We start from the raw sequence: 57671 nt of genomic DNA, 5'->3' as shown, positions 1-57671 counted from the left end.
ACCCGGCCGCGTCCACCCCCGGCTGCACCAAGGAGGCCTGTGACTTCCGGGACAACCTCGCCGAGCTCAACGACGCCGGTCTGGACGTCGTCGGCATCTCACCGGACAAACCCGAGAAACTGGCGAAGTTCCGCGACAAGGAGGGCCTGACGTTCCCGTTGCTGGCCGACCCCGACCGCACAGTGCTCGAGGCCTGGGGCGCCTACGGCGAGAAGACCATGTACGGCAAAACCGTGCAGGGCGTCATCCGGTCGACCTTCGTCGTCGACGAGAAAGGCAAGATCGCGTTGGCGCAGTACAACATCCGCGCGACGGGCCATGTCGCCAAGTTACGTCGCGATTTGTCGGTCTGATCCAGCCAGCCGGTCCAGTAGCAGCGCTTCGGCGGTCGCCGCCCGCTCCAGCACGCCGAGGTGCAGGCTCTCGTTGATGCTGTGCGCCTGGGTGTCGGGGTCCTCGACCCCCGTCACCAGAATCTTGGCGTCCGGAAACGCCGAAGCGAACGCGGCGATGAATGGAATCGAGCCGCCCACTCCGGCGTCGATTGCGTCGTTCCCCCAGGCTTGGCGAAAGGCCGCACGCGCCGCGTCATAGACGGGCCCGCTCGGGTCGATCGCATACGGCTCGCCGACGTCGCCGGGCGTCACGGTGACCTGCGCACCCCAGGGTGTGTGCTGCTCGAGGTGGCGGGTGAGCGCAGCCAGGTGTTCGGCGGCGTCACCGCCCGGCGCCACCCGCATGCTCACCTTGGCGCGGGCGCGTGGTGTCAAGGTGTTGGACGCCTTGGCGATCGGCGTGGTGTCGATGCCGACGACGGTGATCGCCGGTTTCGCCCACAGGCGCTGCGCCACCGAGCCCGAACCGATCTCCTGCACACCGTCGAGCAGACCGGTGTCGGCCCGCACCCGTTCCGGGGTGTACTCGACGGGCGCGGCAGTCGATTCGTGCAACCCGTCGACCACGACGTTGCCCTCGTCGTCGTGCAGGCTGGCCAGCAGCCGCACCAGCACGCTCAACGCGTCGGGCACGACACCACCCCACATGCCCGAGTGCAGCCCGTGGTCGAGCGTGGCGACCTCCACGATGCAATCGGCCAGCCCGCGCAGCGACACCGTCAGCGACGGAACCTCGGTGCTCCAGTTGTCGGAGTCGGCGATCACGATGACATCGGCGGCCAGGGCGTCGCGGTGCGCGGCCAGTAGCCGCGACAGCGACGGGGAGCCTGACTCCTCTTCGCCCTCGACGAAGACCGTCACCCCGACCGGCGGGTTCCCACCGTGCGCACGGAAAGCAGCCAGATGTGTGGCGATGCCCGCCTTGTCGTCGGCGGTCCCGCGGCCGTAGAGCCGTCCGTCGCGTTCAGTCGGCTCGAACGGCTCCGAATGCCACTGAGACCGATCACCTTCCGGCTGCACGTCGTGGTGGGCGTACAGCAGAACCGTCGGGGCGCCGGGCGGCGGGGGGTGGTGCGCGATGACAGCGGGGGCTCCACCTTCGGCCACGATGCGTACGTCACCGAATCCGGCCTCCGACAACAACTTCGCCACCTCTTCGGCGCTGCGCTGCACCTCGCCGCGGCGGTCGGGGTCGGCCCACACCGACTCGATGCGTACCAGGTTCTCGAGATCGGCGCGCACCGCTGGGAGCACGTCGCGCACCCGCGCCGGGATGTCAGTCATGCGTCGAGGTTAGCGGCTCCTCGTCGCCGGGCGACTCGGCTCGACGGCGCTCCTCGGCGACGCGATCCTTGCTGCGCAACAGGCGTAGGAGTGTCACGAGGCCCAGTCCGCCGACGAGGTTGCCGGCCGCGGTGTAACCGAACCATCCGAGCCAGTCCAGGTAGCCGAACGGTGCCTCACCGGTGATGAGCGCCCCGAAGATCAGCAGCGAGTCGAGGATGGAGTGGAACAGCTGCAGACCCGCGAGCAGGAACGCGCCCGCGATCGCTGCCGCGATCTTGGCCGGCACCGAGTCGGTGCCGTGCTGCATGCGGGTCATCAGCGTGATCACCATGCCGCCCAACAGCGACAGCGCGATCGTCTCGGCCGACAGGGGTGCCGTCGCATAGTGCGATGCGGATTCGATGGTCTGCGCGTGCAGCTGCGGCAGCGCTGTCATCATCACCAGCATCAGTAACCAACCACCGGCCAGGTTGGCGACCAGCGTGCCGCTCCACAGCTTCATCAGCTGCCTGAAACTGGCCCGTTTGGCCGCGACCGTAGTGACCGGAACCAGGAAGCCCTCGGTGAACAATTCGCTGCGACCGAGCAGCAGCGCCAAGAAGCCGATGGAGAATGCCAGTCCGGCCAGCAGCGGCTGGTGGGTGACGTTCAACACCGCCAGATAGGCCAACACCCCCACCGCGATGTCGGTGCCGCCGAAGAAGCCGGTCACCAGAACTTCGCGCCAGCTGCGGTGCAGGCGCTGAGTGCCCTCGTCGACCATGCGCCGGAAGGCGTACTCGAGCGCGTCTTCGATGGGGCTGTCGGATTCCCCCAGCTTTCGGCGCTGGTCTGTCTCGGTCACAGTTTCGTCCTCCGATGCGGCCACAGTGATCCGCCGGGATACCCGAAACGCCGGGCCGCCAACCGGCGGTGCGGGCCGATCAGCGCGCTCGGCCGCCCCCGGTCTGCGGCCAGTGTCCTAGATCGGCGCGACCCGCCCCGCCCAGGGCATCGCCTGTTCCAGTTGAGCGGCCAACTTGACCAGCAGTGACTCACCGGCCAGCGGTGCGACGAACTGGACCCCCATCGGCAAGCCCTCCGGCGTCCAATGCAGCGGAAGCGAGATTGCCGGGCGCCCAGTCAGATTCGCCAACTGGGTGTAGGGCACCCAGTTGAGGTTCTTGTCGACCATGTCGTCGACGATCTTGGTGTACTTCAGGAACCGCGCTGTCCGGGTCTTGAGCAGAGCATCGGCCGCCCGGGCCAGTGCCACAGGAAGTTCGAACTCGCCGATGGTCGGCGGCGGGGTGGCCAATGTGGGGGTCAGCAACAGATCGTAGGACTCGAAGAACGTACTCAGCCGGCGGGTGTGCGCATGCCGGCGTTCCACGGCATCCACATAGTCGACGCTGCTCGTGGCGCGACCGAGCGCCGCCATGATCAACGTGTCCCGTTCGAACGACTCGTCCCCCGCACCGCTGAGCCGCTTGGCCTCGGCCACCTCCCACGCCGCGACCACGAACCAGGTCAGCAGGAAGTCACGCGCCAGCTCGGCATCGTCGTAGGGCGCCTCAGGCAGTTCGTCGACCTGGTGACCCAGCTCGGTCAACGCGCGCACGGTCGTCGCCACCGCAGCGTAGGCCTCGCGGTGCGGCGTCGGCGTGATCGCCGAGGGCACCCGCACCCCGATCCGCAGCGCACCGGGATCCTGGCCCACGCACGATGTCAGGGACGACGGCGGCATGGCCGGGACGTAGGGCCCGAACGGTTCGCCGCCGCTGATCACATCGAGCATTCCCGCGGTGTCGCGCACCGTGCGCGACACCACACCCTGCACAGCGGAGCCGTGCATGGCCTCACCGGCCAGCGGGCCTGACGGCGTCAGACCGCGACCGGGTTTCAGACCCACCAGCCCGCAGCAGGCCGCGGGGATCCGGATGGATCCGCCTCCGTCGTTGGCGCCCGCGCAGGGCACGATCCCGGCCGCGACCGCCGCAGCCGACCCGCCCGAGGAGCCGCCCGGGGTCCGGTCGGTGTCCCACGGATTACGTGCCGATCCCCACGCGAGCGGTTCGGTGACCCCTTTCGCGCCGAACTCGGGGGTGTTGGTCTTCCCGAAGATGACCAGGCCCGCGTCGATCCATCGCTGCACCACCGTGGCGTGCTCGGCGGCCGGGGTCGACATCAACGCCCGCGAGCCGGCGGACGTCGGCAGTCCCGCGTAGTCCTGGGCGAGGTCCTTGATCAGGAACGGCACCCCGGAAAACGGTCCCTGCGGCCGGTCCGGCGGGACTGCGGGGACGTCACGCACGACGGCGTTGATCCGCGGATTGACCGCGGCCGCACGCTCGCGGGCCAGCGTCAGCAACTCCGCCGCGGACACCTGTCGGTCGGCTACCAGCTTCGCCAGCGATGTGGCGTCATGGGCGCGGTACTCCTCGAAGTCCATGGCCTGACCGTACGGCCTCCCCGTTTACCGGGTCACGAAAGCAGCAGGGTCTGCAGCAACGCGGGGACGAATGTTAGCGCTCCTCGAGGACGGCCACCGCGGCGGCGGTGTCGGCCTCATGGGTCAGCGACAGATGAATGGTCACCTCTTTGAGGTGCTCGGCCACCGCCCCCGACAGCCGCACCCGCGGCCGCCCCCACATGTCGGTGATCACCTCGATGTCGCGGTGGATGCCCTCGGGCAGCACCGGCCGTTTCGAGAACCGCGACACCGACCACGCCTTGATGACGGCTTCCTTGGCCGCCCACCGCGCCGCGAGGTGGCGCGCCGCCGACGAACTCTTGTCGGCGGCGTCGCGCCGCTCACCCGGGGTGAACGTCTCGGCGAACACCGTGCCCGGCCGGTCCACCTGCTCGGCGAACTCCGGAATGGAGACGAGGTCGATGCCTATCCCGACGATGGCCACGCGCAGCACGCTATCGCACGGTTCACCGCAGATACACGCCGTTCTCGCCGAGCCGGGACGCCGTGTCGAGCAGCATCGCGGCTTCCTGCGCCTTCTCGGAATGCTCGCTGTCGAAGCGACGGTCGGCGGGCCGCTCGTACATCGGTCGTCCACCGGCGATCGCCGAGGCCAGCCGGTGTTGTCCGGCCAGCGAGCGCTCCTGCGCCCGTGCGGCGTAGGTCTCCCGCTGCTCGGGGCTGAGCGTGGCCAGGAAGGCCTGCGGATGCACCAGCGCGATCAGACCCGACACGTGGCCGAAGCCGAGGCTGGTGACCAGACCGGCCTTGAGCGGGTACTTCTCGCCCATCCGCAGCGTCTCGCGCGGCCACACGAAGTGCGCCGAGGTGGCCAGCTCGTCGTCGACACAGTCCAAGCTGCGGTTGGGCGGGATGACACCGTCGCGCAGAACCTGGCACAGACCCATCATCTGGAACACCGCCGCGCCGCCCTTGGCGTGCCCGGTCAGGCTCTTCTGGCTGATGACGAACAGCGGGGCGCCGTCCGAACGTCCCAGCGAGTCGGCCAGCCGCTCGTGCAGCTCGGTCTCGTTGGGATCGTTGGCCAGTGTGGAGGTGTCGTGCTTGGAGATCACCGCGATGTCGTCGGCGCCCACCCCCAGCTTGGCCAGGGACCGCGCGAGCATCGAGTCGCGGCCGCCGCGGCCTGCACCCAGCGCGCCCAGCCCGGGGGCCGGGATCGAGGTGTGCACGCCGTCGGCGAACGACTGCGCGTAGCCGACAACCGCCAGTACCGGCAGACCCATCTTCACCGCCAGGTCTCCGCGGGCCAGCAACACCGTGCCCCCGCCCTCGGCCTCCAGGAAGCCGAGACGGCGACGGTCGTTGGCGCGGGAGAACTTCGAGTCACTGATGCCCTTACCGCGCATGACCTCGGTGTCGGCGGTGGCCGCCATGTCTCCGAAGCCGATGATCGCTTCCAGCGTCAGGTCGTCGAAACCGCCGGCGACCACCAATTCGGCCTTGCCGAGCTTGATCTTGTCGACGCCCTCCTCGACCGACACCGCCGCGGTGGCGCACGCGCCCACCGGATGCACCATCGCGCCGTAACCGCCGACGTAGGACTGCATCACGTGGGCGGCAACAACGTTGGGCAGCACCTCCTGCAGGATGTCGTTCGGCTTGGACCTGCCCAGCAGGTTGCCGTGGTACATGGTCTGCATCGACGTCATGCCACCCATGCCGGTCCCCTGCGTCGAGGCCACCAGACTGGGATGCACGTAGCGCATCAGCTCGGCCGGGGTGAAGCCCGAGGACAGGAACGCATCGACGGTGGCGACGATGTTCCACAGCGCCACCCGGTCGATGGAGGTCGCCATGTCCTGGCTGATGCCCCACACCGTCGGGTCGAATCCGGTCGGGATCTGGGCACCGACGGTCCGCGACAACTTGGTCTTGCGCGGCACCCGAATCTCGGTGCCCGCCTTGCGGATCACCTCCCAGTCCCCGGAGTCGGGGATCGGCCGCGCCGCGGTGTGCTCGGGATCGAACTCGACGAACGCCCGCGCGTCGGCCTCGCTGGAGACCACGAAGCGGAAGTCCTTGTCCAGGAACACACTGACCAGCAACGGCGAGGCGTGATCGGGATCGATGGCCCCGTCGTCGACGAACTCCCGGATGCCGCACCGTTGCACGACCTCGTCGTGGTACCGCTCGACCAGCTCGGACTCGTCCACCAGGTCACCGGATTCGGTGTCGTACCAACCGGGTTGGGGATCGTCCTCCCACTTGATCAACCCGGTCGTCCACGCCAGCTCGAGCACACCGGCCGCGGAGAGCTCGTTGTCCACCTCCATCTCGAAGCGGGTACGTGACGAGCCGTACGGGCCGAGTTCGGCGCCACCGACGATGACGACCAGGTCGGCGGGATCGACGTCGAGATCCGCCCACTCCGGCGCCGGGGCACCGGCGTGCGGACGCGGCGGCGACGGCAGCGCGGCGATCAGATGATCGGCGGCAACGTCCTCGTCGTCCTCGTCCACCGAACCGGTCGCCTCTTCGCGCGCCTTGGTGGCCAGCTCCGACAGATCCAGCTCGGCCTCGGCCAGGCCGCCGGTGAGATCGGCCTGCACGGGCTCGCGGGCCGCCGCGACCTTGGTCTCGACGTCACACAGATCCAGCAGCATGGCGGCCATCTGCTCGGTGGAGTACGTGGTCACCCCCGCTTCCTCGACCGCGTCGACGATCACGTCGTTGTGACCCATCAGGCCGGTGCCTCGGGTCCACCCGATCAGAGCGTGCGCCAGGCTGACCCGCTGTGCCCAGGACGTCTCGGCCTTCCACCGGGACACCACCGCGTCCAGGGCCGACTTCGACTCGCCGTAGGCGCCGTCGCCCCCGAACATGCCGCGGTTCGGAGAACCCGGCAGCACGACGTGCAACCGGGCCGCGATGTCGCGGTCGGCGCTGATGTGCGACAGGCCCGCGATGAGCCGCTGCACGGCCCACAACAGAACCTTCATCTCCATCTCCGAGCGCGATCCGGCCTCCGACAGGTCGCCGCCGACACGCGGCGCGGCGAACGGGAACAGCAGCGTCGGGGTCAGGGCGTCCTTGATGTGGATGGACTTGGGCCCGAGGCTCTCGGTCTGCTCGGTGCCGACCCATTCGACCAGCGCGTCGATGTCGTTGTAGGACGCCATGTTCGCCGGCAACACCCACAGCTTGGCGCCGAACCGGGCGTGGTCGCGATAGAGCGTGCGGTAGAACGCGAGCCGGCTGTCGTCCAGGCGGGAGGTGGTCGCGATGACGGTGGCGCCGCCGTCGAGCAGCTGAGCCGCCACCGAGGCCGCGATCGACCCCTTCGATGCGCCGGTCACCACAGCCACCTCGTCGCTGTAGCGGCCCCTGCCCGGATTCTCCGCACCCGCGGCAGCGCGCGCGTAGAGCGAGGCGTGGACGTTGCGGCCGGCGGCGAGCGCCTTGCCCTGCCAGTAGGTGGCCTGGGTGCCGACCACGTGGCCGGCGCCCTCGAAGCGCTCCGACAGGTGCGCCCACTGTGCGTCGACGTCGTCCTCGTCCATCAGCCAGATCCGGACCAGATCCTCACGGGCACTGGCCCATCGATCGTCGAGCAGCACGGCCTTGCGCCCGTCGAACGACGGCGCCACCAGGCGCGGCCAGTCCGATCCGAGCTCGGCGGTCACCAGGTCGATGAGTTCCGCATCGGCGGAGGCGTCCGGTGTGGCGAACGGTGCGCCCAGGCCGAGCTCGTCGAGGATGGTGCGGGCCGTCGCGGCCAACACACCGTCGGGCCCGGTGACCTTCTCCGCGAACTCGCCGAGAGCGGCCGAATCGACCACCCCGCCGCCGGCGCCACCGGCGGACGGCAACGACACCGGCACACCCTGGCGGGCGCCGATCGCGGCGACAGCGGCGTCGATGACCTTGTCGACCGACGCGGCGTCGGCCAGCGCGCCGTCGTGCAACCCGCCGAGCGCCCCGCCGCGCACGCTGAACCCCTCTCGGGTGCCCAGCGCGACCTCGACGGTGGCGTGCCTGGCCCAACCGTCGCCGAGTTCCCAGGTCTTCTTGACCCGCTCGGTGATGTAGGCCGGCCGCTTGCCGGACGGGCCGAGGACCGTGCGCAGCTGATCATTGATCGCATCGGAGAGCACCGGGCCGAATGGCTTGTACGTGCGGGCCAGCTTGGTCACCTGCCCCTTGAGGCCGGCCAGGTCGGCCTCGGCGGCGCCGTCGATGGCGCCGAGGTTCAGCTCTGAGCCGAGGTCGACGAGCATCTGGTTGCGCCGCGAGGACGCACCGTCGGTGATGGACTCGATGGAGTCCAGCGCCTCGATCTGGTCGATCCGGATCTTGGCCGACAGCGCGATCAGCGCCATGGTGGCGTCGGCGGCGTCGAAGGTCAGGTCATCCGGCCGGGGCCCGCCGCTCGGGGCGGCAGGCGCCGGGGCGGCCGGGGCCGCCTCGACCGGTGCCGCCTCGGCCATCGCGGGTGCGGCGTCCGACGGGGGCGCGGCCTCCTCGAAGTCCGGTTCGGGGTCGGTGTCGGTCGCGAACAGCACCGCCGCGTCACGCTCGGCGTTGAGCACCTCGGTGGTGTTGTGCGAGTACTCCGGCAACTTCAGCGTGTTGGTCGCCAGACCCGCGACAGTCGGCGCGCTCTTGACGCCGATCTCGACGAAGCGCTCGACGCCGAGACCGCCCGCCGCCTCTTCGATGAACAGCAGGTCCTGCGTTTCGATCCAGCGCACCGGGCTGGCGAACTGCCAGGCCAGCAGCTCGATGACGAGCTTGCGGCACAGATCCGCGGGCCGCTCGTTGCGCCAGGTGTCGTAGTCGGCCAGGATCTCGTCGAGCGGCTCGGCCGGCACCAGGTCCCGGACCTCCTGGATGAAGTCGCGGTCCAGGGTGAACGGCCGCGGCACCAGGTTGGGGATGTAGCGCCCGATCAGCAGTTCGGGGTCGGCGCCGCGCGGCATGACCCGCTCGAGGGCGCGGCGGAAATCGGCCACGCCGACCCGCAGCACAGACGAGTGGAACGGCACATCGATGCCGGGCACCAGGATGAACGACCGCTTGCCGCCGCTGATCTCGCGACGCCGCTCGACCTCCTCCTCCAGTGCCTCCAACCCGGCGACGGTGCCCGCGATCGCGTACTGGGCGCCGCGCAGGTTGAAGTTGACGATCTCGAGAAACTCCCCGGTGCGCTCGGAGATCTCGGCGACGAACGCCGTCACGTCGGCGTCGTCGAGGTCGATCTGCGAGGGGCGGATGGCTGCCAGCCGGTAGTTCGACCGTCCGGCCGCGTCGCGCGGCACGATGTCGTGCATCTTGGAGCCGCGGTGGAACACCACCTCGAGCAGCGCCTCGAGCTCGTACACGCCCGACACACAGGCCAGCGCGGTGTACTCGCCGACGGAGTGACCGCACGCGATCGCTCCCTCCACGAAGGCGCCCTGCTCACGCATCTCGGCGACCTGAGCCGCCGCGACCGTGGCCATCGCGACCTGGGTGAACTGCGTCAGGTACAGCACGCCTTCGGGGTGGTGGTAATGCACGCCGGAGGCGATCAGGCTGGTCGGGTTGTCACGCACCACGTGCAGCACCGAGAAGCCCAGCGTCTCGCGGGTGAACTTGTCCGCCGAGTCCCAGACCTTGCGGGCGGCCTTCGACCGCGCCCGCACGTCCATGCCCATGCCCTTGGACTGGATGCCCTGACCGGGGAACGCGTAGACGGTCTTCGGCGCGGCCAGCTGCGCCGTCGCCGACATCACCAGCTCGGAGCCGACGCGGGCCGCGACCTCGATGATCTCGGCACCGCGGTCGATGCCGACCCGGTCGACGCGGAACTCGATCTCGTCACCGGGAAGCACCATGCCCAAAAAGCGGGACGTCCAGCCCACCAGCCGGGCGGGCGGGGTGGCTCGGCCGTCGGTGGCGGTGACCGCGTGCTGGGCGGCCGCGGACAGCCACATGCCGTGCACGATGGGCTGCTTCAGCCCGGCCAGCAACGCGGCGGCGCGGTCGGTGTGAATGGGGTTGTGATCACCGGAGACCACGGCGAACGCGCTCATGTCGACCGGTGCGTTGACCACGACGTCACGCCGACGCCGACGCGGGGTGTCAGTGGCGTTGTCGGTGATGGCGCCGCCCGCCCGAGGCGGGTCGGTGAGCTCGGCGGCCCCGGTGCGGCCGCGGATCGCGAACCGCTCCTCGAGAGTGGCCAGCGCCTTGACGGGTTCGGCGGCCTCGGCGATGGTGACGCTGACCGGGACGACGCGACCCACCTCGGTGTCGGTAGCCGACTGGGCGGTCGCGGTGACGACCAGGTCCGTCTTCGTCGCCGGCATGGCGGCCAGCAGGTGCGCCGCGTGGTCGAGGTGCACCAGGCTCAGCAGGCCCTCGACGACCGGGAAACCGTCGTCGGTCAGCGCCGAACCGATCGCGGAGAACACTGCCGGCCAGCACAGGCCCACCAGGGCGTCGGGCACCAGCGTCAGGCCGGGGGCCAGCGGCGCACCGAACGTGGCGGTGACGCCGGTGTGGTCGGCGACCTTCTCCGGATCCCACGACACCGTCACCCGGGAGGTGTTGTCCGCCACCGGCGGCAGAGCGTCCGGTCCGTCGACGCCGGCCGCGATGGCCAGCACCGCGCGCATCGCCGTCGACGCGTCTTCGACCGTGACGATCGGCATGCCGCCGTCGACGGTGGCCGACGGCAGCGTGAACCGGATGTCGATCCAGATGTCGGACAGCGGCACGCTCAGCGTGACGGTGACCTTGCCGGCGTCGTCGGTCGCCTGCTCCAGGCGCGCACCGGTGTTCGGGTGGGTGGCGCTGGGCTTGCCCGGTACATCGTTGACCTGCCACTCGCGTGGCGCACCGATGCGGTGCACCGGGTTGATGGCGGTGCGCCCGGCCCACAACACATCGGGCGAGTCGAGCACGACGGCCAGCGGGCCGGTCACATCGGCGCGCGCCTGGCGACGCGAGACCATCGGAACCGGCGCGGCGCCGTCGGCCAGCACGCGGTCGACGATCTGCTGTTCGAAGCGGTCCAGCAGCTCGCCGACGGGCTCGTCGACGCGGGTGATGCCGGCCACGGCCTGGGTGCCGGGGATGATGCACACCTGGTCAGCGGTGTAGCGCGCGTCGTGGGCCTGCCACAGCGAGTCGCTGCGCCACCAGCGGCGCACGTCCTTGTCGATGACCGGCACGAAGTTGACCGGCTTGCCGGGCTTCTTGCACAGCGTCACGAAGAACGGCACGTCGGCCGGGTGCAACCGCACCGTCTCGGCGTCCGGATAGCGGGCCAGCAACGCCGCGATCGCGGTGTCGGGATTGTCCAGCAGCGCCTGGCCGTCGGAGCTCTCGTCGAACAGCGACTCGATGGAGCCGGAGTCCTTCTCGTTCAAACGCGCCTCGGCCCGCTTGAGCATGGCCTCGAAGCGCTCCCGCCAGGTGTCGGCCAGCCAGGGGCTGCCGGGTTGCACCGTGTCGGCGGTGCTGTTGCCGTCGCCGATGGCCAGCTCGATGTAGCGCTGCAGCCACTGCAGGTAGGTCATCTGCCCGACGTCGCCGAAGTACGGCTTGGCGGTGTCGGCCATCGCGGCGATGATCTCGTCGCGGCGCTCGGCGACCGCGTCGGCGTCGCCGGCGACCTCGTCGAGCAGCCGCCCGCAACGCGACGCGGTGTTGTCGATCTCGTGGATGTCGGCGCCGAGCTGGCTGCGACCGCTGGCCATGCCGTTGATGGCCTTGCCCGCGCCCACCCAGGTGTCGGTGCCGTTGGTCTGCACGAGCATCTGCTTGACCGCCGGGGAGGTGGTGGCCTCCTTGGTGGCCATTGCCGCGGTGCCGACGAGGATGCCGTCGACCGGCATGGAGGGGAAGCCGTAAGGCTTGGCCCAGTCACCGGAGAGGTAGTCCGCCGCCCGCTCGGGGGTACCGATGCCGCCGCCGACGCAGATGGTGATGTTGCGATGCTTGCGAAGATCGCCGTAGGTGGCCAGCAGCAGATCGTCGAGGTCCTCCCAGGAGTGGTGGCCACCGGCCCGGCCACCCTCGACATGGACGATGACGTCCCTGTCCCCGACTTCGGTGGCGATCTTGATCACGGACTTGATCTGGTCGACCGTGCCCGGTTTGAACACCACGTGGCTGATGCCGACGCTGTTGAGCTCTTCGATCAGCTCGACGGCCTCGTCGAGCTCGGGGATGCCCGCGGTGACGACCACGCCGTCGATGGGCGCACCGGACTGGCGCGCCTTCTGCACCAGCCGCTTGCCACCGACCTGCAGCTTCCACAGGTACGGGTCGAGGAACAACGAGTTGAACTGGATCGCGCGACCGGGTTCCAGGAGCTCGCCCAGCTCCTGGATACGCGCATCGAAGATCTCCTCGGTGACCTGTCCCCCGCCGGCGAGCTCGGCCCAGTGGCCGGCGTTGGCCGCGGCGGCGACGATCTTGGCGTCCACGGTGGTCGGCGTCATACCGGCCAGCAGGATCGGGGAACGGCCGGTGAGCCGGGTGAACTTGGTCGACACCTTGACCGAGCCATCGGGCAGGGTGATGGGCGCCGGGGCGTAGCTGGACCAGGCCGGCGCGATGTCGGGGGCGGCACCGACGGTGAACAGGCTGCGCTGACCGGCGCGGGTCGCGGCGGCCACGATGCCGATGCCCAGGCCGCGGATCACCGGTGCGGTCAGGCGGGTGACGGTGTCGCTGGGACCCAGGTCGACGATCCACTTGGCGCCGGCGGCGGCCAGACCCTCGACCTCGGCGACCCAGTCGACCGGGCGCACGAAGATGGTTTCGGTCAGTTCCCGGGTCAGCTCGGCGTCCAGGCCGGTGCGGGCGGCCCACTCGTCGACGAGGTCGACGCCGCTGGCCAGACGCGGGGTGTGGAAGCCGACCTCGACATTGAGCTGGTTGAACACGGGCCGGAACACCGCGCCGCCGCGGGTCTTGTTCTTGCGCTCGGCCTCTTCTTTCTCGGTGATCTTCTCGCAGTACAGCTCGAAGCGGGCCAGCTGCTCCGGGGTTCCGGTGATCACGACCGAACGCCTGCCGTTGCGGATGGACAACGCGGGCGGCAGCACCGTGCGGACGTCCTGGGCGAACTCGTCGAGGAGTTCGGCCATCCGCGCCGGGTCGACATTGGTGACCGAGACCATGGGCGACTTGTCCCCGCGCCCGACCATGCCGCAACGCCGCGACACCAGGGATCCGGCGGCGCCGATGAGCTGGCCGATGGCGAGCAACTCGACGTCACGGTTCCCGCCGGCCTTGAGTGCCTCCACGGCGGTGACACCCTGTGAGTGCCCGGCGATGGCGACGGGAGGATGCCCTGTCAGATCGAGGCCTTGACGCTTGAGGGCGCGCATCGCGGCCATCTGGGTGAGCAGGATGCCCGGCCCGGAGATCGCCGCAGTGGTGAGGTCCTTGGCGGCAGGCAGCGGCTCCTCGGCGGCCAGCGCGCGGATCCACTTCAGCGGCTCGAAGCCGATGGGGCGAACCACGACCAGCTCGCGGGCCAGCGGCTCGAGCAGCAGTTCGGCCTCGCCGACCAGCGCGCTGATCTCCGACTCGATCCCGGCCGAGTTGACCAGCTCCTCCAGGTTCTCCAGCCAGGGGCCGCCCTGCCCGCCGAATGCCACGGCATAGGGCTCGCCGGAATGCAACCGATCGACGAGGGCGTGCGTGCCTGACAGGGGTTCGTGGTCCGGTCCCGATCCGTTCGGAGTGCCGGTGGCCGCACGGTGCTGGTCGTTGATCGTCACGTCTGGTGTTCTCCTCGGTACTGCAATCGGGCTGCGATCGCGCTGGCCCGCGTTTCCTCGGGCAGTGGGCTCGTGGGTGCTGGCCTGCACTCCGTTGCGGGGCCATCGGCGATTCGGCGTCGAATCCGGCTGGTTCGACCGCGGCCGTGAAGTCGTGAGGACGGGGTCCGGCACAGTGCGTCGAACACTGCGGTCAGGGCTCGCCCTCGTGGCGCGGTGGTCTCTCCAACCGTTGTAAGAGTGTCATAAGAGACTGAGTAAGTTTCGCGCCCAAAATGGTTACTGGCGAGTTCTACGCGTGGGTAACAGAACGATGCGTAACGCGCGCCGCCGGGTGGCCCGAACCGTTGCGGTACAAACGTCCTGCATGCGGGTGGTTACGCTTGAGTAAGAACGAAGTAGCAGATCAAGGCAGTTTTGTTATCAAATCGTTATCTGAAATTTCGCGTTCTCACGGCGTCGGAGTTCGTTGTCGACAAGCATGACACTCTGGCTCGAAGTGTCGTGCGGCGCCGTTTCGCCTGCCGTCCGAGTTTGCTGCGAAAACTTACCGGTCAGTAAGTCCGCGACACGTGCCCACGATCATGCGCATTCGGCGCCCGACAACCGTGCTCCTGCAATCACATTGGCCCGCGCGCAGGCGACGATCAGGCTCCGCGGCCCGGCTCCCACGCGCCGGTCAGCAGGATCCCCGCGGTGTAGTCCGATGCCGACGCCACCATGTGGCGGCGGGTGGCCTGGTCGAACTTGGTGGCCACGACCTCCTGGCCGAGCTCGCGATAGTCGTCCACCATCCGCCGGATCTCGGCCATCTCGTCGGGCTCGGGAAGATAGCCAGGGCCGACCCGGGCCTGGAACAACTCGACGAGACTGGCGACGAACGCTTCGGCCAGATCATCGACCGAGTCGTCGGACGCCTCGAGGAAGCGCACCAGGGCCCGCACGTAGAGGCGATGATCGGGCGCCCGAGACAGGATGTCGGCGGCGGGACCGTCGATCAACCGGACCTTGCCGGCCACGATCTCGGCCATGCCGTATGCCACCAGCTTGCGGGCCTCGACGCTGTCGGGCCCGAGACCGAACCCGTCGTCGTCGACCTCGGGCTCTTCCTCCGGAGCTTCACCGTCCCGGGGCCCCAGCACAGCCCGCTGCAGACCGAGGATGTCGGCCAGGTCGGTTCCCTGGCGCATGCTGGCGAAGAACTCGGCGATGTGGGCCGAGTTGTAACCCTTGCTCAGCAGCTGGCTGATGGTGTTGAGCTGGGACAGGTGGTAGTCGTCGTAGAGGGCGGCCCGGCCGTCCCTGCGCGGCGGGTCCAGGAGGCCACGCTCGCGATAGGCGCGGATGTTGCGCACGCTGACCCCCGAGACCCTCGCCAGCTCCTCCAGCCGGTATTCAGCCAAGACCCAACCCCCCCTGGTGTGGCCGGCCTCGGTCGAACGCGTTCATGCGACCACTGTAGTCCCGAGGACAACCTTTTGAGCGAAGTTACCAAGCGACAGAAACGAATGTTTACTGAACCGCAAAAAGCTGCTTGGAACTGAGTTGATCTGGCTCTTCCCAAGCGCTTGCTGGCAATTGTCTGCGAATCTAGCGAACTTTGCTCCGCACGCCCCCGCAGACGGGTTGGCACGGACGCACCGTGGTGGGCGAAGATGGTGAAGCGTCCTTCACCGAATGCAGGACATCAGGACAAAGTTGGTCGAACTCCGTCCGCCGTCATCACTGTCACTTCCCGTCGAGAGGTTCGCCGTGCGTCCCTGGATTGTCTGGACGACCGGGCTTCTCGCCTACATCGTGGCTGTGCTGGACCGCACCACGCTCGGTGTCTCCGGACTCGCCGCCGCCGACCGGTTCAGCACCGGCCCCGGCTTGCTGTCGACCTTCGTGGTGCTCCAGGTGGTGGTCTACGCGGGTGCGCAGATCCCCGCCGGTGTGTTGCTCGACCGCTTCGGGTCCAAGGCGTTGATCGCCGCCGGCGGCGTGTTGATGGCCTCCGGACAGTTGGTGCTGGCCTTCACCGAGTCCCTGCCGATGGCCATCGCTGCGCGCGCAGTCGTCGGACTCGGGGACGCCGTCACCTTCATCTCGGTGCTGCGCCTGGTTCCGCACTGGTTCACGATGCGTCAGGTACCGCTGGTGACCCAGCTGACCGGCATCTGCGGCCAACTCGGCCAGGTGCTGTCGGCAGTGCCGTTCCTGGCGGTGCTGACGGCGATGGGCTGGACGGTCGCCTATGTGTCCGTGGCAGCGCTGGGTGTGCTGTCCATCGTGCTCACACTCGCCATCGTCAAGAACACCCCCGACGGCACCACCACGATGCGCGAACCCACCTCAGCGCGCGACACCCTGTCCAGCGTGAAGACCGTCTGGCTTCGTCCAGGCACCCGGCTGGGCTTCTTCACCCACATGGGCACCCAGTTCTCGGTCACCGTGTTCGCCCTGATGTGGGGGGTGCCGTATCTGACCGTGGCGCAGGGCCTGTCCGCAGGGGTGGCCGGCGCCCTGCTCACCGTGTCGGTCGCCGCCGCGATCTCCTCGGGCGTGTTGGTCGGGGTGTTCACCGGACGCCATCCGCACCGACGCTCACGCCTGGTCCTCGCGATCATCGCCAGCAACGCCCTGGCGTGGTCGGTGGTCCTGGCACTGCCCGGCCCGGCCCCGCTGTGGTTGCTGGTCGTGCTGGTCGTGGTCATCTCGGTGGGCGGCCCGGGTTCGATGGTGGGTTTCGACTTCGCCCGGACCTTCAACCCGAGCACCACATTGGGGACCGCGCAGGGCATGGTCAACATGGGCGGCTTCCTGGCCTCGCTACTGCTGATGCAGGCGATGGGCGTGATTCTGGAGGCCACCGGCGGCCTGTCGTTCGAGTCGTTCCGGATCGCCTGGACCCTGCAGTACGTGGTCTGGACCGTCGCGGTCGTCGGAATCCTCATCACGCGGCGCAAAGCGCGCCGGCTGCTGCGCCTTCAGGACGATCGCAGCCTGCTCGAAGGCATCGAGAAGTAGTCGGCCGCTAACCGGTGCGCAGCGTTTCGGCCACGGCGTCAGCAGTGTGGCGGTGTCCGCGGACTTCGTAGCCGACCACCCACACGACCGGCGCGATCGTCACGACGAGCAGGCAGTTGGCCATGGAGATCCCGCCGACGGCGAGCACCACGGCAAGTCCCAGAACCGACAGCGTGACGGCCAGCAACGCCATGTGGAAGACCGCAGCCGCCCGCAGCATCGCGGCGTACAGCACGAACATCATGACAATGAACACCGCGACCGGGATCACGACGGACAGCACGGTCGCCGTCGAACTCAGCTCGGAGTGATCCTCGATGTAGTACGCCGCGGCGTGCAGTCCGGCGCCCGTCGCCACGATCGCGGCGAACACGAGGATGTGCAGGTAGCCGAACTGGAAGGAGCGCTCGCGGCGCACGTGCAGGACGTCGGCGTGCGGCAGCACGAAATACGCCCACCACATGCCGAACGTGAGACCGATGCCGGCGACGCCGACGAAGACCGCCTCCACCGACCAGCCCTGCTCACCGACGACGGCGGACAGGGATGCCACGGTGCCGACCACGCCCTCACCCAACGTGATGATGGTGAACAGGCCGTACCGCTCGGCGATGTGATGGGCATGCCAGGGTGTTCCGCCGGCTCGGGACTCGGCGAGAACCGGGCCCATCAACTCCACGCCGATCAGCGCCAGCACCATCAATGCGGTCACCGGCAGCGAGGCGTGAACGAAAATGGAGGCGATCCATCCGACCTGGGCCACCGTGATCCACCAGGCGTAGGTCAGACAGGCCCGCCGCCTCGGACGGTCCTGCACCGCGGCGCGCACCCATTGGCCGACCATCGCCACCCGCATCACCACGTAGCCGGCCACCACGACGGTGGTGTCGACGTGGCCGCCGTGCTCGATGGACGTGTACAGCTGGGGCAGGCCCAGCGCCAGCACGACCACACCGACCATCTGGACCATCGTCATCAGCCGATAGACCCAGTCGTCGGTGTCATAGGCCGAGGCGAACCAGCTGAAATTGATCCACGCCCAGCTGACCGCGAAGGTGGCCAACGCGAAACCGGCCAGTCCGGCGGCGATGTGATCGGCCGCCAGCAGATGTGCGAACTCCGAGGCCGCAATGCCGAACGCCACCACGAACGTCAGATCGAACAGCAACTCCAGCGGAGTGGCCGCCCGGTGCGCCTCGTGGGGGTCGCGACCCACCATGGGCAGGAACCGGTGCGCCCGGTTGGTGGATGTCTGCCCGTCGTCGCTCACCGCGCCCCCTTCGAAATCGGCGTCAAAGCTACCGGAGATACGCTTCGCGGTATGGGCATGGCGGTCGCTGTGGTGTTGGCTGCGGGCCTGGGCACCCGCGTGGGCGCCGACGGCAACAAGGCATACCTGCCGCTGGCCGGCCGAAGCATGCTCGCCTGGTCGCTGCTGACCCCTGCCGAGCATCCCGACATCGACCGTACGATCCTGGTCTTCCGGCGCGGCGAACGCGACCTGGCTGCGGCCACCCTGCACCGTGAGCTCCCGAACGCCGCGGTCGAACTGGTCGAAGGGGGCGACACCCGACACGCATCGGAGTACAACGTGCTTGGTCATCTGGCCCCCGACATCGAGGCCGGCACCGTCGACGTCATCGCCATCCACGACGCCGCCCGCCCCCTCGCCGAGCCAGAGATGTACCGCAACGCGGTCGCACTGGCCCGCGCGCACGGCGGCGCAATGCCGGCCCTCCCCCTGCGCCACGTGGCCGGCGTCGCCGAAGCGGCGCTACGACCCACAGTCGGCGGGCTGGTGCGGGTGCAGACTCCGCAGGCCTTCCGGGCGCCGGACTTGTGGCGGGCCTACCGCAGTGCCGAACGCGACGGGTTCACCGGGACCGACACCTCCTCGTGCGTCGAGCACTACACCGATCTCGAGGTGCGGACCTTTCCCGGAAGTGCGACGAACTTGAAGGTCACCTATCTGCGGGACGTGGCGGTGGCCGATCTTCTTCTCAACGCCCGGGTGGGTTCTGGACCGACTGCAGCACCGCGCTGAGATAGTCCGAGTCGCGGGGCAGCTCGACTGTCACCGCGTCGGCATCGCCCTCGACGAGGGTGGGCCGCAGCCCCGCCGACAACGCCAGCGCGAGGTCGTCGAACTTTCCGTCGGAGTCCTCGGCCAGCAGCGTCTTCAGCGTGCGGGCAGCGTATCCGCGCGGGTACTGCACGCTGCGCAGCAATGCGCGGTCGACGGTCGCGGTCACCGTTCCCGCGGCGTCCACCGCCTTGACACTGTCGGTGACCGGCAGCGTCGGCCAGGCCGCGGCCGCGCCGCCTGCCAGCGCTGCGCTGATGCGATCGACCAGTGTCGGCGGCACCACCGGCCATTCGACGTCGTGCAGCAGCACCGGCGCATCGCCGTCGATCTCGGCCAGCGCGGCCGCGACGCACTGCGCCCGCCCCGCGGCCGGTTCGGCGGCCACCAATTTCGGCGAGAAACCCTGCGCGGCAACTGCTTTCCCCGCACGGTCCTGAAGGGCAGAGCGCACCGACGGCATCAGCTCCCAGGCCGTGGCGACCACGACCTCGGCGCGCGGACACAGTCCCTCGATGATGCGCGACAACGGTGAGACGCCCACGACGGGCGTGAACATCGCCTCCGGACGCTGGTCGAGGTCCGCGGGCAGGGGCAGGATCGCCGTCACGGTCACGACGCCGAGGGTAGCGCTGCCCGGGTTTACACCGGATCGAAGGAGTCGATCAACCAGGTGCCGTCGATCTTCGTCAGCCCCACCTTCACACTGCTGGCGGCGAACGCCCCGTCGGGATTCTCCTGGCTCGTGGTGGTCTGGTTGATGAACACGAGCACTTCGGCGGAGTCCGGCTGCATGTCGGAGACCGCCGCCCGCACCACCGATGCGGCGGTCTTGACCGATTTTTCCCGCGCTGCTGGCGTGACGATCTGTTCGGTGAACTGCGTGTAATACGACAGGAAGTCGCCGGTGAGCCTGGCTTTGGCGGCAGCGAAATCCTTGTCGAGCGACTCTGGTGAATACGACAGCAGTGCGACGGTTCCGCTGGTCGCCGCATCCAGCGCGGTCTGCTGCGCGGCAGCGTCGGTCTGCTGATCGGGCCGGTACCGCTCGAGGTACAGCCAGGCGGTCAAACCTGCCGTGGCGACCAAGGCGGCCGCGAGCAAGATCGCGGCCGCCTGCGCGCGCAGCGTCGTCCCCACACCCCGCCGTCGTGGCACACCGGCCGTCTCGTCGACCGTTGTGTCGGCGTCGCCGTCGGCCGACGTCGTTTCGACCTCTGCCGGCTCGGCTTCACCGGCATCGACGTTCTCCGCAGAATCGGACGGGTCGGCCGTCGCGTCCTGGTCAGCCGTCGCGTCCTGGTCGGCCGTCGCGTCCTGGTCAACGGTCGCGTCTTGCCCGGCCGTCACGTCTTTCTTGGCCGTCACGTCTTTCTCGGCCGTAGCGTCCTGGTCGACTTTGCGATCCTCGCTCACGGCACGAACTCCACTTTCGACATCTTGAGTTGCTCGCCCTCACGCTGCAGATGCACGCTGAGCCGCCACGTCCGGGGTTCCTGATTGGCACCGCCGGAGTTGGTGACCCGAGACGACGCTGCGACCAGGACGACCGCGGTGTCCTCGGTCATCGATTCCACGCCGGTCGCGTTGACGGAGACCTCGGTGACGACCTTGGAGTCCTGGGCAACCTGAACGAAGTCCTGGGCCTGCGATTCGAAGTCGTCCTTGAACTGGCCGGTCGAGTTGTCGATGATGCGCTGCACATCCTCTTCGGCGTTGTTGAAGTTCAGCGACATCAGCGTCACCACGCTCTGGCGCGCCGCGGCACTGTATTCGGCGTCGAGCTGGCGCAGCCGCTCGGCTTCGCGGTGCTCCCAGATCATGTATCCGCTCAGGGCCAGCAGTGCGGCGGTCACCAGGATCACCAACGCGGCGACGATGCCCCGCCAGGTCGGTCGCGGAAGCCGCAGGCGTCGTCGACGTCGCGCAGGCGTGGCCTCATCCTCGACATCAACACCGCCGTCGCGGGCAGCATCGAGATCGCCACCAACGGCCTCGACGGTATCGCCGGAGTCAGCGACCTCGGTTGCGCCGTCGGCGTCAGCGACCTCGGTTGCGCCTTTGGAGGGCGCAGCCTCTGTGGCGCCGTCGGCGTCAGCCACCTCTGTGGCGCCGTTGATGGTCGCCCCCTGCGTGGCGCCCTCGGAGAGCCCATTCGCCGGCGAAGCCTGGACCGTTTCCTCGGCCTCTCGGCGCAGACGAAGTGCACGCGCCCGAGCGCGCGCGGCTGCTGCAATCGCTTCCGCTTCGGCGGCCTCGGCCTCGGCCTCCTCGGCGAGCGCGCGAGCGCGGTCGGCATCCCCACCACTGCCGGGGGCCGGTGCTGTCTCGTCGATCCGCTCGGTCTCGATCACCGACGCACGTCGCCTGAAAGGCGCCACGGTCGACCTCCTTCTCTACCCGTCCCCCTGTTTGCGCAAATTCAGAGAACGCCATTCTTCGAAACTGCGCATCGAGGCGAGACTACCCGTGTCGCTGACCGACCGGCAAAGACCGCTGGCTGCGGAAATGACGGTTACCGCGTGGGCGCCCGCTCAGCGCTGAAGACCCTTGAGTGTGTCCTTCATGACCTTGCCGGTGGCGTTCAATGGCAACTCGTCGAGGAACTCTACATATCGCGGCACCTTGAAACCGGCCATTCGGGAGCGACTCCACGCGATCATCTCCTCTGCACTTGGGGGCGGGCTGTCGTCGGCGGTCTTGGTGACCAGAAACGCCTTGCCCACCTGGCCCAGCCGGTCGTCGGGAACTCCGATGACCGCGGCCTGCGAGATCGCCGGGTGCTCCAGCAGAAAACCCTCGATCTCGGCCGGGTAGGCATTGAAACCGCCGACGATGAACATGTCCTTCTTGCGACCGACGATGCGCAGCCTGCCCGCCTCGTCGAGCGTCCCGAGGTCACCGGTGTGCAACCACCCGTCCGAATCGATGGTTTGCGCGGTGGCTTCCGGGTCGTCGAGGTAACCCTGCATGACGGTGTAGCCGCGTACCAGCACTTCACCGTCGTCGGCGATGCACACCTCGACGCCGTCACACGCCACGCCGGCGGTCGTGGCGATGTCCTCGAAGGAATCCCCCGGCCGCGACAACGTCACGGTTCCGGCCTCGGTCAATCCGTAGCCGGTCGCCAACGTCTGGAAGGGCAGCTCCTCGTGCACCCGGCGCACCAGCTCGACCGGTATGTCGGCGGCGCCGGTGACGCCGGCACGAAGACTGGCCAGTTTCGACTTGTCCGCGACCGCGAGCAGTGAGTGGTAGAGCGTCGGGGGGCCTGGGAGCATGGTGATCTTTTCGGTGGCGATGAGGTCGACGACCCTGCCGACGTCGAACACCGGCACGGGAAGCATCGTGGCACCGCGGATGAACGACGCGATCAGACCCGCCTTGTAACCGAAGGTGTGGAAGTAGGGGTTCACCATCAGGTAGCGATCTCCCTCGCGCAGGTCGGCGAGTTCGCACCACTCCTCGTACAGCCTCAGGTTCTGGCTGTGGTTCATCATCACGCCCTTGGGCCTTCCGGTCGTCCCGGAAGTGAAGATGATGTCGGAGATGTCGGTGGACTCCACGGGCCGGCTGAACGACTTCCCGCTGCCGAGGAAATCGGATTTCAGATCGATGACGGGGACACCGCTCGGGGCGACGTATTCGGCGCCCAAGAATCCCTGCTGGACCAACACGGCCTTGGCGCCGCTGCGGGTGATGATGTCTGCGGCTTCCTCGGTCTTGAAGCGGGTGTTGACCGGTACCAGCACTCCGCCTGCGGTGAGCAGTCCGAACGACGCGATGATCCACTCGACGGAGTTGGGCGCCCACACCGCCGCCCGATCCCCTTTGGCGATGCCGAAATCGGCGAAAGCTCCTGCAGCGAAACAGATCTGCTCGAACAGCTCCGCGAAGGACAGGCGCAGCGGACCGTCGACGACCGCTTCCGCGTCGCCGAATCGGTCCGCCGCGCCGGCGACCAACTCAGGGAGGGTCTGGTACCTCACACCGTGACGAGGCGACCCAGGTTGCCGCCCATGATCTTGGCCTGATCGTCGACCGACAGGTGCTCGAGAGCCGTGACGTAGTGCGTCGGTTCGGCCAGGCCCTCCGGGTGCGGCCAGTCCGACCCGTAGAGCACCTGATCCACGCCGACCAGGTTGATCAGGTCGTCGATTCCCTCCTCGTAGAACGGGCTGATGTAGATGCGGTTCTTGATCTCTTCCATCGGATTTCCCGGGAAGGCTTCCGGCGCTTTCTTGTAGACCTCGGCCATCGAATCCAGCAGCGGGAACATCCATTTCGACCCCGCCTCGACGATGCCCACCTTGAGCTTGGGATGCCGGAACAGTGCGCCGTGGATCACCCAGGACGCCACTGCGTCCTGGATCGGGCGCCACTCGTTGAGGATGTTCATCGCATTGGTCTGGAACGGCAGCATCTCCTGCGCGACGCCGTCCCACTCGGAGGTGTAGCGCGCATAGCCGCTGTCGGAGGAGTGCATGCCGATAAAGACGTCGTACTCGACGCACTTCTCCCAGAACGGATCGAATTCCGGCAGCGCGAACGACCGCGGCCCACGGAACCCGGGAACCGGCGCGGGACGGATCAGGATCGCGCGGGCACCGCGCTTGACCGCCCAGTCCAGCTCCTCGATGGCCTTCTCGACGATGGGCAGCGTGATGACCGGCGTGGTGAAGATGCGGTTCTGGTAGTTGAACCCCCACACCTCGTCGAGCCACTGGTTCAGCGAGTGGATGATGACGTGGATGGCGACCGGGTCGTCGCGCAGCCGCTCCTCGATGAGGCTGGCCAGCGTCGGGAACATCAGCGAGCGGTCGACACCGAGCTCGTCCATCAGCTTCAGCCGCGGTTCGGGCTCGAAGAAGGCGGGGATGGACCGCATCGGCTCGCCGAACAGTTCGCGCTTGCTCTTGCCGTCAGGGTTGCCGAACTTGAAGTATTCCTCCCATGCGCCGGGCTTGGCGACGTGAGAGAACGTCGGGTTCGGGATGTAGTTGCTGATCTGGCCCTTGATCGCGATCTTGGTGCGGCCGTTGACCTCGACGTACTGGACGACGTCCTTGTACTCCTTGGGCAGGTACTTGGTCATCGCCTCGGGTGGCTCGTACAGGTGGTTGTCCGCGTCGAACAGCGGGAACGGGATGTCGACCCGATGTGACAGTTGCCCCATGAAAAACTCCTTTTCCTCTTTGGAGAATCATATTCTCACGTTGGGTGTGGTGGCAATATCGCCCCGCTGTCGACAAGTGCCTCGCGCACGAGTTGACGAACGCGGAACTTCTGCACCTTGCCGCTGGCGGTGCGGGGGAAGTCGTCGGCTTCGAGCAACTGCTCCGGCCAGGCCTGCCGGGCCACACCCTCGGCGTCGAAGTGCGCACGAACCTGCTCGAGGGTCGGCATGACCGCGCCGTCCCGGATGCGCAGAACCGCGGCGGCATGCTCGCCCAGGCGCGCGTCGGGGGCGGCGACGACAACCGCCTCGGCCACCGCAGGCATCGACAGCAGCACTTCCTCGACTTCCAGGGCACTGATGTTCTCGCCGCCGCGGATGATGACGTCGGCCTTGCGGTCGGTGATCGTCAGGTATCCGTCTTCGTCGAGCGCCCCGATGTCGCCCGTGCGGTACCAGCCGTCCTCGTCGAACGACTTCGCGGTCAGTTCGTCGTCGGTGTATCCCAGGCACAGATCCGGACCGCGGCTGAAGATCTCGCCGTCGGGCCCGAGCCTGATCTCCACCCCCGGCCGTGCGTCACCATCGGTGAACAGGCGTTTGTGCTCGGGCGCCGTCGGCCCCGAACCGGTGATCGACGGGTGCTCGGTGCTGCCGTAGGCGCGGAACACGAACATCCCCAGGTCGTTGAGGCGCTGCGTCACCGCCGCGGGAACCGACGAGCCGCCGAGCCCCACAGTGGTGAAGTGCTTCAAATGCTCGGGGCGGCAATCGGGATGGTCGAGCAGGCTGGTGACGAAGAAGGGTGGGCCGCCACCGATGGACAGACCGTCCCGCTCGATGAGCTCGAGAACCCTGCCCGGATCCCAGACGTCGCACAGGTCGACGGGCGCGCCCTCCAGGACCGGGATCAGCAGCGCACCGATCATGCCGATGAAGTGCCCGACCGGCGTGGCGGTCAGCTGCCGGCCCCGGCCGGGGGGATAGTTCGCCAGCAGCTGTCGCGTTTCGCAGCTCAACGTCTGGTGACTGTGGATCACGCCCTTGGGATCGCGCGTGGTGCCGGACGTGAAGGCGATGAGCGCCGGCGCCGCGGGGTCCGTCGCCATCGTGCCGCCCATCGGTTCGTCGGCGAGCAGGTCGTCGAAGGGGTGCTCGTGGCGGCCGAATTCGCCAGCGGCCCCGACCAGGCCGACGAGGGGCACGTCGGCGCACAGGTCCGGCTGATAGCGCATGCGCCCGAACTCCGCGGTGGTGATGAATACGCGCGGTGCGGCGGTAGCGAGGATGTGGCTCAGTTCCTTGCGCCCGTAGAAGTGCACGATCGGCACGATCACGGCGCCGAGCAGGGCTGAGGCCCAGAAGGTGAGCGCGGCCTCGCGCCAGTTGGGCAGCTGCAGTGCGACGACGTCACCGGGGCCGATCCCGCGAGCCCGCAACCCGGCGGCCAGCCGCCGGGCGTCGCGCTCCATGTCGGCGAACGTCCCGGAATACGGCCGGACCGCCGAATGCACGCAGAAGCTGGTCTGCGGGTTCTCGCGCAACCCGTCGGCCACGAGATCACCGAGGGTCTCCCGCGTCCACCAGCCCTCGCGCTCGTACCGCTCGACCAACTCGGGAGGGATAATCCGCATGCTGGGGTGGGCCGCCTTCCGTCCGGAGGAGATGCCACCGCGATGCTATTCTCCGCCAGCGAGAATGCCAATACCGAAGAGGGAGAATGAGTGATGGTCGACCTGGAATACGACGAGGGTTTGGCCATCATCACCATCGACCGGCCGCACGCCCGCAACGCGATCTCACTGGAGACGATGGGCCAACTCGAGAAGGCCCTCGACGGTGCCGAGGGAGCGGCGGGGCTGGTGCTCACCGGTGCCGGCGACCGTGCCTTCGTCTCGGGCGGGGACCTCAAGGAACTCAGCGCGCTGCGCACCGTCGAGCAGGCCTCGGCGATGTCGTTTCGCATGCGAGCGATCTGCGATCGCATCGCCGGTTTCCCGGCGCCCGTGATCGCCGCGCTGAACGGCCATGCCCTGGGCGGGGGCGCCGAATTCGCGGTGGCCGCCGACATCCGCCTGGCCGCCGACGACATCAAGATCGGCTTCAATCAGGTCGCGCTGGCGATCATGCCGGCGTGGGGCGGTGCCGAACGACTGGTCGAACTGGTGGGCTACAGCAAGGCGCTGCTGCTTGCCGGCACCGGACGGATCCTGGCCGCGACCGAGGCCGAACGCATCGGGCTGGTCGACCAGGTCATCCCCCGCGCGTCCTTCGACCAGCAGTGGCGGCTCATCGCCCGAACCCTCGCGAGCCCGCAGGCCGGACAGGTCAAGCGCGTGATGCGTGGGGTACCCACCACCGAGGCGGTCACGGCATTCGCGGAGCTCTGGGTTTCCGACGAGCACTGGGCCGCAGCGGAGAAGGTGATGAACAAGGGCAAGTAGCCCGCGACCGCTGCGAGGCGGCGAGGCACCGCAAGGTGCGACGCGGCCTGCGACGCTGAGACGGCGAGGCGGCGACACCGCGGGCGTACGGTTTCTGACGAAAATCCGGTCGTACGCGTCAGAAACCGTACGCTCGGCGCGATCTCCGGGCATTCCGCTACCGCGTCACCCAGGCCCCCTCCGACGACTTCCCAAGGGTCGCCGCGAAACCGCGGGCGTACGGTTTCTGACGAAAATCCGGCCATACGCCTCAGAAACCGTACGCTCGGCGCGATCTCTGGGCATTTCGCTACCGCGTCATCCAGGTCCCCTCCGACGTCTTCCCTGACGTCGCCGCGGCGCTGCGAGGTGCGACGCGGCGAGCGTACGGTTTCTGACGAAAATCCGGCCATACGCCTCAGAAACCGTACGCTCGGCGCGATCTCTGGGCATTCGGCCGAGCCCATATCGCCCTTGTTCTCTCTAGACGAGAACGTCATTTCCGATTATCGTCAACCGCGTGTCGACATCGCAGCGGGCCCTCGCGCCCGAGATCTCCACCTGGCCGGATGACGAACCACAGCTCCTCGGCAGCCGCTGTGGCACCTGCGGCGCCACCACCTTCCCGGTTCAGCGGCACTGCCCCAAGTGCAGCGGCGCCGACATGTCGGAGGTGCGGTTGCCGCGGCGCGGCACCCTGGTTGCCTGGACCACGCAGGGATTTCCACCCGGGCCTCCCTACAAAGGCCCGACCGGCAAGGACTTCGTGCCGTTCGGAGTGGGCCTGGTCCAACTCGACGACGTCATCCGTGTCGAGGGCCGACTCACCGAAAGCGACCCCGCCAAGCTGGAATTCGGCCAGGAGGTGGAGCTGACGATGGTGCCGTTCGCGACCGACGAGGACGGCACCGAGGTCATGACGTTCGCCTTCCAGCCCGCCTAGAGAGGACAACCTCATGACCAACGATGTCGCCATCATCGGTGTAGGTCTGCACCCCTTCGGCCGCTTCGACAAGACCGCGATGGAGATGGGCGCCGAAGCCATCCATGCGGCCCTCGCCGACGCCGGCGTCGAATGGAAGGACATCCAGTTCGGTTTCGGCGGCAGCTACGAGGTGTCCAATCCCGACGCGGTGACCCGACTGGTGGGCCTCACCGGCATCACGTTCACCAACGTGTTCAACGCGTGTGCCACCGCGGCCTCGGCAATCCAGCAGACCGCTGACACCATCCGCCTGGGCAAGTACGACGTCGGCATCGCCATCGGCCTGGACAAGCACCCGCGCGGCGCGTTCACCGACGATCCCGCCAAGCTCGCCCTGCCACAGTGGTACGCCGAGAACGGCCAGTTCGTGACCACGAAGTTCTTCGGCATGAAGGCCAACCACTACCTGCACAAGCACGGCATCTCGGAAGAGACACTGGCGCGGGTGGCCAACAAGAACTTCCGCAACGGAGCGTTGAACCCGAACGCGTTCCGCCGCAAGGAGATCTCGATCGACGAGATCATGGCGTCGCCGGTGTTGAACTACCCGCTGCGCCAATACATGTTCTGCGCACCCGATGAGGGCGCCGCTGCGGTGATCATGTGCCGCGGCGACATTGCCCACAAGTTCACCGACAAACCGATCTTCGTGCGGGCCAGCGAAATTCGTACGCGAACCCACGGCGCCTACGAGGTCCATGCCACGTCGGCCCCGTTGGACGAGGACGCCTCGCCGACGGTGTATGCAGCCCGGGCCGCCTACGAGTCCGCCGGAATCGGCCCCGAGGACGTCGACGTCGCCCAGCTCCAGGACACCGACGCGGGCGCCGAGGTGATCCACATGGCCGAGACAGGCCTGTGCGCCGACGGTGAACAGGAAAAACTGCTGGCCGATGGTGCGACCGAGATTCACGGCACCATCCCGGTCAACACGGACGGCGGTCTGATCGCCAACGGTGAGCCGATCGGCGCCTCGGGGCTACGGCAGGTGCACGAACTGGTCCGCCAGCTGCGCGGCGAGGCGGGTGACCGTCAGGTTCCGGGCTCGCCGCGGGTGGGGCTGGCCCAGGTGTACGGCGCGCCGGGCACCGCTTCGGCGACGATCCTGTCGCTGTAGCGGGAGTCAGCGATGCTCGGCGGTGGCGCTCACCTGTCCGGCCACCGCGGGCATCGGCTCGCCCTCGAGTCGCCGTATCCAACGCTCGCAGAACGCAAAGGTCTCCGCGTGCCCGGTGTCGATGCCAAGGGCTCGTTCCATCACCAGCGCCTGCGACACGCTCGTGGCGAACACCGTCCACACCACCGGCGGCACGTCGGCGGTGCTGTGGCCGTAGCGCTGCAACGCCTCGGTGATCGCGCGGTTCTGCTCCTGCCGGAACCGTTCGGCGTAGTAGACGATCTCGGCCCGAAGTGCTTTGCGGTGGTTCGCCAGCCCCATGAACTCCATCGTCAGCCGGGTGGCCTCCGGCGCGGTGCTGAATCGCCACAGCGCCCACAGCGGCTGCGGCGACTGCAGAGCAGTCGTCAACACCGCCAGACCCTCCTCGGCGCGGCGATGGAAGACCGCCAGGAAAAGATCCTCCATGGTGCGAAAGTAGTAATGCACCAACTGCGGTTTCAGGCCCGCACGGTCGGCGACGCGGCGCGACGTCACCGCCGCGTAGCCCTCTTCGAGCAGCAGCTGCTCGGCGGCATCGAGGAGCACGACGCGGTTCTTCGCGTCCGGGGCTCCGATTCGCCTCGGCGATGCCATCCGTCCCCCCGTTCGTGTGCAGCGATCTTCGTCGCGTCGTCCTTGACCCTAACTCTTACCCCATGCTAAGCAGGTGCTCAGCATTTTGAACGTGCTCGTCTCGAGCAGACGAGCCGCCGGCCCCGGGAGGCACAGCACATGACCGACTTCGACACGATCGACTACTTCACCGATCCGTCTCTCGTGCCCGACCCTCACCCGTACTTCGATCATCTGCGCAGCAAGTGTCCAGTGGTCCAGGAACCGCATTACGGCGTCCTCGCGGTGACCGGTTACGAGGAAGCCGCGACGGTCCTGAAGGACAGCGACACGTTCTCGTCGTGCATCGCCGTGGCCGGCCCGTTCCCCCCACTGCCGTTCACCCCCGAGGGTGACGACATCACCGACCAGATCACCGCCCACCGGCCGCAGATGCCGATGTTCGAGCACATGGTGACCATGGATCCCCCTGACCACACCAACGCGCGTTCGTTGCTGAACCGACTGCTGACGCCCAGCCGGCTCAAGGAGAACGAGGACTTCATGTGGCGCCTGGCCGACGAGGTCCTCGATGACTTCATCGAGGCCGGACGCTGCGAGTTCCTCACCGCGTACGCAAAACCGTTCTCCCTCCTGGTGATTGCCGACCTGCTGGGTGTGCCCGAATCGGACCATGACGAGTTCCGCACCGTGCTGGGCGCACCCCGGCCCGGCGCCAACGTCGGCTCGCTCGACCACAGCGACCTGGTGGGCGCGAACCCGCTGGAGTGGTTGGACGAGAAGTTCATCGGTTACCTGGAAGAGCGTCGCGAGGAGCCGCGCGACGATGTGCTCACCGCGCTGGCGACTGCGAAGTACCCGGACGGTTCGACGCCGCCGGTGATCGAGGTGGTCCGTTCGGCGACGTTCCTGTTCGCCGCGGGCCAGGAGACCACCACCAAGCTGCTGTCCGCATCGCTGCGCGTCCTCGGCGATCACCCGGACATCCAGCAGAGGCTGCGCGCCGATCGCAGCCGGATCCCGATCTTCGTCGAGGAGGCGCTGCGGATGGACGCCCCGGTGAAAAGCCAGTTCCGGCTTGCCAAGAAGCCGACCAGGGTCGGTGACATCGACGTGCCCGCGGGCACGACGATGATGGTGTGTCCGGGTGCGGTCAATCGCGATCCGCACCGCTTCGAGCACCCGCACGAGTTCGACTTGGACCGCAAGAATGTCCGCGAGCACATCGCTTTCGGCCGCGGCGTGCACTCATGCCCGGGCGGGCCACTGGCGCGCGTGGAGGGACGAGTGTCCATCGAGCGGATCCTGGACCGGATGGGCAACATCGAGATCGACGCCGACAAGCACGGGGCCCCGGGGCAGCGCAGTTACACCTACGAGCCGACGTTCATCCTGCGCGGCCTGACCGAGCTCAACATCACCTTCGACCCCGTGCGGTGACGGTGCGAGCGAAACGGTGACAGGCTCAAGAGCGACGTTCTAATATTCGACAATGCTCCTCTGCAGGTGGATTCCGCGTGTCTGCGTGGCGGGACTGTTCACAGCGACCGCGGTACTCGCCGTCGCGCCGGCGCAGGCCCAACCGGTCATGCACCAAATCCGCTACACCGTCGGAGCGAGCCAGGACATCGCCAACGCCGAGATCTACTATCGCGATGTCGATCCGCCCAACTGGGCGGACTACAGCCACAATCCGTACCTCTACACCCCCAACGCGGAAGCCAATCTCGGGCCCGGCCAGCCATGGGTGCTGGAAGCGACCCTGGCCAACCCCGACGACTGGGCGATGGTGGTGGTCGGTCTCCCCGGTCCCACCACAGCTCCGTTACAGGAGCCGGGTTTCGTGTGTGAACTGCGCGTCGACGACGTCGTGGTCGCGACGGACTCCGGCACCAAGGGCGCGCTCTGCTCCATCCGGCCCTGGTGACCCGGGGCTGAGTACTGCAGCGGCATCACCACCGCGGCCGCATCCGTACCGCGGCCGCATCCGTACCGCGGCCGCATCTTCACTGCGGCGGGGGGTTCCCGCCGCCGGCCGACTGGTCGCCGCGCGCCCAGAAGGACCGGCCGTCCTTGGCGATGCATGTCAGGAACAGTCCGTCGGGCGCCTGGGCTACCTCACCTTCCAGCGCAGGGCACAGATCGCCCTCGTTCTTGACGCCGTGCATCTCCGGTGAGCGGAACCAGCGCGGCTCATACCGTCGGGGCGAGCCGCAGAACACCAACCGGCCCCAATCGGTCACCCCGAACACGTAGTAGGTGGTGTTGCTGCAGTACGACCCCAGAACCACATTGGGCTGGATGCCCGGCACGCAGTTCGGATAGTTGCATTCCGCCCCCGGCGGCGAAGGTGGCGGCTGCGCGGCAGCGGGCGGCCCGCCAATCAGCCAGCTGAATGCCGACAAAGCAGCCGTCACTGCGACGAGAAAGCGCACCCGGTCATTTTTCCATGTGCGGGAACGAAATTCTCCCTTTTGGAGAGGGCAGGTCTGACCACGATTAGGCTGAAAGAATGCGTGCATCAGGTGTACTCGCTGGCATCGCGGCGACAGCGACGATGGTAGTGGCCAGTGTGAATCTGGGCCCCTCGGCCTACGCCGACGATTTCGGCACCGACATCAGCGGAACATGGCGGGTGTTCTCCGATGGCGAGTGGGCCCGGACCAATGACGTCCTCATCGACCAGCAGTCCGTCCATGAGACGTGGACCGTGAACACCACCTGCGTGAGCCCGATCGAGTGCTACGGCGAAGTCACGAGCAGCCTCGGTTGGACCGGCTCGGCGTACCTCAGGGACACCTGGATCATCGAGCATGAGGTGCCCAACTGGATGCCCTGTCCCGACGGTACGTTCGCCACCGGCCACCAGAAGTTCTGGGTGTGGGGCGTCGACCCGTCTACCGAGGAACGCGTCAGCAAGAACATCACGACGCTCGTGGGCCGTAACGTGACCAGGAGCAACAGCGGCGCGTGCGGCGTCAACCTGCCCAAGATCATCGAAATGCCGGTTCGGATCGAGAAGAACAGCTGACACACAACAGATCTGCCGCTCAGCGTCAGGTCGGCATCAGGTCAGTCCAGGATTTCGGCCCATCCCCACCCACACTGGTCAACTGCTGCAGCTGACCGTCCGGGCTCAGGAATCGACCTGTCTGTGGATCGTACGGTGCAGAGGCCACTGACGGACCAGCCTCCGCGCCACCGCCGAAGGCACTGGGTGCGGCGGGAACAGCTTGATCCGGATTGAGCGGCCCCTGCCCCGGCGGAAGGGGTGCCGGCGGCGGTGGCGGTCCGACCGGCGCCGGCGCCGGTGGCGCGCCCTCGGTGACGAGTTCTGGCGCCAGCGGCGTCGGGGCGAGTTCCGGCGACAGCGGTGGCGTGCCGGCAGGCACTGCCCCCGGCGGCAGTGGGGTGCCTTCCACCGGTGCGTAGATCCGTTCCTCGAAGTCGACACGATCATCGAGTGGGACACCCTGCGCAACGAGATTGGGGTCGAACGGATATGCGCCGAGAATGTGCTGTCGCATCGCGAGTGGCACGAATCCCCTCGGGTCGTTGCACAGTTCCACCGTCGGTGCCCGCTTACCGGGGTGACCCATGCAGGGGTAGTTGCGCGCACCGCGGACGTTCATCGGCGAATCCTGGGGAAGCTTGCAGTACAAGCCGTCTGGAGTATCGAGTGTGGTGGTGTCTTCGGGCGAGCGCCACTGCGACGGCGGCAGGAACCCGACCGTACAGGGATTGGGGTCGCTGATGGTGAGCGCGAAGTCGCCCGACGGCAGGCCGGTGGGGTTGTTCCTGGGCAGGCCGAATGACTGCTGGGCGGCGATGATGCTCGGGAACAGCACGAGCAACTGTTCTATCGAGGGGTTGTACGTCACGAGGATCTGGCCGACGGTGGTGAGGTTGGCCAACAGGACGGGCAACGTCGGCTTCACACCGTCCAGAAGCCCGCTGACCTCCTGCGCGAAACCCGGACCCTGCTGCAGAATCGCGCGCACCTCGGGGTCGTTCTGGACGACCTGCGCCGAGATGCCGTTGAGGCTGCGCGCCCACGTCCGGATAGCGTCAGCTGTCTCGGCTTGAGACTCCAGCAACGGACTGCTGTCATCGACCAGCGCGCGCGTCTCTCCCGATACTCCGCTCAAGTCCTCAGTCACCGTCGACGCCGAGTCGAGCAACGAAGCGAAGTCAGGTCCGGCTCCGTTGAACGCGAGAAACGTCTCATCGAGCAGATCCGGGATCCGGTCCTTGGGCAGACTATCCACCAACGCGCTCAGCTGGTCCAGCATCGGACCAACCTGCTGGGGAATCGCCGTGTCAGAACGGGCAATTCGTGCACCGTTCTCCAGATAGGGACCTGAATCGGTGCGCGGCCGCAGGTCGACGTACTGCTCACCGACGGCAGACACACTGCGCACCTCGGCAACGAGATCCGCCGGCACCTTCGGTGAGGTGTCCAACGACAGCGTCGCCTCCGCGCCGTCCTCGGTCAGGCGCACCTCCCGCACCTTGCCGATCTGCACCCCGCGGTAGGTGACATTCGCGAATTGGTAGAGCCCACCGGTTGCGGGGAGCTCCATCGTGACGGTCAAGCGGCCGATACCGAGCAGTGTGGGCAGCTGGAAGTAGGCGAACACCATGACAGCGACCCCGACGATCGAGGCGATGGTGAACAGCACCAGCTGCGTTCGAACAAAGCGGGTGAGCATCAGCCACCACCTCCCGGGACCGGCGGCATCTCCCCGGGCGGCGAGGCCGCTGCCGGTTCGGCTACTTGCTCGCCGTACGGGCCGGCGAATATCTGCGACGACGTGATCGGCTCCGACTGAGGCAGCCACGGCGCCGTCGGGGGTGGAGGCAGTACTGGCAGGACAGGGCCGGCCGCCGGTGGCATCCCGCTCGAGCCGGTCGCCAGGTCCGCAGGCGGCACCGCGTCCGGCGGTGGCGGTGCGACACCGAGACCCATCGGGTTGTAGGTGTAGTTGAGATAGTACGGATCGCCGGGTGCGGGAATGAGTTTGGCGTTCTCATCACCCCACCGGGTACCCAGTAGCAGCGTCTTCTTCAAGCGCGGATAGGTCAGATCGAACGTGGCGAACAGGTTGATGTAGTCACCCCGGGTGATGATGTCGGCGAAGGTGGGTCCGTACGGGAATGCGGAGGCCCACAACACCGCGAGATTCAGATCGGGACCGACGTCGGCCAGTGCGCCCAGGATCGGCCCCAGGTTCTCCAGATTCTGAACCAAATCGTCACCCGCGTCATTGACCAGTCCGCTGGCGGTGTCACTGAACTGGCCCAGCTTCTCCAATGCCGTGGTGAAGCGGGGACGCTCGGCGATCAGGACATCGATGGCGGGTGGAATGTCGCGGAGCGCTTCATCGATGGTCTGTTGCTGGCCGGCGAACTCGCCGGCGACACGTCGCAACTGCTTAATCGAGTCGACGATGTTGTCGCGTTGCTGGTCCAGCACACCCACGAAATCGTCGAGACGAGTCAGCAACTCGCGTATCTCATCCTCACGGCCCGACAAGCCGGTGTTCATGTTGTGGATGATGTCGCCGAGCTGGCCGAGTCCACCCCCGTTGACCACGGCCGAAAGCGACGACAGCGTCTGTTCGGTGGTGGGATAGGTCGACGACGCATTGAGCGGCAAGGTAGCTCCTGGTGTCAGCCGGCCGGCCGGCTCTTCACCGAGCGGAGGGTCGAGAGCCAGGTGCATCGAACCCAGCAGACTGGTCTGTCCCACGGTGGCTACCGCGTTGGCCGGAACCACAACATCGGGTTGGACCGAGATCTCGACATCGGCGTGCCAGTCTTGCACCCTCATCTCTCCGACACTGCCGACGATGACATCGTCGATCATCACCGGCGAGTTCGATTCCAATGTGGCCACATTGGGGATCTCGACACGATAAGTCACCGCCTCCGGCCCACGACCCACCGCACCCGGCAGCGGCAACGAGTTGACCCCTTGGAAGGAGCAACCCGTCAGTGATACCGCCGCACCGAACACGAGAACGGCCATTCGCTTCGTTGCACAAGTCATGACGGCGGCATCCCTTCTGCCGGCAGCAGCGGGCCGGGCGCCGGAGCCTGCGGTGCCGGCGTGGGCGGCAACAGCAGGCCGTCAACAGTCTGCGGCTGAGCCGGGATGTTGGAGATGATATTGGGCGGCGCCGGTATCGGCGCTCCCGGGAACAGCGCCGGTGAAGGAATCGCAGGAGCATCGTCATCCGGCGCGTACAGACCCCGTGGACCTGGCGGCGCGTTCCACCCTGGCGGTGGCGGCACATCGCCCGCGCCGAGATACGCCGAGACATCCGGAAGCGGCTCGGGCGGATCGCCCGGACCAGCACCGCCGGGCGCCAACTTCGGATCGGTGTAGATGAGCCGCTCCGGGCTGACCGCCGGCCGCAGGTAGGCGTTGATCGGGAAGGGCAGGTTGCCGAAGTTCAACAGACGCAGCGCAGGGCCGAGATAGTTGGCGCACAGTTTCGCGGTCTCCGGCGCCGTCGTGTTCGCAACCCCGCCGATCAGTCCGCAGAAGAACCACACCGGGTTCGAGAAGTTGCTCAGCGAGAACGCGCCCGTGACGGCGCCACCATTCGGGTACCAGATGTTGTTGAAGTTGCCGATGGCGTTGGGAACGATGTGTAGGACGTTTTCGAAATCCAGCCTCTGGTCGACCAGGATCTGGGTGACCTCCTTGAGGCTGCGAACCTGCTCGGTGGTCTGTTCCGTGCTCCCGGCGACGAAACGCTGGACCTCACCGATCGCGACCGACAGGTCCGACAGCGCCGCGTCCAAATCGGACCTGCTGTCGTTGACCACGCTGGTCAAGCTGGCCAGGCGATTCTGGAATTGGACGATCTGCAGTTTGCTGTCCCGCAGCGCCCCGACGAAGACCTGCAGATTCTTGATGATGTCGACGATGTTTCCGCTACCCTCAGCGAATATCCTTGCGGCTCCGGATAACTGGGCCAGCGTCTCACGCAGCTTCACGCCGTTGTCGTCCATGGCGTTGGCGGCGCTGTCGACGAACCGGGAGATCGAGGTGCCCGATCCTGCGGTCTGCGGGCCGAGGTCGGTGGCCAGGCGCATGAGCTGCGTCTTGACCTCGTCCCACTCGACTGGAACAGCGGTGCGGTCACTGGGGATCACCGCGCCGTCGGCCATCGTCGGGCCGCCGCCGGCCCGATAGGCCGGGGTCAGCTGCACGTAACGGGCAGCGACCAGGTTCTGGGCGACGATCACCGCTTTTGCGTCCGCCGGAACCGGGACATCGCTGTCGATCTCCAACGTCATCTTCGTTTCGGTACCCGCGGGTTCGATGTCGCTGATCGTGCCGACCTTGACCCCTGACACCCGAACCTCGTCGCCGGGGTAGATCGCGGTCGCAGTCGGGAAGTAAGCGACGATCGTCTTCGGGCCGAAGAGCACCTGCCGGACGAGAAAAGCCGCGCCGGCCACGAGGAGCACGGCCAGCACGATCGCCGTGCCGGCCACCAGCCGCTTACGGGTTGCCGTCATTGGGCAGGTCTCCTGGCTGAGGAATACTGTTGACGGGGAAGGGAAGTTCCGCACGCGGCCCCGCGTTGTCCGGCGGCTGACCGTTCTCGACGCCCCGCCGGAAACCGAACGCATAGTCGAGGAACGGTTGCAGCAGCTGGGCGGGCTGAATATTGGGGACCAGCGCGTTGTAATAGGCACCGTTGGAGACGATCTCGCCCTGTGTCAGGTAATACTTCGCCGCACCTGGCAACATCTTCGCCAGGTTGTCACGGTTCTTCTCGAGCATTCGCGTGACGTTGTTGAGCCGTTCCAACGCCGGCGCCAGTTCCTGTTCGTTGTCGGCCACCAGCCCGGTCAACTGTTGAGACACCGCTGAAATGCTCGACAGCAGACTGGTGATCGCGTACCGGCGGTCGTTGAGGACTGCGACGAGGTCGTTGGCGTTGAGAATCAACGTGTTGACCTGGCGGCTGCGTTCGGAGAAGACGCCGGTGACCTCACCGGCTGCCTTCAACAGTTCGGCGAGGCTCTCGTTGCGGTTGTTCAGTGCCGTGGACACCCGGGAAAGCCCGTCGAAGGTGGGTCCGAGCTGTGGCGCTACCTGGTCGAGTGTCTGCGCGAGCGTGTCCAATGACTGGTTGAGAGATTCGGTGTCGGTGGCCGCGGTGTTGGCTGTGAGGTCTCCAACCGCGTCGGTCAGAGAGTACGGGGAGGTCGTCCGCGTCGTCGGAATCGCCGTTTGCGGATCGAGGACACCGCTTCCCTCCGACTCGAGCGCCAGAACCCGTTCGCCCAGCAACGTTCCGGTCTTGATGTGCGCGGTGGTGTCCGAGCCCAAGGCATATTGGCCGGCAACGGTGAACCCGACCAGGGCGTCGCCGTTGTCGAGACCGATCGAGGACACCGACCCGACCTTGATCCCGGATACGGTCACATCATTGCCGACCGCCAGCCCCCCGGCCTCGGTGAACAGTGCTTGGTACCGAATGGAGGAAGCCCACTGCAGCAGTCGCTCGGGCTGCAGCCCGACGGCGATCACCAGAACGATGGTGACCACGCCGATGAAGCCGGCTCTGGCGAGTTGGGCGCCGCGATACTTCAACATCTAGTTGTCAGCGCACCTTCCGGTTTCTTGCTTGATCCAGGGGAACACCACCGTGCGGCCCTCCAGGTCACTAGCGCGGAAGGTGATGCCGCAGATGTAATAGGGGAACCACGCGCCGTACGAGCCGACCCGCGCGAGCTTGCGGTAGGTCTCGGGCAGCCGCTGGAGGGTGGCATCGAGCCGTGCGAGGTCGTTGTCCACCAGCGGGGCCAACCTGTTCAATTCGTCGACGGTGTTGGCCAGCGGCGCTCGGCCGCGCGCCAGCAGGTCGGCCAATGACGTGGTGCCGTTGTCGAGGGCCTCGATTGCGGTGCCGATGGGATCGCGGTCGGCTGACAACCCGGAGACCAGCTGTTCGAGCTTGTCGATGGCGCCGGAGAACTGCTCGCCGTCGTCGGCGAGGGTGTCCAGCACCGTACGAAGGTCGTCGATCAGTTGCTCGATGACCTGGTTGTTGTCGGCCAGAGAGTTCGTGAACGACGAGGTCTTGGAGAACAGCGACTCCAGTGTGCCGCCCTGGCCCTGCAGGATCTGGACCAGCGACGAGGTCAGGGCATTCACGTCCTCGGGATTGAGGCCCTGGATGACCGGTTTGAGGCCGCCGAGAAGCAGGTCCAGATCGAGAGCCGGCGCCGTGCGATCGTCCGGGATGCGGCCGCCGGCCGGCAGGATCTTCGTCGACTCGGGGGTGTCGATCAGCTCCAGGTAGCGGTCACCGACCAAGTTCAGGTACCGGATCGCCGCGTTGGTGCCCTGCGTCAGCGCAACGTCACGGTCGGCGTCGAAGGTGACCAGTACATCGCGGTCCGGGAGCAACTCGACGCCGGTGACGGTGCCGACCCGGATACCGGCGATCCGCACGGTGTCGCCGGTCGTCAATCGCGAGGCGTCGGTGAAGACGGCCGAATACTCGTTGGTCGAGCCGGTTCGGGCGTCGCTGAACACCAGGAACAAAAAGGCAGTCAATACCGTCATCACGACGCCGAAAGCGCCGAACTTGATGAGGGTTCCGGTCGATCGCGTCATCCGGGCATGCCGATCTGTGCGGTGTTACGCGGCGGGCCGTCCAGCGGACCGAACAACCAGTTCTTGAGGCCCTCGGAATTCAGCAGGATCCCGGCATTGCCGTACTGCGCCGGGTTGGAGCCGATGTCGCCGACGACCATGGGCGGCACGAATTCCGGCGGCAGTTCCGGCAGCCCCAGTTCCTCGCAATAGTCGGCGCCTCCGCTGGAGGCCGCCACCTTGGGCAGGTCGCCCGGGTAGCGGTAACGCTCGACTCCGAGCGTCAGGCCAGCCGACACCGAGATTCCCGGGTACTGCGGTTGCGCCTTGGCGAAAGGCACCAGGCCCCCGATTCCGCACCACAGCGACTTCCGGTACTTGTAGAGCAGATCGGTGGTCGGTATCAGGACGTCCAGCACGTCGGTCAAGGCTTGCCGGTTGCCGCCGACCACTTCGTTGCCCAGGTCGGCCAGTCCGATTGCGCTGACCAAAAACTCGTCCAGGTTCTGCTGCTCGTCGACGATCGAATTGCTCAGCGTGGTGGTGTTCTCGATGGTCGAGACGAGGTCAGGGCCGGCGTCGGCGTAGGCGGTCAGCGCGGGCACCGCCAGCTCGATGTCGCGGGCGAGGTTGGGCAGGCTCGGTTCCAGTTCGGCCAGCACGGCGTTGAAGTCGGTCAGAGTCTGGCCGAATTGCTCCCCACGCCCGTTGAAGGCTTGGGCGATGGCGCCGAGGGTCTCGTTGAGTTTGGCGGGATCGATCGAGTCGAGAACGTTGACCAATTGCTGGAAGACGGTGTTGATCTCGACAGTGACGTGGTCGCCCTGCAGTACCTGGCCGGCCGAGAGGGTTCCCGACGGATCCGCCGGCGCTGCGAGCTGAACGAACTTGGCGCCGAAGACCGTCGACGAGGCGATGTCGACGTTGACGTTGGACGGAATGAGACGCATCTGCGACGGGTCCATGGCCAGCTTGAGCTCGGCCATGCCGTCGGGTCGGTAGGAGATCGATTCGACGCTGCCCACCTGCACGCCGCGCATCTTGACCTTGGCGTCGGGGTTCATCACCAGCCCGGCCCGCGGGGACAGCACCGTGACGGTGTCGGTCTTGGTGAAACTGCCGTTGAACAACCCGATCGCCACTGCGATGATCGCCACCACCGCCACCACCAGCCCGAGACCGGCCAGGGGCCGCGCGTAATGCGACACCCCGAAATGCCGCCCCGACGACGCCGCCAACGGCGATGCGCTGCTGGTGGTCTCCGACCGATGGGCCGGGCCCGGCCCGACGCTTCTGCTCATCTCGCCTCCCCTAGCCCGACAGGTTGAAGTTGCCGTTGGAGCCGTAGATGGACAGGGAGACCAGCAGGGTGACCGAGACGACGACGACCAGGGAGGTGCGTACGGCGTTGCCGACCGCGGCGCCGACGCCGGAGGGTCCGCCGGAGGCGAAGTAGCCGAAGTAGGTGTGCACCAGCAGGATCGCGATCGCCATCAGCACGGCTTGCAGGAACGACCACAGCAGGTCGATCGGGTTCAAAAACGTGTCGAAGTAGTGGTCATACAGTCCGCCGGACTGGCCGAAGAGCACCACGGTGGTGAACTGCGAGGCCAGAAACGACAGGATCACCGCGATGGAGTAGAGCGGGGTGATGGCGATCATGCCGGCCACGATGCGGGTGGAGACCAGGTATTCCACCGGGCGGATACCCATCGATTCCAGGGCGTCGATCTCCTCGTTGATGCGCATCGCGCCCAGCTGGGCGGTCACCCCGGCCCCGAACGTGGCCGCCAGCCCGATCCCGGCCACCACCGGCGCGGCGATGCGCACGTTGATGAACGCCGCCAAAAACCCGGTCAGCGCCTCGATCCCGATGTTGCCCAACGAGGAATACCCCTGAATCGCCAGGGTGCCGCCGGCGGCCAGGGTCAAAAACCCCACGATCACCACCGTGCCGCCGATCATCGCCAACGTGCCCGCCCCCATCGAGATCTCGGCGATCAACCGCACGATCTCTTTGCGGAAATGCACCGCCGCGTGCGGCACCCCACCCAGCGCACGCCCGTAGAACAGCGTGTGATCACCGATGCGCGACAACAACGCCACCGGCCGACCGGCATAGCCGACCAGCCGCGGGAACCGCGACCGCAACACCGCTGAGGTACCCATGCGCCTCGCCTAGCCTGTCGTCATCCGGATACCGATGGCGGTGACCACCACATTGATCACGAACAACGCCATGAACGCATACACCACCGTCTCGTTGACCGCGTTACCGACCGCCTTGGCCCCACCCCCGGTGATCGTCAACCCCCGATAACAGGCCACCAGCCCGGCGATCAACCCGAACAGGGCGGCCTTGACACAGGAGATGATCACCTCGGGCACCCCGGTCAACAACGTGATCCCCGCCGCGAACGCCCCCGGATTGACGTCCTGGACGAAAATCGAGAAGAAGTACCCGCCCAGGATGCCGATGATCACCACCAAACTGTTCAACAGCAACGCCACCAACCCCGCCGCCAGCATCCGCGGCGTCACCAGGCGCTGCACCGGGTTGATGCCCAGCACCTCCATCGCGTCGATCTCCTCACGAATGGTGCGCGACCCCAGATCGGCACACATCGCCGTCGCCCCCGCTCCGGCCACGATCAACACCGTCACCAACGGACCCACCTGGGTCACCGCCCCGAACGCCGCGCCCGCCCCCGACAGATCCGCCGCCCCCAACTCCCGCAACAAAATGTTCAACGTGAACGACACCAACACCGTGAACGGAATCGCCACCAACAACGTCGGCGCCATCGACACCCGCGCCACAAACCAACACTGCTCCAAAAACTCCCGCCACTGAAACGGCCGCACAAACACAAACCGCACCGCATCCAGAGCCATCGCAAAAAACCCACCAACAGCCTGCATCGCCCCCGACAACCCATTGGGCAGACTGATCCCGGTCGACCACCGCTCCGGACCTTTGACCGCCATCAGGGAGCTCCTCCAGGTTCCTCGTGGGCCGTGAACCCGCCGCTGAAGTTGACCGGTTGCGCCGCTCCGAGGCTGGTCACCTCGGCCTCGAGCGGTGGGTAGCCACCCGGCCGTTCGGCGAAGCCGAGATCCTCATGTCTCGTGGGCTCGAAGTCGTGCACCCCGGCGACATCGACGCCACCAGGCGACGTACCGGCCGGCGAAAAGCCCTGCTCGGCCGCTGTTGTGCTGGCGCACAGCAACGTCATGTCTGGCTTGTGCTGGTGCATCACCGAATCCAGCCCGAGTCCGACCCCACGAATCCACCCCGGCCGATCGGTCGAACGGTCGAGCGCGTCCTCTGCAGCGATGACGCGCGCTGCGGCGCCGTCCATCTGAGGCGCGCAGTCGTGCTGCCGAAATGTCGTCACCGCCGTCGGTGCGTTCAGGGCGTGCTCCATTGTGATCTCGAAGCGCAGCCGCGCTTCGGGGCCGATCATTGCGTGACGGTGGATCTTGACCGCCGCCATGGCTAAGTGTTCTTCAGTTGCCGGAGATTCGTGGAGATATGGGCGAACGTGTGACTCCGAACCTCTCGGGCAGCCGGGCACCCGCTGGGACGGTCCCCCGCAACGACGGCGGGTCCCGACGGGCGCGACGAATGGCATGCGATCTCTCCAGTGGTGCAGAACAGGAATCAGGTGACGGCGCCGGCCGTCTTGAGCTCGATGATGCGGTCCCAGTCCAGCCCCATCTCCAGCAGGATCTCGTCGGTCTGTTCGGCGAATCCAGGCGCCGGCCCCGACGTCGGTGCGGCGACGTCGAACTGCACCGGATTGGCCACCAACTCGAGTTCGCCCGCCTGCACCAGGTATTCGTTGGCGCGGACCTGTGCGTCCTCGGCGGCCTGAAGTGTGTCTTGAACCGGGGCCCACGGGCCTGCCAGAGTTGCGAATCGTTCGCTCCACTCCACGAGCGGGCGCTTCTTCATGGCTTCGGTGAGAATCTCGGTGGCCGCCTCGGTGTTCTCGGCGATCGACTCACCTGTGGCGAACCTCGGGTCGTCGATCAACTCCTCCAGGTCCATGTGCCGGCACACGTCGGCCCAGAACTTGGTCGGCTGCATCATCACAAAGGAGATGTAGCGGTCGTCGGCCGTCGGATAGAGGCCGACCAGCGGATTGATCGGCGAGCCGTGCACACCCGGTGGGAACGCCTCCATGCGTTGGTCGAGGTGTTTCGTCAGCGCCACCGTGTGTCCCATCGACCAGAGACCGCTGCCCAGCAGCGACACGTCGACGACCGAAGTCTCTCCGGTGCGTTCGCGTTTGAGCAGCGCCGCGGCAATGCCGCCGGCCAGGTTCGTGCCCGAGATGGTGTCCCCGTACGCCGGACCGGGCGGGCCGATCATGCCGGGCATGTCCGGCGGGGTGATGGTGCGCGCCGTGCCGGCCCGGCACCAAAACGCGGTCATGTCGTAGCCGCCCTTGACCGATTCTTCGCCGCGCGGTCCCAGAGCGCTGCCACGGGCGTAGATGATGTCCGGGTTGACCGCACGGATGTCGTCGACGTCGATGCCGAACTTCTGGCGATGACCGGGAAGGAAACTGGTGAGGAAAACGTCGGAGCGCCGGGCCAGCTCCAGCAGCATTTCCCTGCCCTCTGGCACCGACATGTCCAGACCGATGCTGCGCTTGAGCCGGTTGGCATGCTCGATGTTCGGGTTGGGGTCGCCCTCGACGCGCAGCAGACCGGTCTGACGCAGTCCGCGCTGCGGATCCCCGGTGACGGCGTGCTCGACCTTCACCACGTCGGCGCCCCATTCGGCGAGCACGGCGCCTGCCGACGGCACGAAGCCGTACATGGCGACTTCGAGAACGCGAATTCCGTCCAGCGGCTTGCTGCTCATACGATTTCCTTCTTCGCGCAAGCGCTCATCAGCGTGCTCTCTTCTTCGCGCAAGCGCTCATCAGCCCACCACCTCTGCGAGCGTCTTGGACTCCAGGAACTCTTCGAGTCCGGCCCGGCCCATCTCGCGGCCGATGCCGGACTGCTTGTAGCCGCCGAACGGGCTGTCCGGGCTGAAGTAGTTGCCGCCGTTGATCGAGAAGGTGCCGGTGCGGATGCGGCGAGCGAGCGCCTTGGCGCGTTCGGCGCTACCGAACACCGCGCCCGACAGCCCGTAGATCGAATTGTTCGCGATGCGCACCGCGTCGTCGTCATCGGTATAGGAGATGACGACCAGCACGGGTCCGAAGACCTCCTCCTGGGCGATCTCGCTGTCCGGTTCGACATCGGCGAGCAGAGTGGGCGTGTAGAAGAAGCCGGGGTCGACTTTCTCGCCGCCGGTGACCAGTGTCGCGCCGGCCGCGACGGCGCGACGCACCATCGCGTCGACCTTGTCGCGCTGCTTCTCACTGATGAGCGGGCCCATGTAGGTCTTCGGGTCGGCGGGGTCGCCGTAGCGGACCAGCCCGAAGTTGTTCTTGATCAACTCGACGATCTGGTCCTTGTGCTTCTCCGGCACCAACAGTCGCGATGTCAGCGCGCACCCCTGACCGGCATGGGTGACCATGCTGAACGCCGAGAACAGCGCTGCGGTGTTGAAATCGGCGTCGTCGAGGACGATGGCGGCGGACTTGCCGCCCAGTTCGAGGAACACCTTCTTCAGGGTGTCGCTCGCCGCGGCCATGATCGCCCGGCCGGTCGGTGTCGACCCGGTGAAGGTGACCATGTCGACGTCCGGGCTCGTGGTCAACGCGACGCCGACGGCTGGGTCCGCGCCGGAGAGCACGTTGACGACGCCGGCCGGGATGTCGGTGTGGTTGGCGATCAACTCGCCCAGCGCGAGGGTCACCAGCGGGGTGTCGGGGGCGGACTTGAGGACGACGGTGCAACCGGCCGCCAACGCCGGCGCCAACTTGGCCAGCGCGAGCTGGTTGGGATAGTTGTACGCGATGATCGCTGCGACGACTCCGGCCGCTTCCTTCTCCACCCAGCGGTGGTGCTGCATGCCGCGGCTCTCGATGTTTCCGAGGTCTTCGGTCATCGGGTAGGTCTTCACCAGCTCGGCGTAGTACCGCACGATCTCGATCGGCCCGTCCAGCTGGGCGCCTTGGCACAGCGACTCGGTGGCGCCGACCTCGGCGACGGTCAGTGCCGCGAACTCATCCCGGTGGTCGACCAGCGCCTGATGCAGCTGCTCGAGACAGCGGATCCGCAACGCGGTGTCGGTCGCCCACGTTCCCTCGTCGAAGGCATGCCGGGCCGCCGTGATGGCCGCCTCGGCGTCAGCGACGGACGCGTCGGGCGCGTAACCGAGAACGTCGCCGGTGGCAGGGTTCAGCGACGCGAACGTGTGCTCGGCCTCGAGCAGCTGCCCGCCGATCAGCAGACGCCGAGCCACCTCGCGGCGGTCACCGTTCGCCTTGTGACGATCATTCGAGATCGCGGCTGTGTCCTGCATCGTCCTCCTCCGGAATGACCCGGGATGTGTGATTGAAGTCGTCGTGCAGCCTCACTGTGATGGAAACTGCATTCTCATCTTCGGCGAATCATACATTCGCGAGGGGAGAACTCAAGGAAATGAACCATACGGCGGCTGCCTGCACGAAACCGTGCGACAGTTGAGCAGTAAACGTCTCACCAGTGCGAACATCCAACCCGCGTTGTCTTGCGATACCGCGTCATGCGAGAGTACGGTTCTCATATTCGGAAGGACGATTCTTGATGGGTGAGGGCTGCTTGTGAAGAACGCTGTGGTGACCGGGGGCGCTTCGGGCATCGGCGCGGCGATCGCCGATCGTCTCCGAAACGACGGTCTGCAGGTGGCGACCCTCGACCTGAACCCCGGCGAGGCGAAGTTCTCCTACGCCGCCGACGTCACCGATCGCGCCGCCGTCGACGCTGCTCTCGAAGACATCCGCGCCGAGCTGGGCCCCGTGACGGTCCTCGTCAACGCCGCCGGTCTCGATCGTTTCAAACGGTTCAGCGACCTCACTTTCGACGAGTGGCAGAAAGTCATCGACGTCAATCTGAACGGCACGTTCCACTGCATCCAGGCCGTGCTGCCCGACATGGTCGAGGCCGGGTGGGGACGTATCGTCAACATCTCCTCGTCGAGCACGCATTCGGGCCAGCCCTTCATGGCCCCTTACGTCGCGGCCAAGTCGGCGGTCAACGGATTGACCAAGTCGCTGGCCCTCGAGTACGGCCCGCAGGGCATCACGGTCAACGCGGTTCCACCGGGTTTCATCGACACCCCCATGCTGCGCAAGGCTGAGCAGCGCGGCTTCCTGGGCGACACCGACAAGCAGATCGAGGCCACGCCGGTCCGCCGGATGGGCCGACCCGAGGACATCGCGGCCGCCTGCTCGTTCTTCATCTCCGATGACGCCAGCTACATCACCGGTCAGATTCTGGGCGTCAACGGCGGCCGGAACACCTGAGAGACATCGAAAGGGAGCGGGAGGAACATGGGACGCGTTCAAGGCAAGGTCGCCTTCATCACCGGCGCGGCGCGCGGCCAGGGTCGCAGTCATGCTGTCCGGCTCGCCGAGGAAGGCGCGGACATCATCGCGGTCGACCTGTGCGAGAACATCGACACCATCGGCTATCCGATGGCCACCGCCGACGATCTCGACGAGACCGCCGCCTTCGTCGAGAAGACCGGCCAGCGCATCGTCACCGCCAAGGCCGACGTCCGAGACGCGGCGCAGCTGAAGAAGGCTCTCGAGGAGGGCATTGCGCAGCTGGGCGGGTTGGACATCGTTGTCGCCCAGGCCGGTATAGCCGGCATGAAAGGCGATCCGCCGATGCAAGCATGGACCGATGTGATCAACACGAATCTGGTCGGCACCATCAACGCCATCCAGGTGGCGTTACCCCATCTCAAGGAGGGCGCGTCGATCGTCGCCACCGGTTCCACCGCTGCGCTCATGGACGCCCACAACAAGCCGAATCCGGGCAATGACCCCGGTGGGATGGCTTACATGACGTCCAAACGTCTGCTCTCCCAGTACGTGCACGATCTGTCGACGAACCTGGCTGTCCGCGGTATCCGCGCCAACGTCGTGCACCCGACCAACTGCAACACCGACATGCTGCAGAGCCCGCCGATGTACAAGTCGTTCAGACCCGATCTCGACAACCCGACCCGCGCCGATGCCGAACCGGTGTTCGGTGTGCAGCAGGCGATGAAGGTCAACTTCATCGAACCCGAGGACATCAGTAATGCCATCCTGTGGCTGGTGTCCGACGAGGCCCGCTATGTCACCGGCATGCAGCTGCGCGTGGACGCCGGCGGCTACCTCAAGTGGTACGACTGGCACGTCTAGGAGGACGGCGCGTGAAGGTTTTCGTGGATTCGGGACGGTGCCAGGGACATACCTTGTGCTCGATGATCGCGCCGGAGTCGTTCGAGCTGAGCGACATCGACGGCACCGCCTCGCCGGTCAACGAGGTCGTGCCGGCCGACCAGGAGGACGCAGTGCGCGAGGCTGCACACTCCTGCCCCGAACAAGCCATCTCGATCGAGGAATGACAAGGGAGACAGAACTCTTGAGTGTCGACGACGTCGTAGACGGCACCGCCGACGACAGCCGTAAGCAGCCGAAGTATCACTTCGACCGGCATACGCCTGAGTATCGGCTGCAGTTCGAGAAGATCACCGAAGAGATGCACAGCAAGTGCCCGATGGCATGGACAGACGTCTACGACGGGCACTGGGTGGCCGCGGGCAGCAAAGAGGTGTTCGAGTTGGCGCGCTGCCCGGCGGTGTCCAACCATCACGACATCTCCGGGGAGACGCCCTACCAGGGCATCACGATCCCGAAGGCCAGCCGCGCCACGGTCGTTCGCGGCGGCATTCTGGAGATGGACGAACCCGAGCACAGCACCTACCGTGGCGCCTTGAACCCCTACCTGTCCCCCGCAGCGATCAAGCGGTGGGAGCCTTTCATCGACGAGATCACCCGTGCCGCACTAGACGAACACATCGAGTCCGGGCGGATCGATTTCGTCGATCACCTGGCCAACGTGGTGCCCGCGGTGTTCACGCTGGCGATGATGGGTATCGAGCTCAAGAAGTGGAACGTCTACAGCGAACCCACCCATGCGTCGGTATACACCCCGGAGCACTCACCGGACCGCGAGAAGATCAACGAGCAGCACCGCGAGATGGGCATCGACATCATCAACAACATGATGGCGATCCGGGAGTGTCCTCGGCCCGGTCTGGTGAACGCCCTGCTCCAGTTGCGCATCGACGGTGAACCCGCGCCGGACATGGAGATCCTGGGCAACCTGGGTCTGATCATCGGCGGTGGGTTCGACACCACGACGGCGCTCACCGCGCACGCCCTGGAATGGCTCGGTGAACATCCCGACGATCGAGAGCGGCTGAGTCGAGAGCGCGACACGCTGCTGCACCAAGCCACCGAGGAGTTCCTGCGGTTCTTCACTCCGGCCCCCGGCGACGGCCGGACCTTTGCCGAGGACGTCGAGGTCGACGGGCACCGGTTCAAGCAATACGAGCGGCTGTGGCTGTCGTGGGCGATGGCCAACCGCGACCCTGCGGTGTTCGAAAAGCCCAACGAAATCATTCTTGACCGGAAAGGCAACCGGCACTTCAGCTTCGGTATCGGTGTGCACCGGTGTGTGGGCTCTAACGTAGCCCGCACGGTCTTCAAGTCGATGCTCACCGCGGTGCTCGACCGGATGCCCGACTACGTGTGCGATCCCGAAGGGACCGTGCACTACGACACCATCGGGGTCATCCAGGGCATGCGCCACCTACCCGCCACGTTCACCCCGGGCAAGCCGCTGGGACCGGGGCTCGACGAGACGATCGAGAAGCTGCAGCGCATCTGCACCGAGCAGGAGCTTGCCCGGCCGATCACAGAACGTAAGGAACGTGCCGTCATCGAGTGAGCGATGACGCATTCCGGCCCGTGGCTGGGCGCGAGATGGTTCGATGACAGGCGGTGTATCAGTGGGAGGTGGGCGATGATGCGCAGCAAGCTGGCGGCCGCGTTGTCGGCACTTGTCGCGACAGCGACGTTTGTCGCGCCGCCCTCGTCCGCGGCGGGCATGCAGCTGGGCAACTACGACCTGTGGACCAACAGGTACGACCGCGCCTCCTGGTTCTGGTTCATCTCGACCTGCATCCCTGAGAAGTCTCCGGACTGTATCAATGTCGCCGCGCGGCCGCGCCTGAAGTTCTACGCCTACTACGAGAGCAAGGCGTGGTTGGTCGACGGCCGCTACACCTTCACCTTCGACGTGCCCGACGGCCTGCGGTGCCCCGGGTACAACCTGCCGACCCGCGAAACGTACTCCTGGGATGCGGTCACCTTGGTCGGCACGATCGACTCGAAGTATGACGTCGGCTGCTTCAACGGCCCGCCCGGCACCCAGTTCTGGACCTTCAAACTCGTCCGACTCTGAACCTCTTTGCTCCGCGAGAGTGCGCGGCTGCGCGCGACACGGCGCGCAGTGAAGACATTTCACGCACACTCGTCGCCACTCAGAGCGACGCATACCTCCGGCGGATCCCGTCGAATCGCGACCACATCTGTGTGATCCGCTGCTGCGGAGTGACTGTCGCGGTGTCTCCCGGCAGCTCGGCCGCCAGGTCCGCGCGCTTCACCACGCGCGTGGCCAACGTCGCCGGACGCCCGTCGAGCATGTGCCGGTAGGTGAGGTTGCCCCGCTCGAAACCCTGCGTGTCGATCCAGTTGTGGCAACCCGGATCGTCGTGCGCCAGAACGAGCCGCACCTTGCCGTCGCTGTCGACGGCGGTGCGGCTGGGGGTATAGCTGACCGGTCGATACAGATAATCCATGCTGTTGAAGAACACGCCCATGTTGGTCAGCATCCACAGCCCGTCGTGCATATCGAACTCGACGATCAGCGCCTCGTCGCCGGCCAGCTGCCAGTGCATGTTCGTCGCGGCGCGGCCGCGCTTGACATCGGCGTCGGTGGTATCCATCACCGGGAACCGATTCGGATGCTCGGCGTCGACACCGCCGTAGGTGAACGGGAAGTCCGGCCAGTCCTGCAGCAACCCCATGACGAAATCTCCTGCCCAGCTGATCGATTCGAGCATCTGCGCGGTCGACGGCAATGGCCGCGGCGACTCCATGTCGACTCGCTCGATGCGCAGCCGGGCCGGCTGCTCGTCCCAGGAGTCGAAACCCTGGCGGATGAACACCTTGCGGGACCCCGAGGTGGTGGGCAGCCAGTTCCCGTGCCGCTCGGGACCACCCAGGAACACCTCGAGCGTACCCTCGTCGGTGACCTGGAGCCGGTCCGCGGACAGGTTCGCTTCCGGCACGTCGCCGAAGGGTTCGTGCAGCACCCCCGGACCGTCCGGACGTGCCCCCTGCACGGTGATGTTGACGAATCGGGCGCCACCTCGCTCACCCACGATCCGGTAGGTCGAGCTGCCGTCGATCCACGCTTGCTGATAGGTGAAATCGGCGCAGTCCCCGCCGAGTTTGCGGTTGGGCCCGCAGAACGTGTGCAGGGCGGGATACCGGGTATCGCGCGTCTCGAGGGCCAGGTCGAACGCCTGCCCGAGGTTCTGGGTGAGGAATCGCAGCGCATCGACCCGGTGTACACCCGAAGCCGGATTGTGGTCTTTGAAGATCAGCTCCCCGGCCGCGTCGAGGCGGGCGCAGAAGCCGGTCCACGCATGCCGGAGCGCCGCATCGTCGGGACCTTCACCGAACCCCACGATCACTGCCCCAGCTCGATGCGGGACAGCATCTCCGACACCACCTCGCAACCCCGGCGGGCGGCGGCGAGACCACCCTCCTGATCGATGCGTGGCCCGATCAGCTCGAGGTCGACGCCGTGGCGGTAGCCTGCCGCGATCGCGTGCGCCAGGAATGCCTCGACTGGCACGGCGCCGTCCCCGGGTACCGCCCGGGCCGGCAACGCGCGGTCACCGAGGACGTAGTCACTCAGCTGAACCATTTCCAGCCGCGGCATCGCTCGTTCGACCAGCTGGTCCAGATGGGCTTCTGCCCAGCAGTGGAACAAGTCCACGCAGATGCCGAGACCCGCCATCTCGGCCAGCTCGACGGTGTCGGCGAGCGTGTGGGCGATGTGCAGGTCGGCGTACAACCCGGACGCGTTCTCGATGGCGAGTGCAACGCCTGCTCGGTCGGCGTGTTCGCGACACGGCGCCACGGCGGAGCAGAACCGCTCGGCCGCCTCGGCCCACGACGCCTCCCCGCGGCCGCCGGTGAGCATGTAAACCGCACGTGCTCCGACCCGGGCCGCGTCGTCGATGCGCCGGTGCAATTCGTCGGTGGTCGTGAACAGGTGAAACACCGTCTCGACCGAGTAGCCTTCTGCGGTGATCATGTCCGTCAACTCCGGATCGTCGAGCTGCGCGGCGATCAGGCTGAGCCGGCTGACACCGAGATCGCGCCAGTGGCCATGTATTTCGTCTATCGACGCGCCCAGGAACGTGACGCTGTGCACCGAGAGACGCGGGTCAGTCACGCGTCTCGACTTCTACGCCGAACCGCTCGCGGAACGGGCGGAATTCCTCGTGCAGCGCTCCGAGGTCTTCGCCGATGTCGGTGAGCAGCGTGGTTGAATAGCGGAACTTTCCGTGCCGGTCGCCCTTGTTGTGGACCAGATAGTCACGCATCGCCGCCTCGGCGGGGCCGGTGAGATCGCGACCGCAGAACCGGTAGTAGCGGCGGACGGTGCCGACCGGGTCGGCGATGAAGTCGGTGTAGCGCACGTGCAGGATGCGCGGATCGTCGACCAGCGGGTCGGCCATCGTGTTGGCGATACTGGTCCGGGTCAGCTCGAGATGCGTCTTCGCTGCGGTCTTCAGGTCGACCGGCCCGACGATGCCTTCGAGGATGTCGGCCATCATCATCGTGCGCGACGCGGCAACCTGAACGGGATCCCGGTGTAGCCAGAGCAGCCTGGCGTCGGGATAGGCGGCGAACATCTCGGCCAGCCTGAAACCGTGGAAACCCTTGAGCACCCAGTACTTCGGCGGTCTTCGGTACTGGGACTGCTGCAACATTGCCTTGTGGATGCGGTATTGCGCGGCCGCGTCGGTGGGCAGCCCGCCGACAACTGTCTGCATCGGTACCCGCCACCACGCGGTCGGGGTCAGCACCCGGAAGTCGAACGCCCACGTGCGTTCGTCCTCCGGCAGCCCGTCGCCGAGCATGTCGTTGTAAGGGTGGCTGTGCAGCCACTTGGGCATCTGCGCGTTGATCTCGCGCCAGTCCGCATCGGCCCGCGCGCGACGTGGGTCGTCCGGGTCCGCGATGCCGGGTGGGGGCGAGGGATACATCACCTCCCAGAATCGCAGGGCGCGCGCGTCCCGGTCGGCGGACATCAGCGCGTGCATCAACGTGGTTCCTGAGCGAGGCTCTCCGGTGACGAACATCGGCGCTTGGATCACCTCGCGGGCAACGGGGTAGCGATTGCGGTCCTCGAAGAACTGCAGGCGGCTGGTGAGCAGACCGTGGCAGACATCCTCGGCCCGACGGCGCCCGTCCTCGTCCAAGCCGAGGCTGTTGAGGTGGTCGACGACGAGGCCGAAACGCTGCGGCAGCGTCGGATCCCCGAAGTCGGACAATCCGGTCTCGGTTTCTGCGCGCACGAGCATCTGGTCGGCACGCAAGCCGCCACTCACGTGACTCCCCCGCACAGCGCGATCAGTTCGTCCTCGGCGGCTCGGACGTTCTCGGCCGAGGCAGCGGCGTAGTCCAGGCCGGCCATGGCCCCGTAGTCAAGGATCTTGGGGACCCGAAGGCCGGCCTCGACATATTCCTTGACCATGCGCGCCACCTGTTTCGGCGTTCCGTGCGGCACGACGGCCAGAATCATCTCGGGCTCGACCCGGTCCAGGAAGTCGACGATCCGTTCCCGGGTCAGCGCCGAAGGGTCGATGTCGTGGAAGCCGCGCCAGTCGTGACCCATCGGATGATCGAACCCGTAGGAGCCCAACAGTTCCGCGGAGACCTGCAGCAGGAACGACTTCACCAGCGGCGCATTCATAATCTCGGCGAGCGCGGTGTCGTCGCGGCCCATCACACAGACCTGGATGAAGCAGGGCGTGATGGCCATCGGGTCGCGGCCGGCGCGCTCGGCGGATTCGCGCACCCGCGCCAGCTTCTGGGCGTAATCCTGGGGTGTCCAGGCCCCGGCCGGCCACCACCCGTCGGCGTATCGGCCGGTGATGTCCAGGGAACGGGGTCCGCTGGCGCCGATCCAGATCGGCGGGAACCGGCCGTCGTACGGCTCGGTGTCCAGGCGCGCATGCCGAAGTCGGTGGAAGCGTCCGTCGAAATCGACGGGCCCGTCGCTCTCCCAGAGCAGCCGGATCACCTGCAACGCCTCTTCGAACCGGCTCACCGGTCGGTCGAAATCGAAACCATAGGGCTCGATGTTCTCGCTCTCACCGCTGCCCACGCCGAGGATGAAGCGCCCCTTGGCCAGGTGGTCGATCGTCAACGCGCTCTGCGCCAGCGATGCGGGGTGACGCCGCACGGTGTCGACGACGCTGGTGGCGATCGGCACGTTCTCGGTCAGGACCGCGGCCGCCGCTGCGACGGCCATGCCGTCGAGGTGGCGGTGCGGTGACGGCGACGCTGTCGCGAGGTCGGTGAATTCCGGTGTCCAGATCGAATCCGGCCAGAAGCTCACCATGTGGTCGGGCAGCCAGATGGAGTGATAGCGGCCCGCGTCGAGCCGCTCCAACGCGGCGAGGTCCAGCGGCAGCGTGGTTCGCAGGAATGCCGCCGGCTGCACCTTCACCCGATCTCCCTTCGTGGCTTGCCTATCGACGCGGCAGGCCCAGAACCTGCTGGGCGATGATGTTGCGCTGGATCTCCGAGGTGCCGCCGGCGATGGTGCCGCCGAAGCTGCGTGCGTACCGCTCGAACCAGCTCGCGAAGTAGTGATCGAGGTTCATGTGGGCATAAGGGCCCGACGTCGTGGGGTGAATCAACCCGTCGGGACCACTGGCCTCCAGCGCGAGCCCCTCGATACGCTGCTCAGCCTCGGCGCCGAGCAGCTTGGGGATGGACACCGACGCGACGTCGACCTCGCCGCGCGCCGCCTTGGCGATACCGACCGATCCGAGCAGGCGCAGCGCCTCGTAGTCCATGATGCTGGTGGCCAGGGCATCGCGCTCCAGGGGACCGGTCGCCTCGAAGTCGGCGATGGCGTTGGCGATTCGGTCGGCGAAACCGAGCCACATCATCGTGCGTTCGTGCCCGAGGGAGCCGTTGGCGACGCTCCATCCGGCGTTCAGGGGGCCGACGAGATTCTCGACTGGCACGCGCACGTCGGTGAAGAACACCTCGTTGAAGTCGAGATTGTCGATGCCGCACATGTCGGCGAACGGGCGGCACACCACTCCGTCGAGGTCGGTCGGGATCAACAACACGCTGATGCCTTTGTGCTTGGGCGCATCGGGATCGGTCCGCACGAACGTCAGCAGGAAGTCGGCGTCGTGGGCGCCCGAGGTCCACACCTTCTGGCCGTTGACGACGAAGTGATCGCCGTCCAGGACGGCTTTGGTGCGCAGTGACGCCAGGTCGGACCCGGCGCTCGGCTCACTCATGCCCAGCGACGCGGTGCGTTCCCCGCGCAGGACCGGTACCGCCCACTGGTGCTTCTGCTCGTCGGTGCCGAACGTCAGCAGCGACGCCGCGACGATGTTGACGCCCTGCGGATTGAAGCTGTGATAGATGCGGCGCCGGCACAGTTCCTCAGCGTGGACGAAGGTCTGCAACACCGTCGCGTTGCGGCCACCGAACTCGGGCGGCTGCGCCGGCAACAACCAGCCGTTCTCGAACAACAGGCGTTGGAAGTCACGTGCCCACTGAGGCATGTGCGAGACAGATCGGGGCCGCTCGAGTGTGTCCGCAGCGCTCGGGGTGTGCTCGTCGAGGAACGCCGAGAACTCCGCGCGGAACTCCTCGACGTCGGAGTCGAATGCCAGTTGCACTACAGGTCCTTCCCGTATTCCTCGGCGATCATCGCCCGGTGCTCGGCTGCGCCGCCCAGCAGCAACTCCCCCGCCTTCGCCCGTTTCAGCGCGAACTGCACGTCGTTCTCCCAGGTGAAACCCATGGCTCCGAACAACTGGATGCCGTGTTTGAAGACCAGGGACTGGCACTCTCCCGCCGACGCTTTCGCCATCGCGGCGGCCAGGCGCCGGCGCGGATCGTCGGCGGCGATGGTCAGGGCAGCGAAGTAGGCCAGCGCGCGGGCGCGCTCGATGGCGACGTACATGTCGGTCGCCTTGTGCTGGACGGCCTGGAACGTGCCGATCAGCACGCCGAACTGCTGGCGGCTCTTGGCATGCTCGATAACCAGATCGAGGATGCGCTGACACGCGCCGACCATCGTGATCGCCATCCCCATCAGCGCGACGTGCCGCGCCCGTTCGGTGTCGGCGCTCAGACGCTCGCTGTCAGCGACCTTGACCCCGGCGAAGGACACCTCGGCGACGTGCAGGATCGGGTCGAACACCTCGACCCGGCGCGACGTGACGGTAGCGCCGTCGGTCTGCGGGTCGACACAGAACACCCCCGCGGGCGTCACGACGGCCAGTCGCTCGGCACGGTCGCCGTCGAGCACGAACCGGCCGGTTCCGGAGAGCACCCATCCCTGCGCGTCGCGCACGGCCGTCACACCCGAGAGCACCGCGGCACCGGCGACCTGCGGGTCGAACCGATCACCCGCCAGGGGCGCGTACTGCGTCAGCGTCGCGAGGAACGGAGTCGGATCGGTGGCGCGCCCCAGTTCCTCGAGCACGATCGCGAGCTCGACGGCGTTTTCCGGATCAGCCAGTTCGGTCCATCCCGCCTCGAGGTAGCTGGTCCACAGCGGCGCCGGGTCGACACCGTTCTCCGCGATGTCGCGGATCAGCGAAGCCGGGCATTGCTTGGACACCGCGTCACGCACGGTCTCCTGCCACAGCCGCTGATCAGCATCGAATTCCAACAGCATCCAGCGCCTCCGGGATCGTCACGTTCTGGCGAGAATATCATTCTCGTCAATGGTGTCTTCATTCTCCTGAAGGGCATACCGGTTTCCGTGGCGGAATCGCTGAGCGACCGACCAGCAGCCAGCTCCACCAGCGCAGACGCTAAGCAGTCTGCTGGAGAACAGAATTCTTGATATCGAAGAACAACGATCTACACTGGGGGATACCCGCGGTCGCGCCCTCGGCCGCGCGAGAGTGAAGGACTGCATCTGTTGAAAGAGTTCAGTGACGGGACCAGCAGCGGGGACGACGCTGCCGTCCGGGTCCCCGTCATCGACGCCAGCGTGCACATCTTCTGCCAGTCCAACAAGGACCTGAGGACGAACTTCCTGCGTGAGCCCTTTCGCAGCCGCGGGTTCCCGGACTACGAGATGGACTGGTACGGAGCCCCCGGCGGTGAGTACGCCGACCGGACGACGGGACCCGACGATCAGTACCCGGGTTCGGACCCCGATGTGGTCGCCAAGCACCTGTTCACCGATCGTGGCGTCGACGTCGCGATCCTGCATCCGATGACCCGCGGCATCATGCCCGACCGTCACCTCGGCACCGCGCTGGCCGCGGCCCACAACGAGATGATGGTGACCCGCTGGCTCGAGCATCCTGAACTCGGGCAGAAGTTTCGAGGCACGTTGCGGGTCAATCCCGACGACATCGCCGGCGCGCTTCGAGAGATCGACAAATACAAGGATCACCCGCGGGTCGTGCAGCTGGGCATCCCCTTGCAGTCCCGCGAGCTTTACGGCAAGCCGCAGTACTGGGCGCTGTGGGAGGCGGCCGTCGACGCCGGCTGGCCGGTGGCCGTGCACTTCGAGGTCGGCTCGGGCATCCAGATGCCGCCGACACCCTCCGGCCTCACCCGCACCTATGAACAGTTCGTAGGCTTCACGGCGCTGAATTACCTCTACCACCTGATGAACATGATCGCCGAGGGCGTCTTCGAGCGGATGCCCGACTTGAAGTTCGTCTGGGCCGACGGCGCGGCCGACCTGCTCACGCCGTTCATCTGGCGCATGGACTGTTTCGGGCGCCCACACCTGGAGCAGACACCGTGGGCACCGAGGATGCCCAGCGATTATCTGCCCGGGCACGTCTACTTCGTTCAAGGAAGTCTGGACGGCCCCGGTGACGTCGACTTCGCAGGCGAATGGGCCGGGTTCACCAACAAAGACGACATGGTGATGTACGGCTCGAGCTATCCACACTGGCAGCTCAACGAACTGTCGGTGCCGAGCTCCTACACCGCCGAGCAACGCGACAAGCTGTGTTGGCGCAACGCCGCGCAGTTGTACGGGATCCAAAGTCCGGCGATTTCCGCCTCGGCTGCGGCACAGTAGAGGGACGAGGAGGCATCACCATGACCGTCACCGCCAACCCACGAGTACCTGCCACCGAACGAATCGCGGTCCGGTGCGTCGACTCCGACGTCCACCCGACGCCCCGGCGCGGCGAGCTGACGCAATACATCCCCGAACCGTGGCGCAGCAAGTACTTCCTGACCCGCAAGGTCGGCGACCAGATCTACTACGACGCACCGGATTATGCGCACTCCTACGCAATGCGGGTCGACACGTTCCCGCCCGATGGGGAATTCGCCTGCAGCGACCCCGAACTCGCTTTCAAACAGCTGATCATGGAGGCCGGCGCCGACATCGCGATTCTCGAGCCGGCCGCCTATCCGGCCCGCATCCCGGAAGCCGAGCACGCGATGGCGGTCGCGCTGAACGCCTGGCAGGCCAACCATTGG

At 66.9% G+C, this 57671-nt stretch carries 47 protein-coding genes and 1 pseudogene (2 of these 48 cut by a window edge); 16 read left to right on the top strand and 32 right to left on the bottom strand.

The genetic code is table 11. The features are described 5' to 3' along the window. On the top strand, positions 1–353 hold the 3' portion of the coding sequence (gene bcp / locus ACEWX3_RS10225) for a thioredoxin-dependent thiol peroxidase (RefSeq protein WP_207068232.1). Its footprint begins 121 nt before the window's first position; 353 of the gene's 474 nt are visible here — the last part of the coding sequence; its start codon lies off the left edge, out of view; the stop codon is at positions 351–353. Here the strand turns inward: bcp and ACEWX3_RS10220 are convergent. The 6 genes from ACEWX3_RS10220 to ACEWX3_RS10195 form a co-directional block, all read right to left on the bottom strand. Continuing rightward, positions 330–1679: a dipeptidase gene (locus tag ACEWX3_RS10220; RefSeq protein WP_374159356.1), complete on the bottom strand. Its 1350-nt coding sequence runs from the start codon at positions 1677–1679 to the stop codon at positions 330–332. The two genes, bcp and ACEWX3_RS10220, sit on opposite strands and share 24 nt — an antisense overlap. Next, a complete protein-coding gene (locus tag ACEWX3_RS10215) occupies positions 1672–2526 on the bottom strand; it encodes a formate/nitrite transporter family protein (protein WP_207068234.1) in 855 nt (284 codons plus the stop codon). Before ACEWX3_RS10215 ends, ACEWX3_RS10220 begins: the two co-directional genes overlap by 8 nt. A gap of 117 nt (positions 2527–2643) precedes the next feature. Beyond that, positions 2644–4113, bottom strand: a complete 1470-nt coding sequence (locus ACEWX3_RS10210; protein ID WP_207068235.1) for an amidase — start codon at positions 4111–4113, stop codon at positions 2644–2646. Positions 4114–4186: 73 nt separating this feature from the next. Continuing rightward, positions 4187–4579: a holo-ACP synthase gene (locus ACEWX3_RS10205; protein WP_152517922.1), complete on the bottom strand. Its 393-nt coding sequence runs from the start codon at positions 4577–4579 to the stop codon at positions 4187–4189. A 22-nt stretch (positions 4580–4601) separates the two neighbouring features. After that, a complete protein-coding gene (locus tag ACEWX3_RS10200; protein ID WP_374159825.1) occupies positions 4602–13811 on the bottom strand; it encodes a fatty acid synthase subunit beta domain-containing protein in 9210 nt (3069 codons plus the stop codon). Between the two features lie 716 nt (positions 13812–14527). Then, on the bottom strand, positions 14528–15283 hold the full coding sequence (locus tag ACEWX3_RS10195; protein WP_221360187.1) for a MerR family transcriptional regulator: 756 nt from the start codon (positions 15281–15283) through the stop codon (positions 14528–14530). A 349-nt stretch (positions 15284–15632) separates the two neighbouring features. On the opposite strand from ACEWX3_RS10195, the gene ACEWX3_RS10190 reads away from it, so the two are divergent. Then, the gene (locus tag ACEWX3_RS10190; protein WP_374159355.1) at positions 15633–16889 is read left to right on the top strand and encodes a nitrate/nitrite transporter; all 1257 of its coding nucleotides are present in this window, start codon (positions 15633–15635) and stop codon (positions 16887–16889) included. Positions 16890–16896: 7 nt separating this feature from the next. On the opposite strand, the gene ACEWX3_RS10185 is transcribed toward ACEWX3_RS10190, so the two are convergent. After that, positions 16897–18159 carry a low temperature requirement protein A gene (locus tag ACEWX3_RS10185; protein ID WP_374159354.1) on the bottom strand — a complete coding sequence of 421 codons (1263 nt, stop codon included), beginning with the start codon at positions 18157–18159 and terminating at the stop codon, positions 16897–16899. 51 nt (positions 18160–18210) lie between these two features. Here ACEWX3_RS10185 and ACEWX3_RS10180 point away from each other — a divergent pair, with 51 nt between their 5' ends. Next, complete coding sequence (locus ACEWX3_RS10180) at positions 18211–18933, top strand: 2-C-methyl-D-erythritol 4-phosphate cytidylyltransferase (RefSeq protein ID WP_374159353.1); 723 nt, start codon at positions 18211–18213, stop codon at positions 18931–18933. On the opposite strand, the gene ACEWX3_RS10175 is transcribed toward ACEWX3_RS10180, so the two are convergent. The 6 genes from ACEWX3_RS10175 to ACEWX3_RS10150 form a co-directional block, all read right to left on the bottom strand. After that, complete coding sequence (locus ACEWX3_RS10175) at positions 18890–19588, bottom strand: 2-C-methyl-D-erythritol 4-phosphate cytidylyltransferase (protein ID WP_374159352.1); 699 nt, start codon at positions 19586–19588, stop codon at positions 18890–18892. The two genes, ACEWX3_RS10180 and ACEWX3_RS10175, sit on opposite strands and share 44 nt — an antisense overlap. Before the next feature lie 26 nt (positions 19589–19614). Continuing rightward, positions 19615–20322: a hypothetical protein gene (locus tag ACEWX3_RS10170; protein ID WP_374159824.1), complete on the bottom strand. Its 708-nt coding sequence runs from the start codon at positions 20320–20322 to the stop codon at positions 19615–19617. A gap of 62 nt (positions 20323–20384) precedes the next feature. Further along, positions 20385–21353, bottom strand: a complete 969-nt coding sequence (locus ACEWX3_RS10165; protein WP_374159351.1) for a hypothetical protein — start codon at positions 21351–21353, stop codon at positions 20385–20387. A 153-nt stretch (positions 21354–21506) separates the two neighbouring features. After that, a complete protein-coding gene (locus tag ACEWX3_RS10160; protein WP_374159350.1) occupies positions 21507–22961 on the bottom strand; it encodes a FadD3 family acyl-CoA ligase in 1455 nt (484 codons plus the stop codon). Continuing rightward, positions 22958–24148, bottom strand: a complete 1191-nt coding sequence (locus ACEWX3_RS10155; protein ID WP_207068242.1) for an amidohydrolase family protein — start codon at positions 24146–24148, stop codon at positions 22958–22960. Before ACEWX3_RS10155 ends, ACEWX3_RS10160 begins: the two co-directional genes overlap by 4 nt. Positions 24149–24183: 35 nt before the next feature. Further along, positions 24184–25782 carry an AMP-binding protein gene (locus ACEWX3_RS10150; protein ID WP_374159349.1) on the bottom strand — a complete coding sequence of 533 codons (1599 nt, stop codon included), beginning with the start codon at positions 25780–25782 and terminating at the stop codon, positions 24184–24186. Between the two features lie 93 nt (positions 25783–25875). Here ACEWX3_RS10150 and ACEWX3_RS10145 point away from each other — a divergent pair, with 93 nt between their 5' ends. The 3 genes from ACEWX3_RS10145 to ACEWX3_RS10135 all read left to right on the top strand — a co-directional run bounded on the left by ACEWX3_RS10145 (position 25876) and on the right by ACEWX3_RS10135 (position 28673). After that, a complete protein-coding gene (locus ACEWX3_RS10145) occupies positions 25876–26592 on the top strand; it encodes an enoyl-CoA hydratase/isomerase family protein (protein WP_207068244.1) in 717 nt (238 codons plus the stop codon). Between the two features lie 487 nt (positions 26593–27079). Next, positions 27080–27514 (top strand): OB-fold domain-containing protein, encoded by a 435-nt coding sequence (locus ACEWX3_RS10140; protein ID WP_207068261.1) that lies wholly within the window; start codon positions 27080–27082, stop codon positions 27512–27514. 13 nt (positions 27515–27527) lie between these two features. Continuing rightward, positions 27528–28673, top strand: coding sequence for a thiolase family protein (locus tag ACEWX3_RS10135; protein WP_207068245.1), 1146 nt, complete (start codon positions 27528–27530; stop codon positions 28671–28673). A gap of 6 nt (positions 28674–28679) precedes the next feature. On the opposite strand, the gene ACEWX3_RS10130 is transcribed toward ACEWX3_RS10135, so the two are convergent. Beyond that, positions 28680–29309 carry a TetR/AcrR family transcriptional regulator gene (locus ACEWX3_RS10130; protein WP_374159348.1) on the bottom strand — a complete coding sequence of 210 codons (630 nt, stop codon included), beginning with the start codon at positions 29307–29309 and terminating at the stop codon, positions 28680–28682. Positions 29310–29447: 138 nt separating this feature from the next. On the opposite strand from ACEWX3_RS10130, the gene ACEWX3_RS10125 reads away from it, so the two are divergent. Continuing rightward, positions 29448–30728, top strand: coding sequence for a cytochrome P450 (locus tag ACEWX3_RS10125; protein WP_374159347.1), 1281 nt, complete (start codon positions 29448–29450; stop codon positions 30726–30728). 52 nt (positions 30729–30780) lie between these two features. After that, complete coding sequence (locus ACEWX3_RS10120) at positions 30781–31215, top strand: hypothetical protein (protein ID WP_207068248.1); 435 nt, start codon at positions 30781–30783, stop codon at positions 31213–31215. A gap of 79 nt (positions 31216–31294) precedes the next feature. Here the strand turns inward: ACEWX3_RS10120 and ACEWX3_RS10115 are convergent, their stop codons facing one another. Then, positions 31295–31723 (bottom strand): hypothetical protein, encoded by a 429-nt coding sequence (locus tag ACEWX3_RS10115; protein ID WP_207068249.1) that lies wholly within the window; start codon positions 31721–31723, stop codon positions 31295–31297. Between the two features lie 77 nt (positions 31724–31800). Here ACEWX3_RS10115 and ACEWX3_RS10110 point away from each other — a divergent pair, with 77 nt between their 5' ends. Continuing rightward, positions 31801–32319 (top strand): hypothetical protein, encoded by a 519-nt coding sequence (locus tag ACEWX3_RS10110; protein ID WP_374159346.1) that lies wholly within the window; start codon positions 31801–31803, stop codon positions 32317–32319. Between the two features lie 25 nt (positions 32320–32344). On the opposite strand, the gene ACEWX3_RS10105 is transcribed toward ACEWX3_RS10110, so the two are convergent. The 11 genes and pseudogenes from ACEWX3_RS10105 to ACEWX3_RS10055 form a co-directional block, all read right to left on the bottom strand. Then, positions 32345–34000, bottom strand: a complete 1656-nt coding sequence (locus ACEWX3_RS10105; RefSeq protein ID WP_374159345.1) for an MCE family protein — start codon at positions 33998–34000, stop codon at positions 32345–32347. Beyond that, positions 34000–35319 (bottom strand): MCE family protein, encoded by a 1320-nt coding sequence (locus tag ACEWX3_RS10100; RefSeq protein ID WP_374159344.1) that lies wholly within the window; start codon positions 35317–35319, stop codon positions 34000–34002. Before ACEWX3_RS10100 ends, ACEWX3_RS10105 begins: the two co-directional genes overlap by 1 nt. Positions 35320–35336: 17 nt before the next feature. Then, positions 35337–36824 carry an MCE family protein gene (locus tag ACEWX3_RS10095; RefSeq protein ID WP_374159343.1) on the bottom strand — a complete coding sequence of 496 codons (1488 nt, stop codon included), beginning with the start codon at positions 36822–36824 and terminating at the stop codon, positions 35337–35339. After that, positions 36808–37911: an MCE family protein gene (locus ACEWX3_RS10090; protein ID WP_374159342.1), complete on the bottom strand. Its 1104-nt coding sequence runs from the start codon at positions 37909–37911 to the stop codon at positions 36808–36810. The genes ACEWX3_RS10095 and ACEWX3_RS10090 overlap by 17 nt, the downstream gene beginning before the upstream one ends. Beyond that, entirely contained in the window at positions 37912–38937 is a 1026-nt protein-coding gene (locus ACEWX3_RS10085; RefSeq protein WP_207068255.1) for an MCE family protein, read from the bottom strand. Next, positions 38934–40217 (bottom strand): MCE family protein, encoded by a 1284-nt coding sequence (locus ACEWX3_RS10080; protein ID WP_207068256.1) that lies wholly within the window; start codon positions 40215–40217, stop codon positions 38934–38936. The genes ACEWX3_RS10085 and ACEWX3_RS10080 overlap by 4 nt, the downstream gene beginning before the upstream one ends. Before the next feature lie 10 nt (positions 40218–40227). Further along, positions 40228–41085, bottom strand: a complete 858-nt coding sequence (locus tag ACEWX3_RS10075) for an ABC transporter permease (RefSeq protein WP_207065081.1) — start codon at positions 41083–41085, stop codon at positions 40228–40230. A 9-nt stretch (positions 41086–41094) separates the two neighbouring features. After that, entirely contained in the window at positions 41095–41904 is an 810-nt protein-coding gene (locus ACEWX3_RS10070) for an MlaE family ABC transporter permease (protein WP_374159341.1), read from the bottom strand. A gap of 5 nt (positions 41905–41909) precedes the next feature. After that, positions 41910–42482, bottom strand: a pseudogene (locus tag ACEWX3_RS10065) (thiolase family protein); the annotation flags it as partial. A 98-nt stretch (positions 42483–42580) separates the two neighbouring features. Next, positions 42581–43792, bottom strand: coding sequence for a CaiB/BaiF CoA-transferase family protein (locus tag ACEWX3_RS10060; protein WP_207069144.1), 1212 nt, complete (start codon positions 43790–43792; stop codon positions 42581–42583). A gap of 60 nt (positions 43793–43852) precedes the next feature. Next, positions 43853–45349: an aldehyde dehydrogenase family protein gene (locus tag ACEWX3_RS10055; RefSeq protein ID WP_207069143.1), complete on the bottom strand. Its 1497-nt coding sequence runs from the start codon at positions 45347–45349 to the stop codon at positions 43853–43855. A 280-nt stretch (positions 45350–45629) separates the two neighbouring features. Between ACEWX3_RS10055 and ACEWX3_RS10050 the strand changes: the two genes are divergently transcribed. The 5 genes from ACEWX3_RS10050 (at position 45630) to ACEWX3_RS10030 (ending at position 49329) form a co-directional block, all read left to right on the top strand. Continuing rightward, complete coding sequence (locus ACEWX3_RS10050) at positions 45630–46331, top strand: SDR family NAD(P)-dependent oxidoreductase (protein ID WP_374159340.1); 702 nt, start codon at positions 45630–45632, stop codon at positions 46329–46331. A gap of 27 nt (positions 46332–46358) precedes the next feature. Beyond that, a complete protein-coding gene (locus ACEWX3_RS10045; protein WP_283616195.1) occupies positions 46359–47219 on the top strand; it encodes a mycofactocin-coupled SDR family oxidoreductase in 861 nt (286 codons plus the stop codon). An 11-nt stretch (positions 47220–47230) separates the two neighbouring features. After that, positions 47231–47425, top strand: coding sequence for a ferredoxin (locus ACEWX3_RS10040; RefSeq protein ID WP_221360243.1), 195 nt, complete (start codon positions 47231–47233; stop codon positions 47423–47425). Beyond that, positions 47422–48813, top strand: coding sequence for a cytochrome P450 (locus ACEWX3_RS10035; protein WP_374159339.1), 1392 nt, complete (start codon positions 47422–47424; stop codon positions 48811–48813). The genes ACEWX3_RS10040 and ACEWX3_RS10035 overlap by 4 nt, the downstream gene beginning before the upstream one ends. A 75-nt stretch (positions 48814–48888) precedes the next feature. Beyond that, positions 48889–49329 carry a hypothetical protein gene (locus ACEWX3_RS10030; RefSeq protein WP_374159338.1) on the top strand — a complete coding sequence of 147 codons (441 nt, stop codon included), beginning with the start codon at positions 48889–48891 and terminating at the stop codon, positions 49327–49329. 79 nt (positions 49330–49408) lie between these two features. On the opposite strand, the gene ACEWX3_RS10025 is transcribed toward ACEWX3_RS10030, so the two are convergent. Genes ACEWX3_RS10025 through ACEWX3_RS10000 form a run of 6 tightly spaced genes read right to left on the bottom strand, consistent with a single transcriptional unit; the run spans position 49409 to position 55887 of the window. Next, the gene (locus ACEWX3_RS10025; RefSeq protein WP_374159823.1) at positions 49409–50620 is read right to left on the bottom strand and encodes a hypothetical protein; all 1212 of its coding nucleotides are present in this window, start codon (positions 50618–50620) and stop codon (positions 49409–49411) included. Between the two features lie 2 nt (positions 50621–50622). Beyond that, on the bottom strand, positions 50623–51396 hold the full coding sequence (locus tag ACEWX3_RS10020) for a sugar phosphate isomerase/epimerase family protein (RefSeq protein WP_374159337.1): 774 nt from the start codon (positions 51394–51396) through the stop codon (positions 50623–50625). After that, complete coding sequence (locus ACEWX3_RS10015) at positions 51389–52531, bottom strand: sulfotransferase (protein WP_374159822.1); 1143 nt, start codon at positions 52529–52531, stop codon at positions 51389–51391. Before ACEWX3_RS10015 ends, ACEWX3_RS10020 begins: the two co-directional genes overlap by 8 nt. 23 nt (positions 52532–52554) lie before the next feature. Then, complete coding sequence (locus ACEWX3_RS10010; protein WP_374159336.1) at positions 52555–53682, bottom strand: LLM class flavin-dependent oxidoreductase; 1128 nt, start codon at positions 53680–53682, stop codon at positions 52555–52557. A 22-nt stretch (positions 53683–53704) separates the two neighbouring features. Next, positions 53705–54880 (bottom strand): acyl-CoA dehydrogenase family protein, encoded by a 1176-nt coding sequence (locus ACEWX3_RS10005; protein ID WP_207069135.1) that lies wholly within the window; start codon positions 54878–54880, stop codon positions 53705–53707. Further along, positions 54880–55887, bottom strand: coding sequence for an acyl-CoA dehydrogenase family protein (locus ACEWX3_RS10000; protein ID WP_207069134.1), 1008 nt, complete (start codon positions 55885–55887; stop codon positions 54880–54882). The genes ACEWX3_RS10005 and ACEWX3_RS10000 overlap by 1 nt, the downstream gene beginning before the upstream one ends. 249 nt (positions 55888–56136) lie before the next feature. Here ACEWX3_RS10000 and ACEWX3_RS09995 point away from each other — a divergent pair, with 249 nt between their 5' ends. Beyond that, the gene (locus tag ACEWX3_RS09995) at positions 56137–57261 is read left to right on the top strand and encodes an amidohydrolase family protein (RefSeq protein ID WP_207069133.1); all 1125 of its coding nucleotides are present in this window, start codon (positions 56137–56139) and stop codon (positions 57259–57261) included. Positions 57262–57281: 20 nt separating this feature from the next. Beyond that, positions 57282–57671, top strand: partial view of an amidohydrolase family protein gene (locus tag ACEWX3_RS09990; protein WP_207069132.1) — the 5' end (the start) only. The gene runs 753 nt beyond the window's last position; only the first 390 of its 1143 coding nucleotides appear in the window; its start codon is at positions 57282–57284; its stop codon lies beyond the right edge, outside the window.

This window comes from Mycobacterium sp. G7A2 (genome assembly GCF_041902445.1).
GTDB lineage: Bacteria > Actinomycetota > Actinomycetes > Mycobacteriales > Mycobacteriaceae > Mycobacterium.
This window is presented reverse-complemented; position numbering and strand designations above follow the sequence as displayed.

Bases quoted from the DNA above. Each gene is read 5' to 3' on its own strand.
- ACEWX3_RS10220 (WP_374159356.1), bottom strand. From the start codon at position 1,679: ATGACTGACATCCCGGCGCGGGTGCGCGACGTGCTCCCAGCGGTGCGC.
- ACEWX3_RS10210 (WP_207068235.1), bottom strand. From the start codon at position 4,113: ATGGACTTCGAGGAGTACCGCGCCCATGACGCCACATCGCTGGCGAAG.
- ACEWX3_RS10180 (WP_374159353.1), top strand. From the start codon at position 18,211: ATGGGCATGGCGGTCGCTGTGGTGTTGGCTGCGGGCCTGGGCACCCGC.
- ACEWX3_RS10155 (WP_207068242.1), bottom strand. From the start codon at position 24,148: ATGGGGCAACTGTCACATCGGGTCGACATCCCGTTCCCGCTGTTCGAC.
- ACEWX3_RS10150 (WP_374159349.1), bottom strand. From the start codon at position 25,782: ATGCGGATTATCCCTCCCGAGTTGGTCGAGCGGTACGAGCGCGAGGGC.
- ACEWX3_RS10145 (WP_207068244.1), top strand. From the start codon at position 25,876: ATGGTCGACCTGGAATACGACGAGGGTTTGGCCATCATCACCATCGAC.
- ACEWX3_RS10135 (WP_207068245.1), top strand. From the start codon at position 27,528: ATGACCAACGATGTCGCCATCATCGGTGTAGGTCTGCACCCCTTCGGC.
- ACEWX3_RS10130 (WP_374159348.1), bottom strand. From the start codon at position 29,309: ATGGCATCGCCGAGGCGAATCGGAGCCCCGGACGCGAAGAACCGCGTC.
- ACEWX3_RS10125 (WP_374159347.1), top strand. From the start codon at position 29,448: ATGACCGACTTCGACACGATCGACTACTTCACCGATCCGTCTCTCGTG.
- ACEWX3_RS10120 (WP_207068248.1), top strand. From the start codon at position 30,781: ATGCTCCTCTGCAGGTGGATTCCGCGTGTCTGCGTGGCGGGACTGTTC.
- ACEWX3_RS10110 (WP_374159346.1), top strand. From the start codon at position 31,801: ATGCGTGCATCAGGTGTACTCGCTGGCATCGCGGCGACAGCGACGATG.
- ACEWX3_RS10105 (WP_374159345.1), bottom strand. From the start codon at position 34,000: ATGCTCACCCGCTTTGTTCGAACGCAGCTGGTGCTGTTCACCATCGCC.
- ACEWX3_RS10100 (WP_374159344.1), bottom strand. From the start codon at position 35,319: ATGGCCGTTCTCGTGTTCGGTGCGGCGGTATCACTGACGGGTTGCTCC.
- ACEWX3_RS10095 (WP_374159343.1), bottom strand. From the start codon at position 36,824: ATGACGGCAACCCGTAAGCGGCTGGTGGCCGGCACGGCGATCGTGCTG.
- ACEWX3_RS10090 (WP_374159342.1), bottom strand. From the start codon at position 37,911: ATGTTGAAGTATCGCGGCGCCCAACTCGCCAGAGCCGGCTTCATCGGC.
- ACEWX3_RS10085 (WP_207068255.1), bottom strand. From the start codon at position 38,937: ATGACGCGATCGACCGGAACCCTCATCAAGTTCGGCGCTTTCGGCGTC.
- ACEWX3_RS10080 (WP_207068256.1), bottom strand. From the start codon at position 40,217: ATGAGCAGAAGCGTCGGGCCGGGCCCGGCCCATCGGTCGGAGACCACC.
- ACEWX3_RS10075 (WP_207065081.1), bottom strand. From the start codon at position 41,085: ATGGGTACCTCAGCGGTGTTGCGGTCGCGGTTCCCGCGGCTGGTCGGC.
- ACEWX3_RS10070 (WP_374159341.1), bottom strand. From the start codon at position 41,904: ATGGCGGTCAAAGGTCCGGAGCGGTGGTCGACCGGGATCAGTCTGCCC.
- ACEWX3_RS10060 (WP_207069144.1), bottom strand. From the start codon at position 43,792: ATGAGCAGCAAGCCGCTGGACGGAATTCGCGTTCTCGAAGTCGCCATG.
- ACEWX3_RS10055 (WP_207069143.1), bottom strand. From the start codon at position 45,349: ATGCAGGACACAGCCGCGATCTCGAATGATCGTCACAAGGCGAACGGT.
- ACEWX3_RS10045 (WP_283616195.1), top strand. From the start codon at position 46,359: ATGGGACGCGTTCAAGGCAAGGTCGCCTTCATCACCGGCGCGGCGCGC.
- ACEWX3_RS10035 (WP_374159339.1), top strand. From the start codon at position 47,422: ATGACAAGGGAGACAGAACTCTTGAGTGTCGACGACGTCGTAGACGGC.
- ACEWX3_RS10030 (WP_374159338.1), top strand. From the start codon at position 48,889: ATGATGCGCAGCAAGCTGGCGGCCGCGTTGTCGGCACTTGTCGCGACA.
- ACEWX3_RS10015 (WP_374159822.1), bottom strand. From the start codon at position 52,531: ATGCTCGTGCGCGCAGAAACCGAGACCGGATTGTCCGACTTCGGGGAT.
- ACEWX3_RS10000 (WP_207069134.1), bottom strand. From the start codon at position 55,887: ATGCTGTTGGAATTCGATGCTGATCAGCGGCTGTGGCAGGAGACCGTG.